This is a genomic window from Stutzerimonas sp. NM35, assembly GCF_054604355.1.
This window is the reverse complement of the sequence record NZ_CM137728.1, coordinates 56631-113332: the sequence shown is the minus strand read 5'-3', so window position 1 is coordinate 113332 and position 56702 is coordinate 56631. Positions and strand designations below refer to the sequence as shown.

General features: G+C 63.4%; 51 protein-coding genes, 1 tRNA gene and 1 pseudogene (1 of these 53 only partly in view). 25 read left to right on the top strand and 28 right to left on the bottom strand.

The window, feature by feature from the left end; translation table 11 throughout:
• The first annotated feature begins 8 nt into the window (after positions 1–8).
• From rsxA to ACYCFC_RS00510, 8 genes are all read left to right on the top strand, one after another.
• Positions 9–593 carry an electron transport complex subunit RsxA gene (gene rsxA / locus ACYCFC_RS00545; protein WP_014851830.1) on the top strand — a complete coding sequence of 195 codons (585 nt, stop codon included), beginning with the start codon at positions 9–11 and terminating at the stop codon, positions 591–593.
• Positions 590–1165, top strand: a complete 576-nt coding sequence (gene rsxB, locus ACYCFC_RS00540) for an electron transport complex subunit RsxB (RefSeq protein ID WP_181084861.1) — start codon at positions 590–592, stop codon at positions 1163–1165. Before rsxA ends, rsxB begins: the two co-directional genes overlap by 4 nt.
• Complete coding sequence (gene rsxC, locus ACYCFC_RS00535) at positions 1162–3630, top strand: electron transport complex subunit RsxC (protein ID WP_459652837.1); 2469 nt, start codon at positions 1162–1164, stop codon at positions 3628–3630. The genes rsxB and rsxC overlap by 4 nt, the downstream gene beginning before the upstream one ends.
• A gap of 83 nt (positions 3631–3713) precedes the next feature.
• Positions 3714–4742: an RnfABCDGE type electron transport complex subunit D gene (locus tag ACYCFC_RS00530; protein ID WP_459652836.1), complete on the top strand. Its 1029-nt coding sequence runs from the start codon at positions 3714–3716 to the stop codon at positions 4740–4742.
• Position 4743: 1 nt separating this feature from the next.
• On the top strand, positions 4744–5514 hold the full coding sequence (rsxG, locus tag ACYCFC_RS00525) for an electron transport complex subunit RsxG (protein ID WP_459652835.1): 771 nt from the start codon (positions 4744–4746) through the stop codon (positions 5512–5514).
• Positions 5511–6224, top strand: coding sequence for an electron transport complex subunit E (locus ACYCFC_RS00520; RefSeq protein WP_181084869.1), 714 nt, complete (start codon positions 5511–5513; stop codon positions 6222–6224). The genes rsxG and ACYCFC_RS00520 overlap by 4 nt, the downstream gene beginning before the upstream one ends.
• Positions 6225–6323: 99 nt before the next feature.
• Positions 6324–6962: an endonuclease III gene (gene nth / locus ACYCFC_RS00515; RefSeq protein ID WP_181084871.1), complete on the top strand. Its 639-nt coding sequence runs from the start codon at positions 6324–6326 to the stop codon at positions 6960–6962.
• Between the two features lie 109 nt (positions 6963–7071).
• Complete coding sequence (locus tag ACYCFC_RS00510; protein ID WP_181084873.1) at positions 7072–7251, top strand: PA3496 family putative envelope integrity protein; 180 nt, start codon at positions 7072–7074, stop codon at positions 7249–7251.
• Between the two features lie 51 nt (positions 7252–7302).
• Here the strand turns inward: ACYCFC_RS00510 and gloA are convergent, their stop codons facing one another.
• From gloA to ACYCFC_RS00495, 3 genes are all read right to left on the bottom strand, one after another.
• On the bottom strand, positions 7303–7695 hold the full coding sequence (gene gloA / locus ACYCFC_RS00505; RefSeq protein ID WP_181084875.1) for a lactoylglutathione lyase: 393 nt from the start codon (positions 7693–7695) through the stop codon (positions 7303–7305).
• Positions 7696–7855: 160 nt separating this feature from the next.
• The gene (locus tag ACYCFC_RS00500) at positions 7856–9073 is read right to left on the bottom strand and encodes an argininosuccinate synthase (protein ID WP_181084877.1); all 1218 of its coding nucleotides are present in this window, start codon (positions 9071–9073) and stop codon (positions 7856–7858) included.
• Positions 9074–9168: 95 nt separating this feature from the next.
• A complete protein-coding gene (locus tag ACYCFC_RS00495; RefSeq protein WP_459652834.1) occupies positions 9169–10062 on the bottom strand; it encodes a flagellar protein MotY in 894 nt (297 codons plus the stop codon).
• 195 nt (positions 10063–10257) lie between these two features.
• On the opposite strand from ACYCFC_RS00495, the gene pyrC reads away from it, so the two are divergent.
• Both pyrC and rnt read left to right on the top strand, forming a co-directional pair.
• A complete protein-coding gene (pyrC, locus tag ACYCFC_RS00490) occupies positions 10258–11301 on the top strand; it encodes a dihydroorotase (RefSeq protein ID WP_459652833.1) in 1044 nt (347 codons plus the stop codon).
• On the top strand, positions 11298–11972 hold the full coding sequence (rnt, locus tag ACYCFC_RS00485; protein WP_181084883.1) for a ribonuclease T: 675 nt from the start codon (positions 11298–11300) through the stop codon (positions 11970–11972). The genes pyrC and rnt overlap by 4 nt, the downstream gene beginning before the upstream one ends.
• Positions 11973–12082: 110 nt before the next feature.
• Here the strand turns inward: rnt and thrC are convergent, their stop codons facing one another.
• The 7 genes from thrC to ACYCFC_RS00450 all read right to left on the bottom strand — a co-directional run bounded on the left by thrC (position 12083) and on the right by ACYCFC_RS00450 (position 19609).
• Positions 12083–13492: a threonine synthase gene (thrC, locus tag ACYCFC_RS00480; protein WP_459652832.1), complete on the bottom strand. Its 1410-nt coding sequence runs from the start codon at positions 13490–13492 to the stop codon at positions 12083–12085.
• Between the two features lie 90 nt (positions 13493–13582).
• A complete protein-coding gene (locus ACYCFC_RS00475) occupies positions 13583–14887 on the bottom strand; it encodes a homoserine dehydrogenase (RefSeq protein ID WP_459652831.1) in 1305 nt (434 codons plus the stop codon).
• 208 nt (positions 14888–15095) lie between these two features.
• Positions 15096–15593 (bottom strand): GFA family protein, encoded by a 498-nt coding sequence (locus ACYCFC_RS00470; RefSeq protein WP_181084887.1) that lies wholly within the window; start codon positions 15591–15593, stop codon positions 15096–15098.
• Between the two features lie 95 nt (positions 15594–15688).
• Entirely contained in the window at positions 15689–16414 is a 726-nt protein-coding gene (locus ACYCFC_RS00465; RefSeq protein WP_459652830.1) for a disulfide isomerase DsbC N-terminal domain-containing protein, read from the bottom strand.
• A 192-nt stretch (positions 16415–16606) separates the two neighbouring features.
• Complete coding sequence (locus ACYCFC_RS00460) at positions 16607–17926, bottom strand: OprD family porin (RefSeq protein WP_459652829.1); 1320 nt, start codon at positions 17924–17926, stop codon at positions 16607–16609.
• Positions 17927–17972: 46 nt separating this feature from the next.
• A complete protein-coding gene (locus ACYCFC_RS00455) occupies positions 17973–18965 on the bottom strand; it encodes a c-type cytochrome (RefSeq protein WP_181084893.1) in 993 nt (330 codons plus the stop codon).
• Positions 18962–19609, bottom strand: a complete 648-nt coding sequence (locus ACYCFC_RS00450; protein WP_459652828.1) for a c-type cytochrome — start codon at positions 19607–19609, stop codon at positions 18962–18964. The genes ACYCFC_RS00455 and ACYCFC_RS00450 overlap by 4 nt, the downstream gene beginning before the upstream one ends.
• A 203-nt stretch (positions 19610–19812) precedes the next feature.
• Between ACYCFC_RS00450 and ACYCFC_RS00445 the strand changes: the two genes are divergently transcribed.
• The 3 genes from ACYCFC_RS00445 (at position 19813) to ACYCFC_RS00435 (ending at position 21994) form a co-directional block, all read left to right on the top strand.
• On the top strand, positions 19813–20496 hold the full coding sequence (locus ACYCFC_RS00445; protein WP_459652827.1) for a response regulator: 684 nt from the start codon (positions 19813–19815) through the stop codon (positions 20494–20496).
• A complete protein-coding gene (locus ACYCFC_RS00440; protein ID WP_181084896.1) occupies positions 20493–21827 on the top strand; it encodes an ATP-binding protein in 1335 nt (444 codons plus the stop codon). The genes ACYCFC_RS00445 and ACYCFC_RS00440 overlap by 4 nt, the downstream gene beginning before the upstream one ends.
• A gap of 90 nt (positions 21828–21917) precedes the next feature.
• Positions 21918–21994: transfer RNA gene (locus tag ACYCFC_RS00435), tRNA-Met, on the top strand.
• An 82-nt stretch (positions 21995–22076) separates the two neighbouring features.
• On the opposite strand, the gene ACYCFC_RS00430 is transcribed toward ACYCFC_RS00435, so the two are convergent.
• A complete protein-coding gene (locus ACYCFC_RS00430; protein WP_014853816.1) occupies positions 22077–22382 on the bottom strand; it encodes a HigA family addiction module antitoxin in 306 nt (101 codons plus the stop codon).
• Between the two features lie 12 nt (positions 22383–22394).
• Entirely contained in the window at positions 22395–22595 is a 201-nt protein-coding gene (locus tag ACYCFC_RS00425; RefSeq protein ID WP_336509720.1) for a type II toxin-antitoxin system RelE/ParE family toxin, read from the bottom strand.
• 132 nt (positions 22596–22727) lie between these two features.
• On the opposite strand from ACYCFC_RS00425, the gene ACYCFC_RS00420 reads away from it, so the two are divergent.
• The gene (locus ACYCFC_RS00420) at positions 22728–24230 is read left to right on the top strand and encodes an MFS transporter (protein ID WP_459652826.1); all 1503 of its coding nucleotides are present in this window, start codon (positions 22728–22730) and stop codon (positions 24228–24230) included.
• Between the two features lie 257 nt (positions 24231–24487).
• On the opposite strand, the gene ACYCFC_RS00415 is transcribed toward ACYCFC_RS00420, so the two are convergent.
• From ACYCFC_RS00415 to ACYCFC_RS00400, 4 genes and pseudogenes are all read right to left on the bottom strand, one after another.
• On the bottom strand, positions 24488–24925 hold the full coding sequence (locus ACYCFC_RS00415) for an acetyltransferase (protein WP_181084900.1): 438 nt from the start codon (positions 24923–24925) through the stop codon (positions 24488–24490).
• A gap of 435 nt (positions 24926–25360) precedes the next feature.
• A pseudogene (locus ACYCFC_RS00410) lies at positions 25361–26781 on the bottom strand (IS1182 family transposase).
• A gap of 289 nt (positions 26782–27070) precedes the next feature.
• On the bottom strand, positions 27071–27457 hold the full coding sequence (locus ACYCFC_RS00405) for a VOC family protein (RefSeq protein WP_459653939.1): 387 nt from the start codon (positions 27455–27457) through the stop codon (positions 27071–27073).
• 142 nt (positions 27458–27599) lie between these two features.
• Positions 27600–28580: an IS5 family transposase gene (locus ACYCFC_RS00400; protein WP_459652825.1), complete on the bottom strand. Its 981-nt coding sequence runs from the start codon at positions 28578–28580 to the stop codon at positions 27600–27602.
• Positions 28581–28726: 146 nt separating this feature from the next.
• Between ACYCFC_RS00400 and ACYCFC_RS00395 the strand changes: the two genes are divergently transcribed.
• Complete coding sequence (locus tag ACYCFC_RS00395) at positions 28727–29029, top strand: putative quinol monooxygenase (protein WP_459652824.1); 303 nt, start codon at positions 28727–28729, stop codon at positions 29027–29029.
• Positions 29030–29051: 22 nt separating this feature from the next.
• On the opposite strand, the gene ACYCFC_RS00390 is transcribed toward ACYCFC_RS00395, so the two are convergent.
• The 4 genes from ACYCFC_RS00390 to otsB form a co-directional block, all read right to left on the bottom strand.
• On the bottom strand, positions 29052–29963 hold the full coding sequence (locus ACYCFC_RS00390; protein ID WP_459652823.1) for a DMT family transporter: 912 nt from the start codon (positions 29961–29963) through the stop codon (positions 29052–29054).
• Positions 29963–30610, bottom strand: coding sequence for a carbonate dehydratase (gene can / locus ACYCFC_RS00385; RefSeq protein ID WP_181084904.1), 648 nt, complete (start codon positions 30608–30610; stop codon positions 29963–29965). Before can ends, ACYCFC_RS00390 begins: the two co-directional genes overlap by 1 nt.
• Positions 30611–30721: 111 nt before the next feature.
• Positions 30722–32131 (bottom strand): alpha,alpha-trehalose-phosphate synthase (UDP-forming), encoded by a 1410-nt coding sequence (gene otsA, locus ACYCFC_RS00380; protein WP_181084905.1) that lies wholly within the window; start codon positions 32129–32131, stop codon positions 30722–30724.
• A complete protein-coding gene (otsB, locus tag ACYCFC_RS00375) occupies positions 32128–32922 on the bottom strand; it encodes a trehalose-phosphatase (protein ID WP_459652822.1) in 795 nt (264 codons plus the stop codon). The genes otsA and otsB overlap by 4 nt, the downstream gene beginning before the upstream one ends.
• 136 nt (positions 32923–33058) lie before the next feature.
• Between otsB and ACYCFC_RS00370 the strand changes: the two genes are divergently transcribed.
• Positions 33059–33622, top strand: a complete 564-nt coding sequence (locus tag ACYCFC_RS00370) for a hypothetical protein (protein ID WP_459652821.1) — start codon at positions 33059–33061, stop codon at positions 33620–33622.
• A gap of 72 nt (positions 33623–33694) precedes the next feature.
• Here the strand turns inward: ACYCFC_RS00370 and rimI are convergent, their stop codons facing one another.
• The 5 genes from rimI to ACYCFC_RS00345 all read right to left on the bottom strand — a co-directional run bounded on the left by rimI (position 33695) and on the right by ACYCFC_RS00345 (position 39054).
• Positions 33695–34147: a ribosomal protein S18-alanine N-acetyltransferase gene (gene rimI, locus ACYCFC_RS00365; RefSeq protein ID WP_459652820.1), complete on the bottom strand. Its 453-nt coding sequence runs from the start codon at positions 34145–34147 to the stop codon at positions 33695–33697.
• Positions 34144–34938, bottom strand: coding sequence for an energy transducer TonB (locus ACYCFC_RS00360; protein WP_459652819.1), 795 nt, complete (start codon positions 34936–34938; stop codon positions 34144–34146). The genes rimI and ACYCFC_RS00360 overlap by 4 nt, the downstream gene beginning before the upstream one ends.
• Complete coding sequence (locus ACYCFC_RS00355) at positions 34935–36479, bottom strand: 2-isopropylmalate synthase (protein ID WP_459652818.1); 1545 nt, start codon at positions 36477–36479, stop codon at positions 34935–34937. Before ACYCFC_RS00355 ends, ACYCFC_RS00360 begins: the two co-directional genes overlap by 4 nt.
• A gap of 200 nt (positions 36480–36679) precedes the next feature.
• On the bottom strand, positions 36680–37927 hold the full coding sequence (locus tag ACYCFC_RS00350; protein WP_459652817.1) for a saccharopine dehydrogenase family protein: 1248 nt from the start codon (positions 37925–37927) through the stop codon (positions 36680–36682).
• Between the two features lie 29 nt (positions 37928–37956).
• Positions 37957–39054 carry a carboxynorspermidine decarboxylase gene (locus ACYCFC_RS00345; protein ID WP_459652816.1) on the bottom strand — a complete coding sequence of 366 codons (1098 nt, stop codon included), beginning with the start codon at positions 39052–39054 and terminating at the stop codon, positions 37957–37959.
• Positions 39055–39397: 343 nt separating this feature from the next.
• Here ACYCFC_RS00345 and mksB point away from each other — a divergent pair, with 343 nt between their 5' ends.
• The 3 genes from mksB (at position 39398) to mksF (ending at position 44373) form a co-directional block, all read left to right on the top strand.
• Entirely contained in the window at positions 39398–40639 is a 1242-nt protein-coding gene (gene mksB, locus ACYCFC_RS00340; protein WP_459652815.1) for an Mks condensin complex protein MksB, read from the top strand.
• Positions 40640–40846: 207 nt separating this feature from the next.
• Positions 40847–41542, top strand: a complete 696-nt coding sequence (gene mksE, locus ACYCFC_RS00335) for an Mks condensin complex protein MksE (protein ID WP_459652814.1) — start codon at positions 40847–40849, stop codon at positions 41540–41542.
• Complete coding sequence (mksF, locus tag ACYCFC_RS00330; protein WP_459652813.1) at positions 41539–44373, top strand: Mks condensin complex protein MksF; 2835 nt, start codon at positions 41539–41541, stop codon at positions 44371–44373. Before mksE ends, mksF begins: the two co-directional genes overlap by 4 nt.
• Positions 44374–44507: 134 nt before the next feature.
• Here the strand turns inward: mksF and xerD are convergent, their stop codons facing one another.
• Complete coding sequence (gene xerD / locus ACYCFC_RS00325; RefSeq protein ID WP_181084923.1) at positions 44508–45404, bottom strand: site-specific tyrosine recombinase XerD; 897 nt, start codon at positions 45402–45404, stop codon at positions 44508–44510.
• Between the two features lie 218 nt (positions 45405–45622).
• Between xerD and ACYCFC_RS00320 the strand changes: the two genes are divergently transcribed.
• Together ACYCFC_RS00320 and ACYCFC_RS00315 are read left to right on the top strand one after the other, a co-directional pair.
• Positions 45623–48349, top strand: a complete 2727-nt coding sequence (locus tag ACYCFC_RS00320; RefSeq protein ID WP_459652812.1) for a cation-transporting P-type ATPase — start codon at positions 45623–45625, stop codon at positions 48347–48349.
• A 150-nt stretch (positions 48350–48499) separates the two neighbouring features.
• Complete coding sequence (locus ACYCFC_RS00315; protein WP_459652811.1) at positions 48500–50560, top strand: putative bifunctional diguanylate cyclase/phosphodiesterase; 2061 nt, start codon at positions 48500–48502, stop codon at positions 50558–50560.
• Between the two features lie 19 nt (positions 50561–50579).
• Here ACYCFC_RS00315 and ACYCFC_RS00310 read toward each other — a convergent pair whose 3' ends face one another.
• Positions 50580–51464, bottom strand: coding sequence for a GIDE domain-containing protein (locus tag ACYCFC_RS00310; RefSeq protein WP_459652810.1), 885 nt, complete (start codon positions 51462–51464; stop codon positions 50580–50582).
• 16 nt (positions 51465–51480) lie between these two features.
• Positions 51481–52053 carry a LemA family protein gene (locus ACYCFC_RS00305; protein WP_181087149.1) on the bottom strand — a complete coding sequence of 191 codons (573 nt, stop codon included), beginning with the start codon at positions 52051–52053 and terminating at the stop codon, positions 51481–51483.
• A gap of 187 nt (positions 52054–52240) precedes the next feature.
• Here ACYCFC_RS00305 and ACYCFC_RS00300 point away from each other — a divergent pair, with 187 nt between their 5' ends.
• From ACYCFC_RS00300 to ACYCFC_RS00285, 4 genes are all read left to right on the top strand, one after another.
• Positions 52241–53581 (top strand): imelysin family protein, encoded by a 1341-nt coding sequence (locus ACYCFC_RS00300; RefSeq protein WP_459652809.1) that lies wholly within the window; start codon positions 52241–52243, stop codon positions 53579–53581.
• 151 nt (positions 53582–53732) lie between these two features.
• The gene (locus ACYCFC_RS00295) at positions 53733–55148 is read left to right on the top strand and encodes a di-heme oxidoreductase family protein (RefSeq protein ID WP_459652808.1); all 1416 of its coding nucleotides are present in this window, start codon (positions 53733–53735) and stop codon (positions 55146–55148) included.
• Positions 55149–55178: 30 nt separating this feature from the next.
• Positions 55179–56252, top strand: a complete 1074-nt coding sequence (locus ACYCFC_RS00290) for an imelysin family protein (RefSeq protein WP_459652807.1) — start codon at positions 55179–55181, stop codon at positions 56250–56252.
• Between the two features lie 2 nt (positions 56253–56254).
• Positions 56255–56702: the 5' end (the start) of a DUF1513 domain-containing protein gene (locus ACYCFC_RS00285; RefSeq protein ID WP_459652806.1), read on the top strand. 647 nt of this gene lie beyond the right edge of the window; 448 of the gene's 1095 nt are visible here — the first part of the coding sequence; its start codon is at positions 56255–56257; the stop codon falls past the right edge of the window.

Here is a 56702-nt window from a genome sequence, read left to right as displayed (position 1 = left end):
GAACCCGCATGACCGAACTCGCCCTGATCATGGTTAGCGCCATCCTGGTCAACAATTTCGTGCTGGTACAGTTTCTCGGCCTGTGCCCGTTCATGGGCGTCTCGAAAAAGATCGAAACCGCCATCGGCCTCTCCCTGGCCACCACCTTCGTGCTGACATTGGCGGCGATGTGCAGCTATCTGGTACAGCAATATGTACTCAAGCCGCTGGATCTGGAATTCCTGCGCACCATCAGTTTCATCCTGGTGATCGCCGTGGTGGTGCAGTTCACCGAAATGGTGGTGAACAAGACCAGTCCGCTGCTTTATCGCGTGCTGGGCATCTTCCTGCCGCTGATCACCACCAACTGCATCGTGCTGGGCGTGGCCCTGCTCAATGCCAACAAGTCCGAATTCACCTTCATCACCGCGACCGCCAACGGCTTTGCCGCCGGCCTGGGCTTTTCCCTGGTGCTGGTGCTGTTCGCCGCCATGCGTGAACGCATCGCCATTGCGGACGTTCCCCGCTCGTTCCAGGGCGCGGCCATCGGCATGGTCACCGCCGGCCTGATGTCGCTGGCATTCATGGGCTTCACCGGGTTGATCAAGCTATGAGCCTGGTTCTGATTGCCGTACTCGCGCTGCTGGCGCTGTGCCTGGTGTGCGGCGCGATCCTGGGATTCGCGGCAGTGCGCTTCCGGGTCGAGGGCGACCCGATCGCCGAGCAGATCAACGCCCTGCTGCCGCAGACCCAGTGCGGCCAGTGCGGCTATCCAGGCTGCAAGCCCTACGCCGAGGCCATCGCCGGCGGCGACAAGATCAACAAGTGCCCACCGGGTGGCGAGTCCACCATCCAGGCACTGGCCGACCTGCTGGATGTCGAGCCGGAGCCGCTGGATGCCGTGGAAGGCGAAGTGCCGCCGCGCGTCGCCTACATTCGCGAAGCCGAGTGCATCGGCTGCACCAAGTGCATCCAGGCCTGCCCGGTGGATGCCATCGTCGGCGCGGCCAAGCAGATGCACACGGTGATCGTTTCCGAATGCACCGGCTGCGACCTCTGTGTCGAGCCCTGCCCGGTGGACTGCATCGACATGATCGAACTGGGCAGTAACCTGCAGAGCTGGAAATGGGACCAGCCGCTGGCGCCGGGCCAGCTGATCGCCAGTGACCGGGAGCAGGCCGCATGACCTCGTTGAACGTCTGGAACATCCACGGCGGCATCCATCCGCCGGAGCGCAAGGAGCTGTCCAACCGCACGCCGGTCCGGCAGATGCCGCTGCCCGCGCGGCTGATCGTGCCGCTTGCCCAGCACCTGGGCGCGCCCGCCGAACCCTGCGTCACCCTCGGCGAGCCGGTGCTCAAGGGCCAACTGATCGCCGAGGCCAGCGGCTTCGTCAGCGCGCCGCTGCATGCGCCCACCTCGGGCACCGTCAGTTTCATCGGCCCACAGCCCTACCCGCACGTCTCGGGCATGACCGCGACGGCCATCGTCATCGACAGCGACGGTCGGGACCAGTGGATCGAACTGCAGCCACGCACCGATTACCGCCAGCTGCCGCCTGCCGATCTGCTGGAAATCATCCGTCAGGCCGGTATCAACGGCCTCGGCGGCGCCGGCTTCCCCACCGCAGTGAAACTCACCGCGCCGCTCACGCAGGCGATTCACACGCTGATCATCAACGGCACCGAGTGCGAACCCTACATCACCGCCGATGACCTGCTGATGCGCGAGAAGGCCACCGAACTGGTCGCCGGTATCGAGATCCTCGAACACCTGATCCAGCCGCAGCGGGTGCTGATCGGCATCGAGGACAACAAGCCCGAAGCCATCGAAGCCGTGCGCGCCGCGCTGGGCGACAGGCCCTATGTGCTCAAGGTCTTCCCCACCAAATACCCCTCCGGTGGCGAAAAGCAGCTGATCCAGATCCTCACCGGCGAGGAGGTCCCCAGCGGCGGCCTGCCCGCCGATATCGGCATGCTCTGCCAGAACGTCGGCACCTGCGTCGCCATTCATGATGCCGTGCTTCTGGGCAAGCCGCTGATCTCGCGCATCACCACCCTGACCGGTGAAGCCCTGGCCGAGCCGATGAACGTCGAGGCGCTGATCGGCACACCGGTGGCCGAGCTGCTGGCCTTCGCCGGGCTCGACAGCGGCAAGCTCAACCGCCTGATCATGGGCGGACCGATGATGGGCTTCACCCTGCCGTCGCTGGACGTGCCGCTGATCAAGACCACCAACTGCCTGCTGGCCAGCACCCTCGCCGAGCTGCCGCCACCACCGCCGGCGTTGCCCTGCATCCGTTGCGGCGAGTGCGCCGAAGCCTGTCCGGCCAGCCTGCTGCCGCAGCAATTGTATTTCTTCGCCCTGGGCCAGGAACACGAGCAGCTCAAGGCCTACAACCTGTTCGACTGCATCGAATGCGGCGCCTGCGCCTACGTCTGCCCTTCGAGCATTCCGCTGGTGCAGTACTACCGCGCCGCCAAGGGCGAGATCCGCGCCCTGGAGCACAAGCAGCAGAAGGCCGAGCACTCCAGACAGCGCTTCGAACTGCGCCAGGAACGCCTGCGCCGCGCCGAAGAGCAGAAGGAAGCCGACCGCAAGGCCCGTGCCGAACGCGCCGCGCGCGCCAAGGAAGCACAGGCGCAAGCCGCCAGCCAGGATGACCCGGTCGCCCGCGTCCAGGCGCAAAAGGCCGGCCTGTCCGAGGAACAGAAGAAGCTCAAGATCGAAGCCAGCATGGCCCAGGTCGCCCTGAAGAAAGCCGAGAAACAGCTCGCCACCCATGCCACGCCCGAGCTGGAGGCACAGGTCGCCGAACTGCGTGTCGCTGCCAGCCAGGCGCAGCAAGCCCTGGACGAAGCCAACGCTGCCGCACCAGCCGAAGCCGCACCGGCCCCGGCCAGTGACGAGGCTGCGAAGAAGGCCAAAATCGAAGCCGCCATGCTGCGTGCACAGGTCCGCAAGCTGGAAAAACTGGAGAGTCGAGACGAGCAGCAGCAGGCCGAACTGACCCATTTGCAGGCGCAATTGACCATAGCCGAGCAGGCACTGGCTGAGGCACAGCAAAACGCACCCATTGCTCCGAGCAAGCCGGCCAACGACGAAGCCGCCAAGCAAGCCAAGATCGAAGCCGCGATGCTCCGCGCCCAGCTACGCAAGCTGGAAAAGCTCGAAACCCGCGATGAGGAACAACAGACCGAGCTGACCCGCCTGCAAGCGCAACTTGCCGAAGCGGAACAGGCACTGGCCGGCGTACAGCAAAGCGCTCCCATTGCCAAGAAACCGGTCACCGACGAGGCCCTGAAGAAAGCCAAGATCGAACTGGCGATGAAACGCGCCGAACTGAAGAAAGCCGAAAAGGCCGGTGCCGACGAAGCCGAGCTCGGCAAACTGCGCGACGGTCTGGCCAGTGCCGAACAGGCCCTGCACGCGGCGGAAGAAAACTCCGCCAAGCCCGCTCCAGAGCTGGTTCGTACCGAAAAGCGTCCGATAGACGAGCAGGCCCGCGCCCTGAAGACCGAAGTCGCCTTCGCTCGCGCCGACCTGCGCAAGCTGGAACGCGCTACCGACAACGACACTACCGCGATCGAGGCCGCCCGCCAGCGCCTGAGCGAAGCCGAGCGCAAGCTGCAGGAACACACCGACTCATAAATAGCGGCGTCACAGGCGCAACTATCCGGGCGCGACAATCCCCGTGAAGACCGCGCCCCGCACCACATTCGACCGGAGAGCCAATGGCCCTGCCACGCATCACCTCACCGCACGCCACCGGCAGCAACCGCACCCAGCGGATCATGCTGCTGGTGCTGGCTGCAACCTTGCCAGGCGTCGTCGCCCTCACCTGGCTTTACGGCGCCGGCACGCTGATCAACCTGTGCTGGGCCAGCGCCGTCGCACTGGGCTTCGAAGCCCTGATGCTCAAGGTGCGGCAGCGCCCGGTGCAGTTCTTCCTGCGTGACGGCAGTGCGCTGGTCACCGCCGTGCTGTTGGCGCTGGCCCTGCCGCCCTATTCGCCCTGGTGGCTGACGCTGATCGCTACCGGCAGCGCCATCGTCTTCGGCAAGCAGCTCTACGGCGGGCTGGGCCAGAACCCCTTCAACCCGGCGATGATTGGTTACGTCGTGGTGCTGATCTCCTTCCCGGTGGAGATGACTTCATGGCCGGTGCCTCACGGCGTTGGCCTGAGCGCCGGTCTGCAGCATATCCTCGGCATCGCCTCGCTGCCCGATGGCTGGAGCCAGGCCACCGCACTGGACGCGATGAAACTGAACAAGAGTCTGACCGTGGACGAGCTCTGGGCCAATCCGGCATTCGGGCACTTCGGCGGCATCGGCTCGGAGGTGGCCAACCTGGCATTCCTCGCTGGCGGCCTGTTCCTGCTGCACAAACGGCTGTTCAGCTGGCATGCGCCAGTGGGCATGCTCGCGGCACTGGCGCTGATGAGCCTGGTGTTCTGGAACGGCTCGGGCTCCGATAGCAACGGCTCACCGCTGTTCCACCTGCTCAGCGGCGCCACCATGCTCGGCGCGTTCTTTATCGTGACCGATCCGGTCAGCAGCGCCACCAGCACCCTGGGGCGGCTGATCTTCGGCGCCGGCGTCGGTATCCTCGTCTACGTCATTCGCGCCTGGGGCGGCTACCCCGACGGCGTGGCATTCGCCGTGCTGCTGATGAACCTGGCAGCACCGACCATCGACTACTACACCCGTCCGCGCACCTACGGCCACCGCAAGGCCGAGCGTGGCTTCAAGCTGGGCGAATGACATGATCCTTCCCGAACTCAGCCGCTCGATGTTCAGAAACGCCCTGGTGCTGGGGTTGTTCGCAGTCGTCACCGTGGGCGCGGTGACGCTGCTGCAGCAGTTCACCGCCGAGCGCATTCAGGCCGCCGAGCGTGCGGCGCAACTGCGCGCCCTGAACGAAATCCTGCCCCATGGCAGCTACGACAACCAGCTGCTCGACAGCAGCGTCGACGTGCACCATCCCCTGCTCGGCACCCGACAGCCCGTTCCCGCCTATATCGCCCGCAGCAACGGCGAGCCCAGCGCGGTGATCCTCCAGGCCATTGCGCCGGATGGCTACAGTGGCGCGATCCATCTGCTGGTTGGCGTGCTCGCCGATGGCCGCATCGCCGGTGTGCGTGTGGTCCGCCACCGCGAAACCCCCGGCCTGGGCGACAAGATCGAGCTGGCCAAGGACCGCTGGATCCTGGGTTTCGATGACAGGTCCCTGGACAACCCACAAACCAGCGGCTGGGCCGTGAAGAAGGATCGCGGCGACTTCGACCAGTTCGCCGGCGCGACCATCACCCCTCGCGCCGTAGTCGGCGCCGTGCACCGCGCCCTGCAGTATTTCGATGCGCACAAGGACGAACTGCTCGGCGCCAGCACCCACCCGGTTGACCCCGAGCAGGCGTTACCGGAGCTGGACGAGCCCGACACAGCCACCCGCCATTCCCGCGCCGGCAGCGCTGCAACCCGTGACGACATGCAGATCACTGATCCGCAATCCGAGCAGACAGGTGACACGCCATGAGCACACCCAGCTATCGCGAACTGAGCCTCAACGGCCTCTGGAAGAACAATCCGGCGCTGGTACAGCTGCTGGGCCTCTGCCCGCTGCTCGGGGTCAGCAACTCCGCGGTCAACGCCCTCGGCCTTGGCCTGGCCACCGCGCTGGTACTGGTCTGCTCGAACCTCAGCGTTTCGCTGGTGCGCGGCGTGGTCAACACGGCGGTGCGCCTGCCGGCCTTCGTGATGATCATCGCGGCGCTGACCACCTGCATCGAGCTGCTGATGCAGGCCTACACCTACGAGCTCTACCAGATCCTCGGCATCTTCATTCCGCTGATCACCACCAACTGCGTGATCCTCGGTCGTGCCGACGGCTTCGCCGCCAAGCACAATCCGCTGATCGCCAGCTTCGACGGCCTGGTCATGGGGCTGGGCTTCGCGCTGGTGCTGCTGGTGCTCGGCGGTCTGCGCGAGCTGTTCGGTACCGGCGCGTTGTTCGCCAACATGCAGCTGCTGTTCGGCCCCATCGCCGCCGACTGGCAGATCACCGTCTTCAGCGACTACAAGGGCTTCCTGCTGGCAATCCTGCCGCCCGGCGCCTTTATCGTCCTCGGCCTGCTGATCGCGCTGAAGAACCGCATCGACCTGCAATTGGCCGAGCGCGCCAGGGCGCAGCAGCCCGAAGCTGCGGTACAAAGCCGCCGGGTTCGGGTGACCGGGGTGATTGAATGAAAGCCACAAGCTACAAGCGGCAAGTAGAAGCGGCAGCGACCCTGACATCGTTATCGGCCCCGGCTTGACGCTTGTGGCTTGAAGCTTGGAGCTGTTTGCATGAATGCCGAAAAACGCCGGGAAATCTTTCGCCGCTTCCACGAAGACAACCCCGAGCCCAAGACCGAGCTGGCCTACAGCACGCCGTTCGAGCTGCTGATCGCGGTGATCCTTTCCGCGCAGGCCACCGATGTCGGTGTCAACAAGGCCACCGCCAAGCTCTATCCGGTCGCCAACACGCCGGAGGCGATCTACGCGCTGGGTGTCGAGGGACTGTCGGAGTACATCAAGACCATCGGCCTGTACCGGGGCAAGGCGAAGAACGTCATCGAGACCTGTCGCATCCTTGTCGAGAAGCATGGCAGCCAGGTGCCGGACAACCGCGAAGACCTCGAAGCCCTGCCCGGCGTCGGTCGCAAGACGGCCAACGTGGTGCTCAACACCGCGTTCCGCCAGTTCACCATGGCCGTCGACACCCATATCTTCCGCGTCGCCAACCGCACCAACATCGCCCCCGGCAAGAACGTGCTGGAAGTCGAACGCAAGCTGATCAGGTTCGTGCCCAAGGACTATCTGCTGGATGCCCATCACTGGCTGATCCTGCATGGACGCTACGTCTGCAAGGCACGCAAACCCCAATGTGGCAGTTGCCGTATCGAAGACCTGTGCGAATACAAGCACAAGACCTCCGACGATTGAGCGCTTGGAGGTAAAAGCTATCGGGCGATTGAAAAAATCTTTTTTACGGCCTTGTTTTTTGTCGCTATAAGGTGCGCCATCAGCGCGCCTTAGCCGTGGAGTAAGACAAGTGTCCGAGAAAGAAGAAATCGAGATTGAAGACGACTTCGTCGGTGAGGACGAAGACGATACCGCAGAAGCCCCGGTCGAAGTGGCCAAGACCAACCTGACCAAGCGCCGCATCATCGACAACCTGCTCGAAGAGCGTCGACTGCGCAAGCAGCTCAACGAGTTCGACTTCGATCTTTAAGCAGAAAGCCCCGAATCCGGGGCTTTTTCATTCTGCCAGGTCATTCAGGAATCAGTCCCCGCGGTTTGGCGACAACAGCTCCACCTTGTAGCCATCCGGGTCCTCGACGAAAGCCAGGATGCTGCTGCCATGCAGCATCGGCCCCGGCTCGCGGGTGATCTTGCCGCCACGGCTGCGAATGTCCTCGCACGCCTTGTAGACGTCTTCCACTTCCAGGGCGATATGCCCGTAGCCGGTGCCCAGCTCATAGCTTTCGACGCCCCAGTTGTGGGTCAGCTCCAGCACGCTGTTGTGGGCCTCGTCTCCGTAACCGACGAATGCCAGGGTGAACTTGCCGTCGGGGTAATCCTTGCGGCGCAGCAGGGTCATGCCCAGCACTTCGGTGTAGAAGGCGATGGATCTGTCCATATCGCCGACGCGGAGCATGGTGTGGAGTAGTCTCATCGGGTTTCTCCTCGTCAAAGAACCTGTTCACGATCAAAACACAGACCCCGGCTTGTGGCCGGGGTCGCGGTGTTTATATAGGAGCGGGCTTGCTCGCGATCATTCACAAGTGAAGCTTCGCAAGCAAGAACTAGGCGTCCCCCTCGCTCCTACAACGACATCAGAGCGGGCTGCGACCCTTGCCGGCGGCGATGCGCAGGCGCAGGGCGTTGAGCTTGATGAAGCCTGCGGCGTCGGCCTGATCGTAGGCGCCGGCATCATCCTCGAAGGTAGCGATGTTGGCGTCGAACAAGGACTCGTCGGACTTGCGACCGGCGATGATGATGTTGCCCTTATACAGTTTCAGACGTACCACGCCGTTCACCGTGGTTTGGGAGGCGTCGATCATCTGCTGCAGCATCAGGCGCTCCGGGCTCCACCAGTAGCCGTTGTAGATCAGGCTGGCGTACTTGGGCATCAGCTCGTCTTTCAGATGCGCGACTTCGCGGTCCAGGGTGATCGACTCGATGGCGCGGTGGGCCTTGAGCATGATGGTGCCGCCAGGGGTCTCGTAGCAGCCACGGGACTTCATGCCCACGTAGCGGTTCTCGACGATGTCCAGACGACCGATGCCGTTCTCGCCGCCGATGCGGTTCAGCTCGGCCAGCACGGTGGCCGGGCTCAGCTCCTTGCCGTCGATGGCGACGATATCGCCCTTGCGGTAGGTCAGCTCGATGTAGGTCGGGGTGTCCGGCGCGGCTTCCGGGGACTTGGTCCAGCGCCACATGTCCTCTTCATGCTCGGTCCAGGTGTCTTCCAGCACGCCGCCCTCGTAGGAGATGTGCAGCAGGTTGGCGTCCATGGAGTACGGCGACTTCTTCTTGCCGTGGCGCTCGATCGGGATGGCGTGCTTCTCGGCGTAGTCCATCAGCTTCTCGCGCGACAGCAGGTCCCACTCGCGCCAGGGGGCGATAACCTTGACGCCCGGCTTGAGCGCATAGGCGCCCAGCTCGAAACGCACCTGGTCGTTACCCTTGCCGGTGGCGCCGTGGGAGATGGCGTCGGCGCCGGTCTCGTTGGCGATCTCGATCAGGCGCTTGGCGATCAGCGGGCGGGCGATGGAGGTGCCCAGCAGGTACTCGCCTTCGTAGACGGTGTTGGCGCGGAACATCGGGAACACGAAATCGCGCACGAACTCTTCGCGCAGGTCGTCGATATAGATTTCCTCGACACCCATGGCCTTGGCCTTGGCGCGGGCCGGCTCGACCTCCTCGCCCTGGCCGAGGTCGGCGGTGAAGGTCACCACTTCGCAGTTATAGGTATCTTGCAGCCACTTGAGAATCACCGAGGTGTCCAGGCCACCGGAATACGCCAGGACTACCTTCTTTACGTCGGCCATTGCCATCCACTCCCGGGATTGAAGGAAAACGACAATTCTACTGGTCGCGACGTTGGTTTTACAGGGGCACAGCCCCTGGCATGGCCCGATTGCCGTCAGGACGACGGACTGACAGCTTCGGCAGCGGCTGTGGTAGTGGCCGGCTCGCGATACAGGCTCAGGCTCACCCGGCGATTCTTGGCGCGGCTGGCCGCGTTCCGGTTGGGCACCAGCGGATATTGCTCACCATGGAAGCGCAACGTGATCTGCTCCTTCGGCACGCCGTTGGCCAGCAGATATTCCTCCACAGCCAGGGCGCGACGCCGGGAAAGGTCGCGGTTGCTGAGCCGGTTGCCGCTGTTGTCGGAATGGCCGTCGAGCTGGATACGATTGACCGTGGGATCGGCACGCAGGTATTGCAGGATGATATCGAGCTTGGCCTGGCCCAGCGCATCGAGTGTCACGTCACTGCTGGGGAAGCCGATCTGCGACTTGCGAATCTGATCGAAATTCACCGGCAGCAGCTTCGCCGTGCAGCCACGGAAATCCTCATAGGCCTTGCCGAAACGCGCCGGCAGCAGGCGCACTTCCAGCGCCTCACCACCATGCAGCGTGCGATGGCGCACCACCGGACTGCGCCCGTCGAGCAACCCGCTGAGCAGGCGCCCGGCCTGCAGATGCGAGCTGTTGAACGGGATATCGCCCTCACCCACGGAAACCACGCCCAGGTTGATATCGCTACGGGCCGGCTGCCAGGGCGCGGCGGCGGCCAGCAGCGTCGCCGAACCGGCGCCCAGCCAGCGCTCCGGCGAATGCAGGCGGAAGATCGCCTCCTCACCGGCACGCCGCACGAACTCGCCACGACCAAAGCCGGCAATCGGCTGCGCCAGTCTGCACTCGAACTGGTCCCCCTCGACCTGCCACTGCACCCTCTCCAGACGCGTCTGGAAAGTCAGGGCATTGGCCGGCGAGGCCAGAAGGCAAGCCAGGATAAGAGGGCGCAGGCGCACACGAGGCTCCACGGGGAAGGAACATTCAACCTGTGTATCGGTGCGCCCTGCAAAAACTTGAACGCGCAGATCTTCATTCCAGCGGCGCTGCCGTCACGCAACGGGGTCCTTTCAGCTCGCCGCATCCCGCCTGCGGCGATTTTTCCTCGCATTTCCGGTAGCATTCGCGCACGTTTGATCCGCTTGGAAACCCGCATGTCCGATCGCATTACTCTCCTTCGTCCCGACGACTGGCATATCCATCTGCGCGATGGCGCGGCGTTGACACACACCGTGGCGGACGCCGCACGCCAATTCGCCCGCGCAATCGTCATGCCGAACCTGGTGCCGCCGGTGCGCAATGCCGCCGAAGCGCACGACTATCGCCAGCGGATCATTGCCGCACGTCCCAAGGGCAACGCCTTCGAGCCGCTGATGGTGCTCTATCTCACCGACGGCACGCAGCCCGACGAGATTCGCGCGGCCAAGAACAGCGGCCATGTTTACGCGGCCAAGCTCTATCCAGCGGGCGCCACCACCAACTCGGCCTCCGGCGTGACCCGCATCGAGAATATTTTCCCGGTACTGGAAACCATGGCCGAGGTCGGCCTGCCGCTGCTGGTGCATGGCGAAGTGACGCGTGCGGAAATCGATATCTTCGACCGCGAGAAATACTTCATCGAGGAGCAGATGAGCCGGATCACCGAACGCTTTCCGACGCTGAAAGTGGTATTCGAGCACATCACCACCCGTGACGCGGTGCAGTTCGTCGAGGCTTCGGCCAGCAATGTCGGCGCGACCATCACCGCGCACCACCTGCTCTACAACCGCAACCACATGCTGGTGGGCGGCATTCGCCCGCACTTTTTCTGCCTGCCGATCCTCAAGCGCAACGTTCACCAGGAAGCGCTGCTCGACGCCGCCACCGGCGGCAGCCCGAAATTCTTCCTCGGCACCGATTCGGCGCCCCATGCCCAGCACGCCAAGGAAAACGCCTGCGGCTGTGCCGGCTGCTACACCGCCTTCGCGGCGATCGAGCTCTATGCCGAGGCGTTCGAACAGCGCAATGCGCTGGACCGCCTGGAAGCCTTTGCCAGCCATTTCGGCGCCGATTTCTATGGTCTGCCGCGCAATACCGAGCAGATCACACTGGTTCGCGAGCCCTGGAGCGTGCCGGGCAACCTGCCCTTTGGCGAGCACAACCTGGTGCCCCTGCGCGCCGGCGAAACCCTGCAATGGCGACTGGAGGCAAACGCATGAGCGAGGACTCGTTCGACGACGAACAGGACAACAACCTCTCCGGCAAGTCTCGCTCACCCATGGCGCAGCGCTTTCGGGGCTTCCTGCCGGTGGTGGTCGACGTCGAATGTGGCGGCTTCAACTGCGCCACCGACGCCCTGCTGGAAATCGCCGCGGTGACCATCGGCATGGATGAACAGGGCCTGCTCTATCCACAGGACACCCTGTTCTACCGTGTCGAGCCCTTCGCCGGCGCCAATATCGAAGCCGCCGCGCTGGAGTTCACCGGCATCAAGCTGGATCACCCCCTGCGCATGGCCGTGCCCGAAGCACAGGCAATGGGCGATATCACCCGCGGCGTACGCAAGGCGGTCAAGTCCGCCGGCTGCAAACGCGCCATTCTGGTCGGGCACAACAGCAGCTTCGACCTGGGCTTTCTCAACGCGGCGATTGCCCGCTGCGACATCAAGCGCAACCCCTTCCACCCCTTTTCCAGTTTTGACACCGCCACCCTCGCCGGCCTCGCCTACGGCCAGACCGTCCTGGCCAAGGCCTGTCAGGCTGCGGGCATCGACTTCGACGGGCGCGAAGCGCACTCGGCACGCTACGACACCGAGAAGACCGCCGAGCTGTTCTGCGGCATCGTCAACCGCTGGAAGGAAATGGGCGGCTGGGAAGAGTTTGACGACTAACAGCGGTGAGGCCGACAAAGCGCTGGAGGCTTGAGGCTGGACGAAAAAGCGACTCGCAGTGGTCCTTTCGTCCAGCTTTCAGCCTCCAGCGCTTTTGTCGCCTTTTGCCTTTAAAGCGGCTTTCCGCGATTGCCATGCTCGCTGACGAAGGCCTGCACGGCCTTGAGGTCGTTCGCCAGCACGGTGCAGCGCTCGGGACGCTCGAACAGGTCGGCCAGGTGCGCCGGCAATTCCAGCGCCTTGCCGACTCCGGCCTTCTCCACCGCCTCGGGGAATTTCACCGGATGCGCGGTGCCCAGGGTCACCATCGGCGTTGCCAGGCTGCGGCGGCATTCGCGCGCGGCATAGACGCCAATCGCGGTATGCGGATCGAGCACTTCGCCGGTGGCCGCGAACACCTCGGCAATGGTCTTGCAGGTCTGCTCGTCGTCCACGGCCAGGGAATCGAACAACTTGCGCGCCTCGGTCCAGCGCTCTTCCTCGACCGACAGCTTGCCGCTGGCCTTGAAGGCGCTCATCAGCTCGGCCACGGCGGCGCCGTTGCGACCGTGCAGGTCGAACAGCAGGCGCTCGAAGTTGGACGAGACCATGATGTCCATGGACGGCGACAGCGACGGATGCAGGGTGTCCTTGTCGTAGCGGTTACCGCTCATGAAGCGGTGCAGGATGTCGTTGCGGTTGGTCGCGACCACCAACTGACTGATCGGCAGGCCCATGTTGCGTGCCAGGTAGCCGGCGAAAATATCGCCGAAGTTGCCGGTCGGCACCGAGAACGCCACGGAACGCGCCGGACCGCCCAGCTGCAGCGCCGCATGGAAGTAGTAGACGATCTGGGCCATGATCCGCGCCCAGTTGATCGAGTTCACCGCCACCAGACGTGTGCCCTTGAGGAAGCCTTGGTCGGCGAAGCTGTCCTTGACCATCTCCTGGCAGTCGTCGAAGTTGCCCTCGATGGCGATGTTGTGGATGTTATCGCCGAAGATGGTGGTCATCTGGCGGCGCTGCACCTCGGACACGCGCTGGTGCGGATGCAGGATAAAGATGTCGACGTTGTCGCAGCGGCGGCAGCCTTCGATGGCCGCCGAACCGGTATCGCCCGACGTGGCGCCGATGATCACCACCCGCTCGCCGCGCTTGGCCAGGACGTAGTCAAGCAGGCGACCGAGCAGTTGCAGGGCGAAGTCCTTGAACGCCAGGGTCGGGCCGTGGAACAGCTCCATCACCCATTCGTTGCCGTCCAGTTGGCGCAGCGGTGCGACCGCACTGTGGGCAAATACACCGTAGGTTTCTTCGAGAATCTGCTTGAAATCGGCATCAGGAATGCTGCCTGCCACGAAGGGACGCATGACCTTGAACGCCAGCTCGTGGTACGGCAAGCCGGCCCAGGAGGCGATTTCCTCGACGGTGAAGCGCGGCAGGTTCTCCGGCACATAGAGGCCGCCGTCGCTGGCCAGCCCGGCCAGCAGCACATCTTCGAAATTCAGGGCCGGAGCCTGGCCACGGGTGCTGATATAGCGCATATCTAAAAACCTTTCATAAAAGCCGATAACAGCGCTGAAGGCTGGAGGCTGAACGCAAAAGCACTTTCGTCCAGCCTCCAGCCTTCAGCCTCAAGCGAGTTGCTCTACCCGGATGCGCACGACCTTGCCAACCACATCATCGAGGGTTTCGAGGGCGGAGATGGCGTTGTCGATGCGCTGCTCCACCACCCGATGGGTGACCAGGATGACCGGCACCAGGCCGTCATGCTCTTCGGCTTCCTTCTGCATGATCGACTCGATGTTGATGCCATGCTGGGAAAGAATGGTCGCGACCTGGGCCAGCACGCCTGGATGATCCTTGGCCTGGATGCGCAGATAATAGGCGCTCTCGCAATCGCTGACCGGCAGGATCGGATGAGCCGACAGTGCGTCGGGCTGGAACGCCAGGGGCGGCACGTGATTGTTCGGGTCGGCGCTCAGCGCGCGCGCCACGTCCACCAGATCGGCGACCACCGCCGAGGCGGTCGGCTCCATGCCGGCGCCGGCACCGTAATAAAGCGTCGAGCCCACGGCATCGCCATTGACCATCACCGCGTTCATCACGCCGTTGACGTTGGCGATCAGGCGGTCGGCGGGGATCAGCGTCGGATGCACGCGCAGCTCGATGCCGGCGTCGGTGCGGCACGCCACACCCAGGTGCTTGATGCGATAACCCAGCGCCTCGGCGTAATTCACATCCGCCGTGGTCAGCTGCGAAATGCCCTCGGTGTAGGCCTTGTCGAATTGCAGCGGAATGCCGAAGGCGATGGACGCGAGGATGGTCAGCTTGTGTGCGGCATCGATGCCTTCGACGTCGAAAGTCGGATCGGCTTCGGCATACCCCAGCTCCTGGGCTTCCTTGAGCACGTCCTCGAAGGTGCGACCCTTCTCGCGCATCTCGGTCAGGATGAAGTTGCCGGTGCCGTTGATGATGCCCGCCAGCCAGTTGATGCGGTTGCCCGCCAGGCCCTCGCGGATCGCCTTGATCACCGGAATGCCGCCTGCCACCGAGGCCTCGAAGGCGACGATGACGCCCTTTTCACGGGCGCGGGCGAAGATTTCGTTGCCGTGCACGGCGATCAGCGCCTTGTTCGCGGTGACCACATGCTTGCCGTTCTCGATGGCCTTGAGCACCAGCTCATGGGCCAGGGTGTAGCCGCCGATCAGCTCGACGACGATATCGATTTCGGGGTTGCCGGCGACGGCGAAAACGTCGTCGGTAATGGCGATGCTACCGGTGTCGCAACGGGGATTCGGATGACGGGTCGCGATCTGCACGACTTCGATTCCACGCCCGATGCGACGGGCAATCTCCTCGGCATTGCGCTTGAGCACATTGAAGGTTCCGCCACCGACGGTTCCCAGCCCACAGATGCCAACTTTCACCGGTTTCAAGCTGCACTCCCCATTGCCAGCGAACGACCGGACACACCAGCCGAACAAAAGAGTCGCACATTACGAAGCGCACGGGATTTAGTCAAATCGGCTGGAGGTGTACCAAGGCCTGTACCCGTTCCGGGTCGATACGACAGAGTATCTGGAGGGCCGAATTCATTCGGCCATCGTCGCCGCGCAAAAGCCGAACGAGTTCGGCCCTACGGGCTCAGCTTTCCGCCCCGCCCAGGCCGAGGCGCTCATGCCACTGGGCCAGCGACTCGTCCGGGTAGTCAGCGAAGCATTTATCGCCCTCATGGATCTCCGGCTCGACCCAGCTGGCTTTGGAGTCGAGCATCAGGTGAGTGTGTTCGGGCGGCGTGGGTAGATCGGTATCGATGGCCGACGCATGCGGATGGACCAGCTCCGGCCAGCCGGGGTCCCATAGCCAGAGCGCACTGCCGCAGTGCCTGCAGAAATGACGCTGCCCTTCGCTGAAGGTGACCGCGCCGGTTTCAGGATCGACCATACGCGCCCGATAGACGCTCAGGTGCTCCCGCCCTTCTATCGCCAGCGTCCGGTAGTCGCCGCCGAGGTTGATCGCATAACCGCCGCCACCTGCCGTCTTGCGACAGATGGAGCAATAGCAGCGCATGAATGGATAAGGCGTGGCCGATTCCAGCGAGAAACGCACGGCCTTGCAGTGACAGGACCCTTCAAGTTTCATGATCGCCCCCTTCGCATGTCTTCAGACTTTGAACGCGGGGAGCGATGCAGTTCAACCGGTGTGCAGCCGGGCGCCTGGAGAAGGCGCCTCCGCCATCACTTGGCCTGGAGTGCCAGCTCGGCAAGCTGAGGCGCCGGCTGATAGCCGGGGATGATCTGGCCATCGGCGAGAATGATCGCAGGGGTTCCCTGCACGCCGATCATCTGGCCCAGCTCGTACTGCCCGGCAACAGGGCTGTCACAGGTAGCGACCGGCACGTCCTCGCGGGCCTTGGCCTTGTTCATCGCAGCCTGCTGGTCCTTGGCGCACCAGACGCTGGTCAGCGTACTGGCGCCGTGGCTCATCATGCCCTGGCGGGGAAACGCCATATAACGCACCTCGATACCCAGGCGATTGAGCTCCGGCACTTCACTGTGCAGCTTCTGGCAATAGACGCAATCGGTGTCGGTAAACACCGTGATATGAGCCTTGGGCTTTTCCGGGGCGAACACGACCATCTCGCTGACGGGCACCGCCGCGATAGCCTGCGCCACCGAACGGCTCTGGGCCTGCTCGGTCAGGTTGATCGCCTGGCCATCCTTGAACTGGAACAGATAGCCCTGGATCACGAACTGGCCATCGGCGCTGGCATAGAGCTGGCGCCCGCCCTTGAGCTGCACCTGATAGACGCCTGGCATCGGGCTTTCGGCAATGGCCTCGATGGGCATGTCAGGCTGGATCGACTGCAACGCATCACGGATTGCCTTGTCGGCATCGGCGGCCAGGGCAACGGAGCCGAGCAGACCGAGGGTCGCGGCGGCAAACAAACGAATCACGCGCATGGAATCTCCTGGCGACTTCGAGCAACAAAAAAGAGGCGCAGACTAACACAGGCGCCGTACCGAGACTGCCGCCCAACGCCCTGAATCGCCGGCGCTGCAACCTGACGCACACACTGACGAACGGCCTCACCCCTGCCTCCTGCACCTCGCACTACCCGCTGGCCGCCGAGAGATCAGCCAGTGGTGACGCCATCAGAACTCGAAGCGATAGCCGACGATCAGGCGGTTCTCATCCAGATCACGGAAGAAGTTCGAACGAATCATGGTGTTGCGCCAACGCAGGCTGAGATTCTTCAGCGGGCCGTTCTGCACGACATAGGTGACGTCGAAGTCGCGCTCCCATTCACGCCCGCTGGACTGGTCCGGACCACGGTCCACACCATGACCGCTGACATAGCGGGTGAACAGGCTCAAACCGGGAATGCCAAGGCCGGCGAAGTCGTAGTCGTAGCGGAGCTGCCAGGACTTCTCGTCCTTGTTGGCGAAATCCCGTACCTGGGAATAGTTGACCAGAAAGGGATCGGTGCCATTGATGTAGACGTAGCCGGTGTCGCCGGTCATCTTCTGGTAGCTCACGCCCAGTCGGGTATGGCCGAAGGCATAGCTCAGCATGCCGGAGAAGGCCTTGTTGTCCACGTTGGTCCTGCCATCGTCGGAGGACCTGGAGAGGCGCAGATCAGTCCTGAGAGAGCGCCCTTCACCCAGCGGCAAGACATGCACGCCGTTGAGGATATGCTGCCTGTACAGCCCCTCCAGCCGGGAAACGTTGTAGGCCGTGGTCAGCCCCGGACTCCAGCGGTAACTGAAGCTGGCGAAGTCGAAGCTGTCGCTCTGCCCGACCTTGCCGGGGGAAAACCTGCCCGCCTTGTTTACCGGCATGCCTCGGGGAATGTTGTTCAGCGTCATGGGCTCGTGATCAGACGAATAGCGCTGGTTGATCCGGTTCAGATGCCCGAGGTTGAAGGTCAGCCCGTCAATATCGGTACTGGTCAACTGCGCGCCCTGGAAGCTCTGCGGGAGCAGGCGTCCTTCCAGATTGGCGCTGACCGACGGCAGACGCGGCATCAATGTACCGACCCGCAATACGCTCTCGGCCACCCTGGCCTTGGCGGTCAGTCCCAGATCGCCGTAGCTGCGTTCCGCACGGCCCTCGCTGCGGTCGATCTGCAGCAACTGCGTATCGCTGCGACCGCGCCCGGAGTCCAGGCGAATGCCCAGGCCGGCGATGGCATCGACGCCCAGCCCGAAAGTGCCTTCGGTAAAACCCGATTCGTAGCGCAGGATTACCCCCTGCGCCCACTCTTCGGACTTGCTGCGAAATTCATCCTTGTTCACCAGTTTCGGCGGTCGGGTATTGGTGCTGTCAGTTGCGTCGCGGTAATCCCGGTTCATATAGAAGTTGCGCAACTCAAGCGACTGCTTGCTGTCCTCGAAGAAATCCGCAATCGCCGCAGCGGGCACCAGCAGCAAACCCAGGGCAAGGCCTCGCCCCGGCAGAGTCATGGTCGGCATAAAGGGTTCCATTCAGTGAAGGCAGGGGCGACGCACGCCCCTGATGTCATTCGGCGGTGAAAGTACGCGGGCGCAGAATCTCGGGTTTGAGAAAGTCCTTTTCACCCACATTGTCGTGATCGCCCAGCAGGCGCCCCTCCACTTCCAGCCCGTAGTTGGTGTGGGTGTGGAAGGTTTCCAGGTACCTGGCGCGCGTTTCCCGGACATCACCGGTGTAGCGCGCATCCTGCGGACGTTCCTGGCTGTTGATGTAGTAGGCTACGTCCCAGGCGTCCTGGTCGCTCAGGCTGTTCGGGCGGCCCAGCGGCATGTTGTGCTTGATAAAGGAAGCCAGGGTGAAATGCCGGCTGATGCCGGCCCCCCAGTTGTAGGAGGCATCACCCCATACCGGCGGGAAGACCACTTTGCCCTTCTGCTCCAGGCCGCTGCCATCGGCGGCATGGCAGAGCGCGCAGTTTTCCGCATAGACCTGGCTACCACGCTGGTAATCCATGCCCAGCGCCGGCTCGGGCAGCTTCGGATAGCCGCGACCGTACATGTTCTGCCCGTTCTGATACATCGGCACCCCCTTGGCCAACCACTGGTGATAGGCGGTCAGGGCCAGCATGTCGTCACTGCCATAGTCCGGCGGCATGCCGTTCATGGAATAACTGAAACAGCCGGCGATGCGCTCTTCGAGGTTGTTCACATGATCGTTCTTGGGCCGGTAGTTGGGCAGCGTCACCACTGCCGGCCAGACCGGACCGGCGAATGGCAGGCGCCCCTCGCCCATGTGGCAGCTGTTGCAGTTCATGCTGTTGAACACGTTCTTGCCGCGCAATTGCTGCGTGTTCACGAACAGGTCATGGCCACGCCGGATGACGCGCTTCAGCTCAGGGTGAAGCTGGCTTTTTTCCAGGTCTTCCAGGGTTGGCGGAACATGCACATATTCGCCAGGCCTGGGCTGGGGCATATCAGTGCCGTAACGCGCCTCGGCCTGCGCCAGGCCGGCGCCCAGACCGAGGACGATTGCAGTCAGGGTAGCGTTCAAGATGATCATTGGCCGTCCTCCCGGCTGGGCTGAAGCGAAAGCCAGCGCGAGACCGCCTGGATGTCCTCGACGCTCATACGCTCGGCAATCGCCGCCATCAGATGCTGCGGATCGTTGTCCCGCGTCCCTTCCTGCCAGGCACGCAGCTGCCCGGCGATATAGTCCGCGTGCTGCCCGGCAATGCCGGGGAAGTGCTCACCCGCGCCCTGGTTATCCGGCCCATGGCAGCTTCGGCACGGCACGATGTAGCGATCCCAGTCGCCTTGCAGCGTCAGCTTCTCGCCGTGGGCAAGCTCCTGTTCAGTCGCCTGTTCGCCGCCCTTTCCGGGTGTGGCGGGCAACCGGCTGTAATACTCGGCCACCAGCCGCATCTGCCGCTCATCGAGCATGCTGGCGAAGGGCTGCATGCTCGGATTGCTGCGCTCGCCACTCTTGAAGTCCCGCAACTGTTTGCTCATGTAGTCAGCATCCAGGCCGGCGAGTCGCGGCCAGGACTCGCCACCCGGAATATTCATGCCACCGCCATCAGCCTGGTGGCAGCTGGCACATACCACGGCCAGTGAAGCGCCTTCGTCCATGTCCGTTTGAGCGTACGAACCAGTGGCCATGCCCATGCCTGCCAAGGCGATGGCGCCCATCAAGGGTCCTGTCATTCTCATTGCCTGCCCCCTGTAATAACCACGACCTGCCACCACACCCCAGAACCAAAAGCCCCAGTCATAGTGCGTGTATTGCAGCCTGCCGAAAGAGGATTAAGGCAGTATTAAGCGTCCCGCCCTCCCCATAGCCTTTTGGTCCGGGTACACAGCCGGGGGCTTATCCGCTACTGTCGCGCCCTCTTGATTTCGGACCGCTCATGCACGTTCTGCTTGCTGAAGACGACCCGCTGATTGCCAGCGGCATCATCGCCGGGCTCCAGGCGCTGGGGCTGGTTGTCAGCCACAGCCTGACTGCCGCCGGCACCGAGAGCATGTTGCGCTCGACCCACTTCGACATTCTCGTGCTCGATCTGGGGCTGCCCGATGAAGATGGTCTCAGCCTGCTGCAACGTCTGCGCCGGCGTGGCATGCAGTTGCCGGTGCTGATCCTCACCGCCCGCGATGCGGTCAACGAGCGGGTCACGGGCCTGCAGGCCGGTGGCGACGATTACCTGCTCAAACCCTTCGATCTGCGCGAACTGGCGGCGCGGCTGCACTCCCTGCTGCGTCGCGCCAATGGCCGCAGCAGCAACCTGATCGAGCATGGCCTACTGAAATATGACCCCACCGAGCAACAGGCCTGGCTCGAAGACCAGCCCATCGTTCTCTCCCGGCGCGAACAGGCGCTGCTGCAAAGCCTGCTGCACAATCCCGGCAGAATCCTCAGCGCCGAACAGCTCAAGGACGCCATCTACGGCATGGACGGTGATGTCGAAAGCAACGCCCTGAACGTGCACATCCACAACCTGCGCCGCAAGCTTGGCAGCCACATCGTCGAAACCATCCGCGGGCTGGGCTATCGGCTGGGGGCGGCTACCTCATCGGGACGATCGCGCGCATGAGCCTGCGCCTGCGCCTGACGCTGAATCTCAGCCTGGCCTTTGTGCTGCTATGGGGGCTGACTGCGACCTGGATGCTCTACGACCTGCACAATCAGATGATGCAGGCGCTCGACCAGCGCCTGGCCGCTTCGGCCAGGATGGTCGCCGGGATGATGGCGCAACTGCCATCCGCCTCCGTCGCCGATGACTTCCAGCAACCGCTGAGTGCCGAACAGCTTGGCATTCCCAACGGCCTGACCTGCCAGATCAGCTCACTGCGTGGGCAGGTACTGGCCCGCAGTCACGCCACAGCCGACAGGACCCTCGACGCCAATCAGCCCGGCTTTCGCACGCAGCTCATCGAAGGCTTGCCCTGGCGCAGCTTCACCCTGGAGCACGACGGACTGCGCATCACCACTGCCGACCGCCTCGACGAACGCACCACCCTGGAAAACGCCATCTGGCTCAGCGCGGCAACTCCGGTAGCGCTGGCCTTGCTGGGCAGCCTACTGGTGCTCTGGCTGGGCATCGGCCACGGCCTGGCCCCGCTCCGGCAGATCAGCGAGGCACTGACCCGACGCAATGCCGGTGCCCTGTCGCCGCTGCCCGCACAGACGCTGCCCAGCGAACTACGCCCACTGGTTGAAACCCAGAACCAGTTGTTCGAGCGCATCGCCCAGGCCGTGGAGCGCGAGCGCCAGCTGACCAACGATGTCGCCCACGAATTGCGCAGCCCGCTGACCGTCATCAAGACGCACCTGCAGGTCGCCCACATCACCGAAGGCGAGACTGCACGCCAAGCCCTGGTCCAGGCCGAAAAAGGCGCGGACCGGCTGCAACACACCCTGGAACAACTGCTCCTGCTGGCGCGAGTGGAAGGCAGCCTGTCATTCGAGGATGGTCAGCAGTACAACGCCGAGCAAATCGCTCGGCAGGCCATCGAGGACACTGGGCAGGCCATCGAGTTGCTGCTGACACCCGAGATCGCACAAGCCACCCTGAATATTCCTCCACTGCTGGCCATCACGGCGCTGCGCAACCTGCTGGACAACGCCCTGTGCCACAGCGGCACGGATGCACCGGTCAGGCTCAGCGTGCTGCGCCAGGCTGGCCATGTCAGCTTTCAGGTCAAGGATCAGGGGCCTGGCCTGTCAGCCGAACAGCTACCCCAGGCCACCCGACGCTTCTGGCGACAATCGGCCCATGGAGGCAGCGGACTGGGGCTTGCAATCGTACAGGCCATCGTCGAACGCTGTGGCTGTGAACTGAAATTCAACAACCAGCCAGACGGCCTGCTGGTCACCCTGAATATCCCCGGCCAGCCGCAACATCCAGCCCTCACGGCGACCTGACAGCGGCATAAGCGTTTGAAAAAGCAGGCAGAAAAAGCGCGGCCAAAAGCTTGACACACAACCGCCCGACGAGAATAATGCGCGCCACTTGGCTACGTAGCTCAGTTGGTTAGAGCATAGCATTCATAATGCTGGGGTCCGGGGTTCAAGTCCCTGCGTAGCCACCAAACAAAACAAGGGCTTACCGAAAGGTAGGCCCTTTTTGTTTTGGGCCGATGACTACGGAGTGACTACACCATGTCCACACCGTCAGCCAACCGCTCGAAGCGGCTCTATTTCATGCTCGATCTCTTCGCCGTTTGCCGCATAGGTCGTCGCCAATGCGTAGTCGGACTGTAGGTTCATCCAGAACTGGGCAGATGTATCGAAGTAGCGGCCCAGCCGGATAGCCGTATCAGCAGTAACTCCACGACGCTCGCGCACAATGTCGTTGATGGTCGGTGCCGATACATGCAGCGCACGAGCAAGCGCAGCGGGAGTAATCCCCAGCGGTTCTAGAAACTCTTCGCGCAACACTTCACCAGGGTGAACGGGGCGCATGCCGTTAATTGCCATGTAGCCACCTCCTCAGTGGTAGTCGACGATTTCGACTTGCGTGGGGCCTGCGTCTGTCCAAACAAAGCAGATCCGCCACTGGTCATTGATCCTGATGCTATGTTGCCCGGCCCGGTTGCCCTGCAACGGCTCCAATCGGTTACCCGGTGGCGAGCGCAAGTCTCGAAGCTCCGTAGCCACAAGGCACCTGAAGAAGTCCAGACCAGGGAAGATGGCTGCGGCTCAGCTTCTTTTCACGGCCTTCAAACCGCGAGCAAGCATCGTGGATGATAGGGCTCCAACGCTTCAGCAAAGGCGGCCTTGGCGGAGGATAATAGGCCTGCCCCTTTTTCAATGAGCACATCCATGCGTGCCGTCACCCCTCGTCGCTGGCTGATCCTGCTGGCCGTCATGCTGGCTTTCCTGCCAGTAGTCATTGATATGACTATCCTGCACATTGCCGTGCCCTCGCTGACCCTGGCGCTCGGCGCCTCGGCCACCGAAGTGTTGTGGATCATCGATATCTACCCACTGCTGATGGCGGGCCTGCTGGTACCCATGGGCACCCTGGCCGACCGTGTCGGTAACCGCCGCGTACTGCTCATTGGCCTGACGGTGTTCGGTATCGCCTCGCTGCTGGCCGCCTTCGCGCCGAATCCTGCCCTGCTCATTGGCGCACGGGTGCTGCTGGCCCTAGGCGGTTCGATGATCCTGCCCTGCGTGCTGGGCATCATCCGCCGTACCTTCGAGGACGAAAATGAACGCGCCATGGCTCTGGGCCTGTGGGGCACGGTCGGCGCTGCTGGTGCGGCGGTCGGCCCGCTGATCGGCGGGGCGCTGCTGGAGCACTTCTGGTGGGGCTCGGCCTTTCTGATCAACGTGCCGACCATGCTGGTGGTCGGGCCGCTGGTGTTCCTCCTGCTGCCGCGTAGCGAAGAAACCACGTCTGGCACCTGGGCACTGGGCCAGGCCCTGTTGCTGATCGCCGGCATGCTGGCGTTGGTATACGGCATCAAGGCCGCCGTCGGCGCCACACAGCCGCTGGCTATGGCCATGGCAGTGGCGCTGCTGGGGCTTGGCCTGCTCAGTGTTTTCGCGCGCATGCAACTGCGCTCGGCGACGCCGATGCTCGACCTGTCACTGTTCTCGCGTCCGGCAATCCTGGCCGGGATCATCATGGCGACGGTGGCGAGCGGCGCCCTGGCCGGCGTCGAGCTGACGCTGGCGCAGGAGCTGCAATACGTGCTGGACAGAACACCGTTGCAGGCCGGTATCTTTATGATCCCGATCATGGTTGCGGCTGCCATCGGTGGCCCGGTAGCAGGCTACCTGTCCAACCTCTGCGGCCTGCGTCTGGTGGCCAGTGCATCCCTGGGGTTGTCGGCGGTGGCCTTGGCATTCCTGGCCCTGGCAGATTTCCACACGCCTGGCTTTTGGGTGCCGGCAATGTTGGCTTTGCTGGGCCTGACCCTCAGCATCGGCCTGACGGCCTCGTCCATCGCCATCATGGGCTCAGTCGAGGCCAGCGAGGGCGCGGCGGCGGGCTCGCTGGAAGCCACCGCATACGAACTCGGCACCGGCCTCGGAATCACCTTTTTCGGTGTATTTATGTCCAGCATATTCAGCCGCACCATCTCGCTACCAGCCGATCTTGCGCAACCACTGGCAGAGCGTGCAGCAAGCTCGATTGGTGATAGCTACGTCGTCGCTCAAAGCCTGACGAAGCCCCAAAGCGCAGCCCTGATTGAGGCTGCTAAAGAAGCCTTCTCGATGACGCATGCAATGTTGCTGATGACGTCCTCGGCAATGATGGGAATTCTGGGAGTCTTCGTGTTCTTTATGCTCAGAAATTACAGGCAGAGAAGTTGAATAGCGTCATTATCGGCAGAAGCGGTCACTCAGGAACATTCGTAACAGGAAGCTCGTCAACGTAAGCTTGAGCCAAAAGCAACAAACCATTATGAAACGGCTGTCGACACAACGAGCAGGTGAGATGAGGTAATTGCTACCGCATCAATGGACGCCGTCTCATCTGGAAGACCAACAAAAGATTTCAAGCTTGATGCCTGAGCTGGGATTTGGAATCGCCCCGAAGCAGAGCTTAGGAGCGATTCACGATTACTGTCCTAGACGGGCAAGCTCAGGTGAAGCAAGGGGAAGGGGCGACCCTCGCCATCAAGCGGAGAGCGACCTGTTTGAACAAACCCGTAATGTAAATAGAACCCTACCGCTTCGGGGTTCTGCTCATTCACGTCAACACTCATCTGTTTGCGCGAGCTTCGGGCATGATCCAATAGCGCGCGGCCAATACCTTTCCCTCGCAGATCAGGCTCGATGAAGAGCATCTCTACGTGGTTTTCATTGAGCCCAATAAAGCCTAACGGCGAGTCCTTCGTATCCACCGCAACCCATAATTCAACAGCGGGCAGGTAGTTATCACGGAGCTGAGGAAGCAATTCCTCGATAACGGATTCTTGCAGGAAGTGATGAGTGGCGCGAACGGAGCGCTGCCAAATGTTGAGCAGCAGCGGATGGTCGGCGTTAATAGCCTGACGAATGATCATAGAATCATCCTTTACACTTAATATCGGAAATGAGGCGCGCTAGTAGATAGCGACCGTAAAAGTGTCGGCAACTTGTATGACCGCTTCGCGAGTTAACGCCTGGGCGGTTCACGGCAGAGGTGGCCGGAAAGGAGGGAGGCGGACATTACTGGGGAGGGGTTCGGGGTGTCAATAAAAATGACGGTTGGAATACTACCGATAGCGTTGAACCTACTGTCCGTTCTCGCAGGTTTGGATGCTGATGTCTGACCGGCTGCTTATGGCCCAGGCCGTGTAAAAACGCAGCGGGCGATGGATAGCTGGATATTGGATTGTTTTAGCGGCGCCCAGAGGCCCTACGGGCTCTTGGTGTGTCGATCCGATGTATTCAGCCAATTCGGGCAAGTGTGTATCTGCGATGCTTGGCGATGAGTTCAACGATCTGCCAATGGGGTTTCAGACCCTCATCGCAGCCATCAGCGCGCCATTGCCCAGCAGATTCAGCACCCGTTTGAAGTTGTAGGCGAGCACATGCAGGCTAATTTCCGTGCTCACCCGGTCGAGCGTTCGGGTGAGGAAATGAGTAGCGCCCATCCAGGCCTTCAACGTGCCGAATGGATGCTCCACCGTCTGACGGCGGATGCGCATCATCTCCGGTGCCTGATCCAGACGAGTCTGCATCGCATCGAGCACCGACTCATGCTCCCAGCGACTCACCCGGCGCTGTGCGCTCGGTGTGCACTGATCTTTCAGCGCACACCTTTGGCAGTTCGAGCTCCAGTAACGGTGCAGCTTTAGCCCTTTCTCGACGTGTGAGAAGCGCCAGATCAGGCTTTGCCCTGCCGGGCAACGATACTCGTTCCTTGCCGCGTCATAGATGAAGTCACCTTTGCCAAAGCGGCCAGCCGCTGTCGCTCCCGAAGTCAGAATCTTGGGCACGAAAGCAGTGATGCCAGCTTCGTGGCAGGCGAGGATTTCCTCGCTCTTGAAATAGCCTCCACCGAGAGCGCTTCCACGCCCATCGCTTCCCGCGCCTGCATGGCCATGCTACTCAGTTGATCACGGTCGACGCCGTCGTTGGTGACTTCGTGCGTCACGATCAGGTGATGCTTCGTATCGACCGCAGCCTGGACGTTGTAACCGACCATCCCGGTGCCGCACGTCATCATCGAGCGTGCATCAGGATCGGTCAGTGAAATCTGCTTGTCTGGGGCGGTCTGAAGCTGGATCTCGATGGCCTGGAGTTCCTGCATCTTCACTTTTAACGCCGCGATCTTGCTGTGCAGTCGCTCGGCCTTGGCTTGTGCCACGACAGGTTCCTGCCGATCGGCAGTGTCCAGGGCGGTGAGGTAGCGGCTGATGCTGGATTCGATTTCCTCTATCCCCCGTTGCAACTTGGCACTGGTGAAGTTGCGATCACGATTGTTGACCGCCTTGAACTTGCTACCGTCGATAGCCACCAGCGCTTCGGCGAACAGACCGAGCTGCTGGCACAGCACGACAAACTGCCGACAAACGCCGCGGATGGCCTTACCGTTATCCTTGCGGAAGTTGGCAATGGTCTTGAAGTCCGGCATCAGGCGCCCGGTCAACCACATCAGCTCGACGTTGCGCTGGGCCTCTCGCTCAAGGCGGCGACTGGACTGGATGCGATTGAGATAGCCGTAGATGTAGATCTTCAGCAGGACGGCAGGATGGTAAGCAGGCCTACCAGTTTCTGCGGGGACAACGCCCTCGAAACCGAGTTGACCAAGATCGAGTTCATCGACGAACACATCGACCACACGCACCGGGTTGGTGTCCGCCACGTAGTCATCCAGGCTCTCGGGAAGCAACACACTTTGGCCTCGATGCTCTCCCTGGATAAAACGCTTCATCGGCATCCCCCACTGATTTGAATCCATCAAATCACAGCAAGGTCGATGCCAGCGTTTTTACACAGCCTGGGCCGAAAGCAGACGTCAGGAAGCCCTACTTTCGCCCGTTTCAGCTGTTCATTAAGACTTGCAACGTTGCCCGCCGGGCTCTCCATTCAGCCGCCGCCGCGATGGCGCAAGGCGTGTCCCGCAAACTATCCGAATCGGCTTCGATGCCGGATCGATAGCTTTGGATTTTCAAATCCAATGGCCACTCGACCTAACGCCGTACCCGCTTGCAGCTGTCATATCAACTAAACCGCTGCCCCGACACCGCCGGATGATAAAGCGGCTGCACGGTATTCCCCGCGGGGTCGAGCACATGAAAGCTGTGGGCGCCGTCGCGGTGGGCGAAGGGGCGGTCGAGCATGGTGACGCCTTGGGCCTTCAGGTATTCGTACCAGGCGTGCAGTTCTTCCAGGGTGTCGACGATGAAGCCGTAATGGTCCATCGCCTGGACGCCGCTGCTTTTTTCCGAGGCGCGGCCCAGGGACAGGTTGTCGTTGCCGCACGTCAGGTAGACGAGGTCCTTGCTGGCTCGGTTGAGCACCTCCATACCCAGCACATCGACGTAGAAACGCTCGCACTCTTCGAGATTCGGTACGGTGAGCGCCAGATGGCGCAGGCCGTTAAGGATGGTCTGAAGTAGCCCTGTGTTTCCGGCCGACTTCTGCCCTTGCCAATTTTAGAAGCGGCGATTCGACCAAAATCGATCAAGTCATCCGCTCATTTCTGAGTTTTTAGCCGCCGCGAACACCTCTCAGCGGCCATTTCCCACATTACAGGCGCACCTCTCCTGTATTCGTCAGCAAATGCCGGCGCGCCATCCACAGGTTCGACAGGGCAAACAATGTCACCAGCTGCGCCGTGTTCTTCGCCAGGCCACGGAAGCGTGTCTTCACATAACCGAACTGGCGCTTGATCACCCGGAACGGGTGCTCGACCTTGGCGCGCACCTGGGCCTTGGCCTTCTCGATCTTGCGCTTGGCTTTGTACAGCGCGCTGCGCTTACTCAGCTTCTTGTACGTACTGCGGCGGGCCGCGATCTGCCAGATCACCTCCCGGCCTTCATGTTCCGGGCGCTTCTCGACGCCGGTGTAACCCGCGTCGGCACCCACCATGTTTTCCTCACCGTGCAGCAGCTTGTCGACCTGGGTAACGTCTGCAACGTTGGCTGCCGTCCCTACCACGCTGTGCACCAGGCCGGACTCGGCATCGGCGCCGATGTGGGCCTTCATGCCGAAGTAATACTGGTTTCCTTTCTTCGTCTGGTGCATTTCCGGGTCGCGCTTACCGTCCTGATTCTTGGTCGAACTCGGCGCATGGATCAGCGTGGCATCGACGATAGTGCCTTGGCGCAACGACAAACCGCGGCCGCCCAGATAACCATTGATCACCGCCAGAATCCCAGCCGCCAATTCGTGTTTCTCCAGCAAGCGACGGAAGTTGAGGATGGTGGTTTCGTCGGGAATGCGTTCCAGGCTCAGCCCGGCAAACTGGCGCAGGATCGTGGTCTCGTACAACGCTTCCTCCATCGCCGGATCGCTGTAGCCGAACCAGTTCTGCATCAGGTGTACGCGTAGCATCGCCATCAGCGGATACGCCGGACGACCGCCTTCACCCTTGGGATAGTGCGGCTCGATCAGAGCAATCAAACCCGTCCACGGCACCACCTGATCCATCTCGATCAGGAACAACTCCTTACGGGTCTGCTTGCGCTTGCCGGCGTACTCGGCGTCGGCAAAGGTCATCTGCTTCATCGGAAAACCCAGGCAACAGGATCGGCGTATTTCACCAGAAACGGGAAGTCTTCTTCAGGATTTCCTTAAGGCGACCGGGACGCTGTGGCATCTTGTTATCCCCTGTATACAATCGAGCATCTACCTTAAAACAAAACGGAGCGCTCATGTACTGTCTCATCCTGAAAACCCAACTCGCGCCAGGCTCGTTCGACCGGTTCATGGAGACGATGCGCATCAACGCCGCCTCCTCGGTACAGAACGAACCGGATTGCCTGGTATTCGACGTCATCCAGGATCTGGCTGATCCCGATCTCGTCTATCTCTACGAGCTGTACCGCGACGAAGCGGCCTTCGCGCACCACAAGACCACCGAGCACTATCTGCAAAGCCGCCCGCTACTGGGCGAGTTCATCGTCAAGCAGGAGGCCATGAAGGGGCATATGGTGTGCGGTAACAGCAAGCGCTGACGGCGAGCGAGACGAGTCGCTCTCAGCGCGCCGCCTCGCCCGTCGCGCTGCGGGTCGCCAGCAGCAGCCCGCTAAAGATCAGCCCGCCGCCGATCCAGTGGAAGGCCTGCAAGCCTTCGCCCAGCACCAGCCAGCCGATGATCGCGGTGAAGACGGGCATCAGGTAGGTGGTCATGGCGGCCTTCGGGGCGCCGATGACGCGCACGCCATGGTTCCAGGCCAGATAGGCCACCAGCGAGGCGAAGATGGCGGTGTAGGCGACGGCGGCAAGATTGCCGGGAGTGGGTGCGAAACCGCCGACCTGGCTGTACTCGTAGAGGTAGAAGGGTGTGATCAGCGGCACACCGATCAGCATCAGCACGCCCAGCAGCGTCAACGCCGGCACCAGCAGAAACCTTGCCCAACGCCGCAGCAGCAGGGTGTAGAGGGTCCAGGCCAGCACCGCCACGAGCATCAGCAGGTCGCCTTTCTGGAACGACAGGCTGACGAAGGCTGTCCAGCTGCCTCGGCTGATCAGGTAGAGCAGGCCCGCTGCGGCAATCGCCATGCCGAACCAGGCGCGGCGTGCCGGCCATTCGCCCAGCAGCAGGCCGGCGCCAAGAAAGGCAAACAGCGGCATGCAGGTGTTGAGCAGCGTGAGGTTGATGGCTTCGGTGCTTTGCGCGGCGGAATACAGCAACGTGTTGTAGCTGGCGATGCCGAGCGCCGCGACGATGGGCAGACGCCAGCCGGCGGCACGCAGGGTCTGGCGATGAGTCCAGATCGAACGCACCACGAAGGGCAACAGGAGGCAGGTCGCCAGCGACCAGCGCCAGAACGACAGACTCAGCGGCGGGATCTCTTCATGGAAGGCGCGCGCCACCAGCGCGTTGCCACTCCAGCACAGCACGGCGAGCAGCAGGCCGGCGAAGGCCCATGTGCGACTTTCGGTCATCAGGCTGGGCGACGCGGACGGAGACGGTATTGCGGCGGCAATTGTTCCGGGCTGCTGATGGTCACGTTGAGGTTTTTCCAGATGCCATCCTTGATGCCGTAGATGCAGCCATGCACGGCCAGCGGCTGGCCACGGTGCCAGGCGTTCTGGACGATGCTGGTGTGGCTGACATTGGCGACCTGCTGGATGACGTTGAGCTCGCACATGCGGTCGACCTGGGCTTCCTCGGTGGGGAAGCTGGCGATGTGGTCGCGGTGCTCGTAGTAGAGGTCACGGATGGTACGCAGCCAGCCGTCGATCAGGCCCAGCTGGTCGTCACGCATGGAGGCGCGCACACCGCCGCAGCCGTAGTGGCCGGTGACCAGGATGTGCTTGACCTTGAGCACGTCGACCGCGTACTGGATCACCGACAGGCAATTGAGGTCGGTGTGCAGCACGACGTTGGCGACGTTGCGATGGACGAAGAGGTCGCCAGGCAACATGCCGACGATCTCGTTGGCTGGCACTCTCGCGTCGGAGCAGCCGATCCAGAGGTATTCGGGCTCCTGCTGCTTGGCCAGCTTGCTGAAGAAGGTCGGATCCTCTTCGGTAATGGCCTCGGCCCAGCGCGCGTTGTTTTCGAATAATTGTTGAAGATCGTCGCTCATTGACTGCCCTGCCCTTTCATTCCGACACGCACGTTACGAACCGGTCGGCGTTTTGACAAGCGCCTTGCGCGCGACGTCACACCCTGCTTTGCCGAAACGGGGAAAGCCTGATCAGACATTGAACAACGGGCTCGCCTGCGTCTGCGCTCTGGGGCGGGATGAAAAGGCCCGCAGGTCACGCAGGAAAGTGTCGCGCCAGGCGTCTAGGTCAGCGATGCGGATGATGCGCATCATGTGCTCGTAGCGGTCCTTGCGTTCCGCGAGCGGCATGCGCAGGGCGCGGTCGAGGGCTTCGGCCATGCCGATACAGTCATAGGGATTGACGATCAGTGCAGAGGTCAGCTCACGGGCAGCCCCGGCGAAGCGCGACAGCACCAGCACGCCTGGGTCTTCGGGATCCTGTGAGGCCACGTATTCCTTGGCGACGAGGTTCATACCGTCGCGCAACGGCGTGACGAAGCCGATATCGGCATCGCGAAAAAGCCCCATCAGAACCCGCCGATCATGACTTTTGTTGAGGTAATGCAGGGGCGTCCAGTCGAGGTCCGACAGCCGACCGTTGATATGCCCCGCTTCGCTTTCCAGTTGCTTGCGGATGTTCTGGTAGGTCTTGACGTCAGAGCGCGAGGTAGGCGCGATCTGAATGAATTCGACCCCCCGGCGATGCTCCGGAAAGTGATCGAGAAAGGCTTCATAAGCTTTGAAACGTTCCACCAGGCCCTTGGAGTAATCCAACCGATCCACGCTGATGATTTTTTTACGGGCGATATCCGTGATGCGCCGCATGGGCCGCCGACGGCCCTTGCTGGATTCTGCAAGGTCGCGGATTTCATCCGGCACCACGCCGATGGGATAGACCCCGGCACGGAAATTCTGCCCATAAGCTGTCAGACTGCCGTCGGTTTCGAGGACGCCACGCACTTCCCGGGTCATGTAGTCCTGGAAGGCCAGACGATCGGTTTCGGTCTGGAAACCGATAAGATCGTAAAAGCAAAGCGTCTTCAGCAGCTCGTTGTGCGGCGGGATGACGGTGAGAATTTCCGGTGGCGGAAAGGGGATATGCAGGAAGAAACCGATGCGGTTGCGAATACCCAGCCGGCGACACTCTTCGGCAAAGGGGATCAGGTGGTAGTCGTGGATCCAGATGATGTCGTCGGGTTTTAGCAGCGGTTTGAGCTTTGCCGCCAGCATGGCGTTGACCCGCCGATAGCCATTGTATTCCTGGCGATTGTAGCGGGCCAGATCGATGCGGTAATGAAAGATCGGCCAGAGCGTGGCGTTGGAGAAGCCGCGGTAATACTGGTCATAATCCTGCCGGGTCAGGCCCAGGGTAACGTAGGTGATATTGCCGATGATCTCGGTATTGGTCTGCGGCGTGCTGCTGACTTCACCGCTCCAGCCAAACCAGATACCGCCGGTCTGACGCAGCGCATCGTACACACCTACCGCAAGCCCGCCGGCGGCGACCTTGCCCGCCTTGATCGGCGCCACCCGGTTGGAAACCACTATCAGTCGGCTCATGGGGCGCTCTCGCTTCGGTCTGTTTTATTGTTGTTTTCCGGCAGATCGTCCAGCCCGTCGAGCAGCGTGCCAAGCCAGGCACCGACAGCGTCCACCGAATCCAGTCGTTGCGTGGCCAAAGTCTCGCCGTCACCCACCTTGATGCTCAGTCCGCCCAGCTGGTTGACGACTTCGAAACCGGCCTCGTCGGTCCTGTCATCGCCCACGAATACCGGCAATCGTCCGAGAAAGGGCGCCTCCTGCATGAATGCACGGATCACTTCGCCCTTGCTGGCGCCGCGCGGTTTGAGCTCGAACACGCATTTGCCTGGCTGCAGCGCCAGCACCTCGCCGTAACGCTCGACAAAAGCCTCGGCAAGGGCACGCGCTGTCTCTTCCAGCTCAGGCGCCAGGCGAAAATGCAGGGCAAAGGCGACGCCCTTGTTTTCCAGCCTCAGGCCGGGATGCTCGGCACAGGCACGAACAAGCGCCTGCTCGATGTCATGGAAAACCTCGACATCGAGGGCCAGTTGCTGCAGCCGGCCATCGGCAGTGCGCCGTTCGGCACCATGGATGCCCGCCGCCGGCAGCCGCAGTGGCGCGAGCAGCGCGTCGAGCTGGCTCAGCGGTCGTCCGGAAATGACCGCCACGGGAATATCGCCGGCATGCAGCTGTTCCAGCGCCGCCAGCACGCGGGGCGGGATGAATACGAGTTCGGGACGGGGCTGTATGTGCGCCAGCGTTCCGTCCACATCGAAGAAAAAAGCACAGCGCCGGACGTCTGTTTCGGGCCGATCGTTTTGTTTGTCCATGCTCACTAGACTCCTGATCGACCAAGGTGGTTCGCTGGCCCGTACGACAAACCGAACCGGCCAGCGGCAAGGTGGAATCTTCGTCCGAGCCTTCAGTCACAACCAGCAAGACTGGCCATTCACGCAGGACATTGCCATGAACGATCGCAAGCCCTATACGCCCACGGAAATCGACGATACCGAAGACCGCATGGGCTCCATGGAGCAACTCGACTTCGACCAGCGCCGGGACGAGCGCAAGGGCCGCATCGGCGACGAAGTGCCACGCGAGGAGGTGGAAGACGAATTCCCGCCGGAGCGCGTCGCCGAAGCCGGGATGACCGCGGGCGAAGTGCCCGATAGCGGCGCCACCATGGATGACCTGACACCCGAAACGCAGATTCCCGACGATGGCGCCCGTTCACCCCGCGAGCGCGGCCACGGAGGCCCCGCCGATCAGGACTTGAGCGTGGTATCGAAACACCAGATCGGCGCCGACGTAGGTCTGGACGAAGCCGAGCAGGCGCGTCGCGACCCGCTCGATGGCAAGCCCTGGGACGGCCCCGCCGATGGCGACCCGGACACCGGCGTCAGCAGCGGCAACGCGGTGCTGCAAGATGACGACAGCCTGCTGGAAGAGGACCAGGACATCCTCTCCGACGACGAACTGGAAGGCGACGCACCGCTGGACTCCGGACGGGACAAACCGGTCGGATCATGAAAAACCTGTAGGCCGTAGCCTGGATTAGCCGAAGGCGTAATCCGGGTTTCCGAAGGCGTACTCCGGACCGAATCAATCCAGCAAGGTACAGGCCATCACCAGCGCATCCTCGCGCCCTTCCGCTGCCGGGTAATAGTCCCGGCGCCGGCCCACTTCGTTGAAGCCGTAGCGCTCGTAGAGACGATAAGCCGAGCCGTTGCTGGCGCGAACTTCGAGAAAGCATTCGCGCCCACCGCGCTCGTAGGCCCGCGTCATCAGATGTTCCAGCAGACGCAGGCCCAACCCGTGTCCCTGGCTTTGCGGCTTGACGGTGATATTGAGCAGGTGCGCCTCGTCGATGATCACGTTGATCACGCCATGGCCGACCTGCTGCTCGCCCTCGAACATGACCCAGCATTCATAGGCCGACAGCGCATCGGTGAAGATGCCGCGCGTCCAGGGATGGCTGAAGGCGGCGTATTCGATCTTCAATACGTTATCGATATCCGCCGCGGTCATCGGGCGGAAGCTGACGGCATCACTCATGAACCTATCTTCCAGCGTGGCATGCTGCGGCGCAGGGCCTTCCACAGTTCGGCCTTGGCAGCCGGCTGCTCCATCAGATGTTCCAGGCCAGGCATGGTCAGCGCGTGGCCGAGGCCTTCGATGGCCACCTCGCGGTAGCAGGCATCTTCATCCACTTCGCCGGCATGGCGCAACGCCGGCTGGCCGATCAGCCAGATGCAGTCACAGCCCATCTCTTCCAGCTCGGCAGCCATCACGCCTTGCACATAATCACGCGCGGCGTCGGCACCCTGATCGAGATTGCCGCCCTGCAGCAGCGGCCAGCGGATCGGCTCGCCGTCGCCGACCTGCTGCGGCTTGTCCGGCAGGCGCGCGGCGCGCAGCAGATCCTTGAGCAGGATGTAGGCCGGGTCGCGGCTCTGGAAGGACTCGCCCGTGGGCAGCTCGACCAGCAACAGCACGCTGCCGGCGCGCAGCAGCTGCAGGGCGAAGCGTGGCGGCGGCGCGATAGGCTTTTGCTGCTCCGCCGGTATCTCCGGGACCGCGACCGGCTCGGGCTTCTTCGGCTCCGGCATGGCGATACGGGGTCGCGGCACTTCGGATCGTGCGGCAGGAGCCACTACCGGAACCTGTGCCGGCAAGGCCTCTACGGTCTCGTCAGGGTCTGCCGGCTCGCAAACGTTTTCCGGCTCGGCTTGCGGCAGCAGCAATTCCAGCCGCGATGGAGCAGCAAAGGGCAGTTCGGTACGCGGCAGCCAGCTGGCCACCTGCATGGCATCGAGGTAGGCCCGACGCCGGGTTTCGCTGATCAAACGCCTTCCACCTGTGGATGAGCTTTGGCGCCGACCTGCATCAGGTTCAGCGCGTTGAGATAGGCCTTGGCCGAGGCGACGACGATATCGGTGTCGGCGCCATTGCCGTTGACGATACGCCCGCCCTTCTCCAGCCGCACGGTCACCTCGCCCTGGGAATCGGTGCCCTGGGTGATGGCATTGACCGAATACAGCTGCAGGGTGGCGCCCGAATCGGCGATGGTCTCGATGGCCTTGAAGGTGGCGTCCACCGGCCCGGAGCCCTGGGCGGTCGCGCTACGTTCGGCGCCATCGATGCTCAGCACCAGCTGCGCCTGCGGCACCACGCCGGTCTTGCTCGCCACTTCCAGGTTGGCCATCTTGTAATGCTCCGGTGCCTCGTCGGCCAGGGTGTCGGAGACCAGTGCCTGCAGGTCTTCGTCGAAGATTTCGTGCTTCTTGTCGGCCAGTTCCTTGAAGCGGCCAAAGGCGGCGTTCAGCTCGTCGCCTTCCAGCACGATGCCCAGCTCCTCCAGGCGCGAGCGGAAGGCGGCGCGACCGGAATGCTTGCCCATGACCATCTTGTTGGCGTTCCAGCCGACCGACTGCGCGGACATGATCTCGTAGGTCTCGCGGTGCTTGAGCACGCCGTCCTGGTGGATGCCCGACTCGTGGGCGAAGGCGTTGGCACCGACGATGGCCTTGTTCGGCTGAACCGGGAAGCCGGTGATACCGGAGACCAGACGCGAGGCGGCGAGGATGTTTTCCGTTTCGATGCGGGTGTGCACGCCGAGCAGGTCCTGGCGGGTCTTGATCGCCATGACGATCTCTTCCAGCGCGGCGTTGCCGGCCCGCTCGCCGAGGCCGTTGATGGTGCATTCCACCTGCCGCGCACCGGCGACCACCGCCGCCAGCGAATTGGCCACCGCCAGGCCCAGGTCGTTGTGGCAGTGCACCGAGAACACCGCCTTGTCGGCGTTGGGGATGCGTTCGAGCAACTGGCGGATGGTATCGGCGTACTGGTGCGGAATCGCGTAGCCGACGGTATCGGGAATATTGATGGTACGCGCCCCGGCGTCGATGGCCGCCTCGATGATGCGGCAAAGGAAATCGATCTCCGAACGACCGGCATCCTCACAGGAGAACTCGACGTCGGCGCACAGGCTGCGTGCCTTCTTCACCGCGCGCACGGCCTGCTCGACCACCTGCTCCGGCTGCATGCGCAGCTTGTACTGCATGTGAATCGGGCTAGTGGCGATAAAGGTATGGATACGCCCGGAATTGGCCCCGGCCAGCGCCTCGGCGGCGCGCTCGATGTCGGCATCCACCGCACGCGCCAGGCTGCACACGGTACTGTCCTTGATGTGGTCGGCCACCAGCTTGACGGCGGCGAAGTCGCCGGGGCTGGCGATAGCGAAGCCCGCCTCGATCACGTCCACCTTCAGCCGCTCCAGGGCGCGGGCGATGCGCAGCTTCTCCTCGCCGGTCATGGACGCGCCGGGGCTCTGCTCGCCGTCGCGCAGGGTGGTGTCGAAGATGATGACGCGATCGTTGCTGCTCATAGGGGGAGTCCTCACGGCTGCCGCAGATAGGTGCCCTTCGTGGGGGCGGCGCTTATGCGGGCGATTGTCGCGTGAAACGCGGCGGGCGGGAAGGAGCAGTGGAGGCTGGAGGCTGGAGGCTGGAGGCTGGAGGCTGGAGGCTGGAGGCTGGACAGAGCGTACCCTCACCTTTTCGTCCAGCCTCTAGCCTTCCAGCGCTTTTAATCGGCTTTTTCGTCCCAGGCCCGGTCGCCGTGCTCATCCTTGATCCGGGTGGGCAGGCCCATCTGATCGAGCAGCGTCAGGAACGGCTCGGGCGACAGCTCTTCGACGTTGACCATGCGCTTGGCATCCCACTCGCCACGGGCCACCAGCAGGGCGGCGGCGACCGGCGGTACGCCGGCGGTGTAGGAAATACCCTGGCTGTCGGTCTCGGCGTAGGCTTCTTCGTGGTCGGCCACGTTGTAGATGAACAGCTCGGTCTGCTTACCGTCTTTCGTGCCTTTTACCAGGTCGCCGATGCAGGTCTTGCCGGTGTAGCCCGGCGCCAGCGAGGCGGGGTCGGGCAGTACGGCTTTGACCACCTTGAGCGGCACCACCTCCAGGCCTTCGGCGGTCTTGACCGGCTGCTCGGAGAGCAGGCCGAGGTTCTTCAACACGGTGAAGACGTTGATGTAGTGTTCGCCGAAGCTCATCCAGAAGCGGATGTTCGGCACGTCGAGGTGCTTGGACAGAGAATGCACCTCGTCATGGCCGGTCAGGTAGAGGCTCTGCTCGCCGACCACGGGCAGGTCGTCGGTGCGTTTGACCTCGAACATCCTGTTGGTCGTCCACTGGGCGTTCTGCCAGCTGTAGACCTGACCGGTAAATTCGCGGAAGTTGATTTCCGGGTCGAAGTTGGTGGCGAAGTACTTGCCGTGGGAACCGGCATTGACGTCGAGGATGTCGATCGACTCGATCTTGTCGAAGTACTTCTGTTGCGCCAGCGCAGCGTAGGCGTTGACCACACCCGGATCGAAGCCGACGCCGAGGATGGCGGTCACGCCCTTCTCCTCGCACTCGGCCAGGTGTTTCCATTCGTAGTTGCCATACCAAGGCGGGGTTTCGCAGATCTTGCCCGGCTCTTCGTGAATGGCGGTATCCAGATACGCGGCGCCGGTATCCATGCAGGCGCGCAGCACCGACATGTTGAGGAAGGCGGAGCCGACGTTGATGACGATCTGCGATTCGGTCTCGCGGATCAGCGCCTTTGTCGCTTCCACGTCCAGGGCATCGAGGGCGTAGGCCCTGATTTCGGCGGGCTGTTTGAGGCTGCCCCTGGCCTGTACGCTATCAATGATGGCCTGGCATTTGGAGATGTTGCGCGACGCGATAGCAATACGACCAAGTTCGTCGTTGTGCTGCGCGCACTTATGGGCCACCACCTTGGCGACACCTCCTGCACCAATGATAAGAACGTTCTTCTTCAATTTTTTTAACTCTCCTTGCTACCGCCGCCTTAAGAAAGGCTGGACAGGTAATCATCAAAGGTAAATTCACGAACCACCTCGACGCTGCCGTCGAGCTGCTTCACCACGATGGACGGCATTTTCAGGCCGTTGAACCAGTTTTTCTTGACCATGGTGTAACCCGCTGCGTCGATGAACGACAGACGATCGCCGATGGCCAGCGGACGATCGAATTGGTACTCGCCGAAAATATCGCCGGCCAGACAGGATTTGCCGCACACCATCCAGGTGTGCTCGCCGTCGTTGGGCGCCATCTTGGCGTTGAGGCGGTAGATCAGCAGATCGAGCATGTGCGCCTCGATGGAGCTGTCGACCACCGCTAGGTGCTTGCCGTTATAAAGGGTGTCGAGCACCGTCACTTCCAGCGAGGCGCTCAGGGTGATCGCCGCCTCGCCGGGCTCCAGGTAGACCTGCACGCCGTACTTCTCGGAGAAAGCCTCGAGCCGCGCGCAGAAGGCATCGATCGGGTAGCCCGGGCCTGTGAAGTGGATGCCGCCACCCAGGCTGACCCACTCGACCTGCTGCAGCAGGTGGCCGAAGCGCTCCTCGATGCGGGTCAGCATCCCGTCGAACAGCTCGAAGCTGCCGTTCTCACAGTTGTTGTGGAACATAAAGCCGGAAATCTTGCCGATCACCTGTTCGATCTTTTCCGGGTCCCACTCGCCCAGGCGGCTGAACGGGCGCGCCGGATCGGCCAGCAGGTAGTCGGAGCTGCTCACCTGCGGATTGACGCGCAGACCACGGATGGTGCCCTCGGTCTGGGCCGCATAGCGGTCCAGCTGGCCGATGGAGTTGAAGATGATCTTGTCGCAGTTGGCGACCATTTCTTCGATTTCGTCGTCGGCCCAGGCCACGCTGTAGGCGTGGGCTTCGCCGGCGAACTTCTGCCGGCCCAGCTTCAGCTCATAAAGGGATGACGAGGTGGTGCCGTCCATGTACTGCTGCATCAGGTCGAACACCGACCAGGTGGCGAAGCACTTGAGCGCCAGCAGCGCCTTGGCACCGGAGTGTTCGCGCACATAGGCGATCTTTTCCAGGTTGCCCAGCAGCTTCTGCTTGTCGATGAGGTAGTACGGCGTCTTGATCATTTATAGGTGCCCATGCGAGTCGCCCGACAGGAAGCCGGCGGCTCCCCGTTTGCAAAAGGGCGGATTCTGCCGGCAATCGCCACATATCGAAAGGCCATCGACACATTTCGTCCGACAGAATGCGTCGCCGCGGGTCTGTAGGGCCGAATTCATTCGGCCACCGCTTCCGCAAAAGCCGAACAAGTTCGGCCCTACGAGCCCAGGCAGCTAACCCGGTCTTGATGACAATTCGGTTACCGCGCCCCATGGACGAACGAACGACAACCGCTCATCCGATCGCAAATACCGGCGCGCCGATGCAGTACAATCCGCCCTTTTTTCACTGGCTGGAACCAGCGCCTCGATGATCGAACCCAAGCGCGTACTGCGTGCCCTCGCCGAACACTGGACCCTGCTCGAACCGCTGTGCGAACGCTTCGATGCCGGCACCCTGAGCCTGGTCGAACTGCGCCACCAGCTCGCGGCGCAACTGCCCGAAGGCACGCCCACCGATATCACCGCCCTGCTCGACCAGTGGATTCGCCTGGACATCCTGGTGCCGGTGGCCAAGAGCCCCAACCGCTTCGAGCTGAACGCACAGATCCACGACTTCCTCGCCTACCTGCGCCGCGAGCACCGCCTCGGCCTGTGCCTGGAGATCGAAGCCTACCTGCGCCATCTGGAACGCCTGGCCGGACACATCCTCGATGCCTTCGAAATCCGCGACGGCAACGACCTCGCCCGCCAGCTGCGCCTGCTCGACATGCGCGTGCGCGACGTACTGAAGAAACTCGACAACGACGAGCAGGCGCTGGTCGCCGTGGCCGACCGGGCCAAGACCAGCGACCGGCAGATCCCGCTGCGCCAGCGCTACGCCGAGGTCCTCGCCACCTGGGACGAATACGTCGAGCCGATGATCCAGCTGGTCTCCGCCGACGGCACCTTCGAGCAGGGCGTGCACCGCGTCGAACAGGTGCTGATGAAGCTGCTCGGCGAGCAGCAGCGCCTCGGCCAGCTGGTAGACGATGACCTGCTGCTGCGCACCCACGCACGTATCCTGGAGATGCAGACCACCGCCCAGCTGTCCCTGCGCAAGGCCCGCGAGCTGCTGCTGCCGCTGCGCGAGGAAGCGCGCCGGCACAACGCTGTGACCCGCGGCGCCGCGCTGGCGTTGTCGGCGATTCGCAAGAAAGGCCTGGACGCCGTGCCGCAGGCCTCGCTGCCGCTGTTCACACGTCCGCAGAGCACCTTCCTCGGCACCGCCAGCCAGGTCGAGGCCTATGTCTATGCGCTGGCCCGTTTCGAGCCGAAGCCGGCGCAATTTCCCCGCGCCGGCAGCAAGCGCAAGGGCGACCAGCCGCGCGCGCCACGCACCGCCCGCGAGATGATCGAGCGCTGCCAGCAGGCGCTGCCGCTGCCGGACCTGATGGCCTGGCTGCTGGAACAGGAACCCGAGGGCGCCACCGACGAGTTGCTCTACTGGTTCTCGCGCCTGTCGCGCGACGCTCGCTTCCAGCGCGACCGCCTGCAACGCCGCGAGTACCTGACCCGCGAACACCGCGTCAGCCTCAGCTCCTTTGCGCTGGTGGCCAATGCGAATGGTTGAGCCAACCCTATGGCCTACGGGGGCCGGTGGAAAATGCTTCGCGGTTTTCCACGGGGCGGCCTACCGCACTACGGCCATCCCCACCTTGGCAGCCAAGCCTGACGTAGGGTGGACAACGCGCAGCTTGTCCACCATTCGCCCATCCAAACACCACGGTGGAAAAGGCTTCGCCGTTTTCCACCCTACGATTGCCTGTGAGCCACGTTCATGAACATCGACCTCAAGGAAATGACCCAGCTGGCGCCGATCTTCCGCGAGCTGTTCAAGGGCTACCACCTGTCGCGCAGCGAGCCTGAGCCCTACGCCCAACTGTCCAACCTGCAGGACCCGTATCGCGCGCTGTTCAAGGCACTCGGCTTCGAGCTGGTCTGCGATCCGCGCGGCTTCTACTACTTCGTCCCCGAGCAGATGGGCGCGCAGGTCAACAAGACCGCCCAGCGCCTGGCGCTGTTCACCTTTATCCTCGTTGAACATTTAGCGGATCAGGGCCGCGACCCACTGGCCGTGCTCGACGGCGGCAGCCTGGGCCGCGACGAGCTGCCGGCGCTGCTGGACAAGTACCGCGACCTGTTCCTGCAGGCCGAAGTCACCACACAGGACGAATTGGAAGAAAAGGTCATCCGCCGCCTCACCCAGCTGGGCTTCGCCGAGGACAGCAACGGCGTCTACCGCTTCCTGCCGCCGATGCACCGCTTCCTCGACGTCTGCCTGTCGGTGCAGCAGGACCGCGACCTCGCCGCCAGCCTGCACAGCAGCGACCTGCCACTGCCGGAACTGATTGCCGAGGACGACAGCGAGGACGAGATCATCCTTATCGAGGAGCCGAGCGAGGCCCTTGTCGAGGAATCCGAAGAGGACGCCCTGGCCCGCGCCATCGCCGCAGAAAAGGAGCTTGAAGCATGAGCCAGGAACGCTACGGCATCCGCCGCTTCGCCCTGCTGAACACCGCCGGCTACAGCCTCGGCATCTTCCCACTGGAAAACCCGCTGTCGGTCTACGGCGCCAACAACCTGGGCAAGTCCGCCTCGATCAACGCGCTGCAGTTCCCGATCCTGGCGCGCATGTCGGACATGAGCTTCGGCAAGTACAGCCTCGAGCAGTCACGCAAGTTCTACTTCGCCTCGGACACCAGCTACATCCTGGTCGAGGTGATGCTGCCCCATGGCACGCACGTGATCGGCGTGGCCGGACGCGGACCCGGCGGCGGCTTCGGCCACCAGTTCTTCGTCTACCAGGGCTCGCTGGACCTGGACCACTACCAGCAGAACGGCACCTGCCTGCGCCAGCGCGAGCTGTTCGCCAACCTCGAACGCGCCGGCATCAAGGCCTACGAGGCTAAGCCGGACGAACTGCGCCGGCTGCTGGTGGGCGGGCATACCTCGATCCCGCTGGACATGACCCTGATCCCGCTGCGCTCGACCAGCGAGCAGAGCCTGAAGACTTTCCGCGCGCTGTTTATCAACCTGCTGCATATGCGCGAAATCACTGCCGCAAAATTGAAGCAGCTGTTCCTCGACGCCTTCGAGCACAGCCTGCGCTCGGGCAGCGTCGACTACATCGCCGCGACCGAGGAAGCCTTCCGCGACGTGCGCCGCATGGAGCAGGACTACCAAGCGCTGGTGGCCGCCGGCCCGCTGGTCGAGGCGCTGGCCGCCGGCGTCGCGCAGCGCGAGCTGCTGCGCGGCAAGCTGCATCGACTCTCGCCGCTGCTCGACAACCTGCTCGGCACCTGGCACGACTATGCCGATGCGCGCAAGGAAGAGCTGGTGATCCAGGCCGAGCACTACCGTCGCGAGCAGGACGGCCTACAGAACGAACAGCGCGGCAGCACCGGCGAGCTGATGCGTCTGGAGCGCGAAATCAGCGAGGCCCAGCGCTGGCTCGGCGAACTGGCGGTGCTGAAGAACCGCTTCGCCCTGGTCGAGGACGCCCATGTACTGGAGCAGCAGCTGCTCGCCGCCAAGGACGCCCACGACGAACTGGCCGGCGCGCTGGCGCAGTCCCGGCAGTTCTCCAGCGAGGACCTGGACGAGCGCCTGCGCGACCTGGAAAAGCGCCTGAAATCGGTGAAGCAGCAGCTCGACCATGCCGACAACAACAGCTATTCGCGGCTGCGCGAGGAGTTCTCCCAGGCCGATGTCGATCGCCTGATGCGCCTGTTCAACGGCCAGCTGTTCAGCCTTCCGCTAGGCGACAAAGGCATCAGCGCCGAGGGCGATGACTGGATCAAAGCCGTGGAAGCCGTGCTGGATCGCTTCAAGGGCGACACCTTTTCCGTGCCGGGCCTGTCCATCGACCTCTCGCAGATCGAGCCGCCGGCCCTGCAGGCGCTGGCCGATCGCGCCGCCCTGCGCGACCAGAAGGATCGCCTGGAACGCGAACTCAAGCAGCTCAGGACCCAGCACGCGGTAGCCGTCGACCGTAACGCCAGCAAGGCCCAGGCCGAGGCGCTGTACCAGGCCGTGCTGGATGCGCAGAAGGCGCTGGAGGATTTCCGCCGCAGCCAGACCCTGGCCGCCGAGGAGCCCGCCAAGCTGGAGCAACTGGCCCAGGCCGAAGCCGCCCAGGACGAACTCAAGCGCACCAGCGATGCCTTCGCCGAACGCGTGCAGCAGTTTTCCGCCAAGTTGCAGCTGGTCGGTCGTCAGCTGGCCGATCTGGAAGCCAAGGAACGCACCCTGGAAGACGCCCTGCGCCGGCGCCAGCTGCTGCCAGCCAATCTGCCGTTCGGCACGCCGTTCATGGACCCGGTGGACGATTCTCTGGACAACCTGCTGCCGCTGCTCAACGACTACCAGGACAGCTGGCAGGCGCTGCAGCGCGTCGACGGCCAAATCGAGGCGCTCTACGCTCAGGTGCGCCTGAAGGGCGTGGCCAAGTTCGACAGCGAGGAAGATCCCGAGCGCCGCCTGCAACTCCTGGTCAACGCCTACGCCCACCGCCAGGACGAGGCGCTGACCCTGGCCAAGGCGCGCCGCGCGGCGGTCACCGACATCGCCCGCACGCTGCGCAATATCCGCAGCGACTACGAGAGCCTGGAACACCAGCTGGCGCTGTTCAACCGCGAGATCAACAAGCGCCAGGTCTCCAACCTGGAAAGCTTCCGCATCGTGCTGGCGCCGAACAAGGATGCGCTCAGGCACATCGACCAGATCATCCACAGCGCCGGCCAGTACGAGGAAGGCGAGACCCTGTCGGTGTTCGATCTTTCCCAGTCCGCCGAACAGGACGCCAGGAACGAGGAAGCCAAGGAATACCTGGCGCGCCTGGTGGCGGCGAACAACAACCAGCTGGGGCTCAAGGATCTGTTCGAGCTGGCGTTCGAGATCACCAAGGTCGGTGGCCAGCCGGTGATCCATACCGACATCGACGGCGCCGCGTCCAACGGCACCACCATGACCATCAAGGCGCTGACCAATATGTACCTGCTGCTGCACCTGATGGACCGCGAGCAGGCCGGGCGCATCCGCCTGCCCTACTACCTCGACGAGGCCGCGGACATCGACGAGCGCAATCAGCAGGCGCTGATCGAGACCAGCCTGCAGCTGGGTTTCGTACCGATCCTCGCCTCGGTGAAACCGCAGGTTTCGGCGCACGTCGCTATCGACCTGGAGGGCGGCAGCGGACCAGCGGGCATCTATATCGACGAAGCGGACTGGAAGTTCATCCAGCGTCGGGAAAGCTCAGTCTCGACAAACCAGAAATCGACGGCCACAGCCGAGCCCGCCTTGTAGGTCGGGTCACGCTTCACCGATCCGACGAGCGGAGCCAAGGTTACATCGCGAGCCTTGGATTGCGCCTGCGGGGCGTCGGATTACGCCTGCGGCTAATCCGACCTACAGTCCGTTCCCACCGCGCCCCTGCGCCATCACCCACGCGGGTGATGCTGCGCATGCAGCTCCTGCAGACGCGCACGGGCGATATGCGTGTAGATCTGCGTGGTGGACAGGTCGGTATGGCCGAGCAGCAGTTGCACGGTGCGCAGGTCCGCGCCGTGGTTGAGCAGGTGCGTGGCGAAGGCGTGGCGCAGCGTATGCGGCGAAATCGATGCGGCGATCCCCGCCGTCCTGGCGTGCAGCTTGATCCGATGCCAGAAGGTCTGGCGCGTCATCTGCTCGCCGCGCAGGCTGGGAAACACCACGTCGCTGGCCTTGTCGCCCAGCAGCAAGCCGCGTCCCTGGCGCAGGTAGCGCTCCAGCCAGTGCATGGCCTCGTCGCCCAGCGGCACCAGGCGCTCCTTGTTGCCCTTGCCGAAGGTGCGCAGCACGCCCTGGCGCGGGTTGATCTGTTCGAGCCTGAGGCTGACCAGCTCGGTCACGCGCAGCCCGCTGGCATAGAGCACTTCCAGCATGGCGCGGTCGCGCAGGCCCAGCGGATCGCCGGTATCCGGCGCGGCCAGCAGCGCCTCGACATCCGCCTCGGACAAGGCCTTGGGCAGCGGGCGGCCAAGGTGAGGCATCTCGATGCGCAGGGTCGGATCGACCGCAATCGTCCCCTCACGCAACAGAAAACGATAGAACCCACGCAGCCCCGACAGCAGCCGCGCGGTCGAGCGCGCCTTGTAGTCGTTGGCCAGGCGCCAGGCGAGATGATCGAGGATCGCCTCGCGGCCCGCCTCGACCAGCCGCACACCGCGCTCGTCGAGCCAGCCATTGAACAGCGTCAGGTCACTGCGATAGGCATCGCGGGTATTGTCCGACAGCCCCTTTTCCAGCCAGAGGGCATCGAGGAAGCGGTCGATCACGGGGTCATCGAGGGCAGGCATGGGCAACCATCAGCGCAATGGGGCCGCCTAGTCTTCCACAGACATCATCCCAGGCAAGGTATTTTTGTTACAAACCCGGAGGCAAGAGTCATCACCAAACCGGTTCTTTCCTGTTTGATGTCAAATCTTCCCGGAGCCACTTGGCTAGGCTGATACAGCCAGCAGTCGACGCGGCTGCCTGACTGCGACCCGCTTACCGCGACCAGAGAGTACCCACGATGACCGACCGCTCAGACGCCAACAGCAGCGCACGGAACCAGCCGGACTGGCACACGCTGGAGGCGGCTGAAGTCGAGCGGCGGTTGCAATCGGCGGCGGCAGGCCTGAGCGAAGCGGAAGCCGCCGCACGGCTCGGCGTGTACGGCGAAAATCGCCTGGCGCCGCCGAAGACGCGCGGGCCGCTGATGCGTCTGCTGGCACAGTTCCACAATATCCTGCTCTACGTGATGCTTGGCAGCGCACTGGTCACCGCCGCGCTCGGTCACTGGGTCGATACCGGCGTACTGCTGGGCGCCGTGGTGATCAACGCGATCATCGGCTTTATCCAGGAAGGCAAGGCCGAAGCCGCACTCGACGCCATTCGCGCCATGCTCTCCACCCACGCCACGGTGATCCGCGCCGGTACGCGGCGACAGATCGACGCCACCGAGTTGGTGCCCGGCGACCGCGTATTGCTGGCCTCCGGTGATCGCGTCCCGGCCGATCTGCGCCTGGTTGCGGTGAAGGAATTGCGGGTGGACGAGGCCGCCCTGACCGGCGAATCGCTGCCGGTGGAAAAAGGCACCGCGCCGGTGGCCGACAGTGCAGCCCTGGGTGATCGCTACGGCATGGCCTATTCCGGCACGCTGGTGGTGTTCGGTCAGGCCAGCGGTATCGTCGTCGCCACCGGCGCCGCCACCGAGCTGGGCAAGATTAACCAGATGCTCAGCGGCATCCGCCAGCTCGCCACGCCGCTGCTGCGCCAGGTGGATCGCTTCGGTCGTATCCTGGCGTTGACCATCCTCGCCCTGTGCGCCGCCACCTTCGTGCTCGGCACGCTCTGGCGCGGCCATCCGGCGGCGGAGATGTTCATGATGGCGGTAGCCCTGGCCGCCTCGGCGATCCCCGAGGGCCTGCCGGCGATCATGACCGTCACCCTCGCCCTCGGCGTGCAGCGCATGGCCCAGCGCAACGCCATCATCCGCCGCCTGCCGGCGGTGGAAACCCTGGGTTCGGTCACGGTGATCTGCTCGGACAAGACCGGCACCCTGACCCGTAACGAGATGACCGTGCAGCAGGTAGTCTGCGCCGAACGGCGTTTCGAGGTCAGCGGCGTCGGCTACGCGCCCCAGGGTGATTGCAGCCTCGATGGCCAGCCGGTCGATCCCGAACAATATCCGCCGCTGGCGCTGGCGATCCGCAGCGGCGTGCTCTGCAACGATGCCCGCCTGCACGAGCAAGCCGGGCAGTGGCGCATCGACGGCGACCCCACCGAGGGCGCACTGCTGGTGCTCGGCGGCAAGACCGGCCTGACCTCGCAGATCGCCGCCGACACCTGGCCGCGCCTGGATTCGATTCCTTTCGAGTCGCAGCACTGCTTCATGGCGACCTATCACCAGGACCGCGATGGCGAACCCTGGATCTTCGTCAAGGGCGCGCCCGAGCGCGTCATGGAGATGTGCAGCAGCCAGTTGGGTACGGAAGGTGAACAGCCGCTGGCCCCCGACTACTGGCGGCGCATGGCCACCGACATCGCCGCCCGTGGCCTGCGCCTGCTGGCCCTGGGCTACAAGCGTGCGCAGCCGGTCCACGACCAGCTCGCCATGGACGACATGCAGGCTGGTTATTGCCTGCTGGCCTTGGTCGGCATCATCGACCCACCGCGCGAGGAAGCCATCGCCGCCGTGGCCGACTGCCACCGCGCCGGCATCCGCGTGAAGATGATCACCGGCGACCATGCCGAGACGGCGCGGGCCATCGGCGCCGAACTGGCTATCGGCGTCGGCAAGCCCGCCCTCACCGGCGCCGAAGTGGCGCTGATGGATGACGCCGGCCTGCGCCAGGTGGTGCAGGAGGTCGACGTGTTCGCCCGCGCCAGTCCCGAACACAAGCTGCGCCTGGTGCAGGCCTTGCAGGATTCCGGGCAGGTGGTGGCGATGACCGGCGATGGCGTGAACGACGCGCCCGCGCTCAAGCGCGCCGATGTCGGCATCGCCATGGGCCTCAAGGGCACCGAGGCGGCCAAGGAAGCCTCCGACATGGTGCTGGCCGACGACAACTTCGCCACCATCGCCGCGGCGGTGCGCGAGGGCCGCGCGGTCTACGACAACCTGAAGAAATTCATCCTCTTCATGCTGCCCACCAACGGCGGCGAGGCGCTGGTGATCATCGCCGCGATCCTCTTCGAGCTGACCCTGCCGCTGACCCCGGCGCAGGTGCTGTGGATCAACATGGTGACCTCCAGCACGCTCGGCCTGGCGCTGGCCTTCGAGCCCGCCGAGCGCGGCATCATGACCCGCCGCCCGCGCCCGCCCGGACAGGCGCTGCTCAGCGGCTTTTTCGTCTGGCGCGTGCTGATGGTGTCGGTGCTGATGATGACCGGCGCACTGGGCCTGTTCCTCTGGGAGATGAACAGCAGTGGCGACCTGGAAACCGCCCGCACCCTGGCGGTCAACGCGGTGGTCATGGCCGAGATGTTCTACCTGCTCAACAGCCGATCGATCTTCGCCCCGGTAACCAACCGTGCCGGCCTGACCGGCAACCGCTACGTGCTGCTGGCCATCGCCACCTGCATCCTGCTGCAGCTGGCCTTCACCTACACACCGGTGATGCAGGGGCTGTTCGGCTCCACCGCGCTGTCACCGCTGGAGTGGCTGAAGGTACTGGGCGCCGGCTTGCTGGTGTTCTGCGTCGCCGAGTTGGAGAAACTGCTGATGCGCCGCACGCCGCTGGCATCCCGTGCTTAAGCCAGCCTGATGCGAGTGAAAATGCCATCACCCCTTTGCGCATCGCTCCGGGGCTTCTGCTAATGTCTGTACTCATGGCCATGATGCCTCTTTACCTGACATGAGTTCCACTGCTTGCGATAAGCACCGGCCCGGAAAAAGGAAATTCTCTTGACCGAATTGCGCAACAGACTGTCGCGAAAGCTGCTACGTGTAGTCTTGCTGTCTGCCCTGGCCGTTGGGCTGGTACTCAGTAGCGCACAGATCGTCTTCGAGGCCTACAAGACCCGCCAGTTGATCGAAGCCGAAGCGCAGCGCATCCTGCGCATGACCCGCGACCCGTCCACCCAGGCGATCTATAACCTGGACCGGGAGATGGGCATACAGGTCATGGAAGGCCTGTTCCAGCACGAATCGGTTCGCAAGGCCTTCATTGGCCACCCTGACGACGAAACCCTGGCCTACAAGACCCGTCCGCTGCTGGAGTCGTCGTCACGCTGGCTGACCGATCTGATCCTGGGCAGCGAGCAGGCGTTTTCCGTTGCCCTGGCGGGGCGCCCGCCCACCAACGAATACTACGGCGATCTGCATATCACCCTCGATACCGCGCCCTATGGCGAAGTGCTAATCGACACATCGATGATGCTCTTCCTGATCGGTATCCTGCGTGCGCTGACGATGGGCCTGGTGCTCTACCTGATCTACGAATCGCTGCTGACGCGGCCACTGACCAAACTCATCGAACACCTGTCACGCATCAGCCCGGACCATCCCGGCGAATACAAGCTGCCGATGCTCAAGGGCCACGAGAAGAACGAGCTGGGCCTGTGGGTCGAAACCGCCAACGGCCTGCTCATGGCCATCGAGCGCAATATGCAGTTGCGCCGCGCGGCGGAAACCAGCCTGCAACGCATGACCCAATACGACCTGCTCACCGGCCTGCCCAATCGCCTGCAGCTGCAGCAGCAACTCGGCCACATTCTCAGCGAAGCCGAACGCCTGCAGCGCCGTGTCGCGGTGCTCTGCCTGGGCCTGGACGATTTCAAGGGTATCAACGAACAGTACAGCTACCAGAGCGGCGACAAGCTGCTGATGGCCATGGCTGATCGCCTGCGCAGCCAGAGCGGTAGCACCAGCGCACTGGCGCGCCTCGGCGGCGACCAGTTCGTACTGGTGCTGTCCGGCTTCGAGCAGCCCTACGCAGTCGCTGAACTTGCGCAAAAGCTCCTCGATGACCTGGAGAGTCCCTTTACTCTCGACCAGCAGAGCATCCGCCTGCGCGCGACCATCGGTATCACCCTCTATCCCGAGGACGGTGGCAGCACGGAAAAGCTGCTGCAGAAAGCCGAGCAGACCATGACCCTGGCGAAGAGCCGCTCGCGCAACCGTTACCAGTTCTACGTCGCCAGCATCGACAATGAAATGCGTGAGCGCCGCGGCCTGCAGAAGGACCTTGCCGAAGCCGTCCAGCGAGGCGAGTTCCACCTGGTCTACCAGCCGCAGATCGACTATCGGCTCAAGCGCATCACCGGCGTCGAAGCCCTGCTGCGCTGGTCGCACCCGAGCGGCAGATTCATTCCGCCGGATGTCTTCATTCCGCTCGCCGAACAGAGCGGCAGCATCATCGCCATTGGCGAGTGGGTACTGGACCAGGCCTGCCGGCAACTGCGCGAATGGCATCAGCTGGGGTTCAGAGATCTGCGTATGGCGGTCAATCTTTCCGCCGTGCAACTGCACCATGCCGAGCTGCCAGCGATCATCAGCGGCCTGCTCGATACCTATGACCTTCCCGCCGAAAGTCTTGAGCTGGAAGTCACCGAAACCGGCCTGATGGAAGACATCTCCGCCGCCACCCGCAACCTGCACAGCCTGCGCCGCTCCGGGGCGCTGATCGCCATCGACGACTTCGGCACCGGCTATTCCTCGCTCAGCTACCTCAAGAACCTGCCGCTGGACAAGATCAAGATCGACAAGAGCTTCGTGCGCGACATGGGCGCCGACGAGGGCGATGCGAGCATCGTCCGGGCCATCATCCAGTTGGGCAGGAGCCTGGGCATGCTGGTCATCGCCGAAGGCGTGGAAACCGAGGATCAGGAGCGCTATCTCATCGACGAGGGCTGCAACGAAGGCCAGGGTTATCACTACAGCAAGCCCCTGCCCGCCGCGGAGCTGCTCAGCCTGCTGCAGCACTCGCTGCGGTTCGAGCAGGGAGTCACTTCCGAAACCCTGTGACAGGCCGCTGAAACCGCGATCAGGTCAGCCGGGAGGCCAGCAGCAGCGCCCCGCACAGGCACAGCAGGGCACCGCCAGCGGCCTGCCAGCGATAACGCCGGGCCAGCACGCCCTCGCCATGGCTGGACAACACGAAGGGCAGGCCCGGTGCCGGACGCGCCAGCCGATGCTGCGCGGGGCGGGCACTGGCGAGCCGATGACGATCTTCCGCTTCGAGCCTGGCGGCCAGCCGCACGCGATGCCATTCAGCCGGGTCGATCTGGCCGTCGCCATTGCTGTCGAAACGCTGCAGCAGGCCGGCGTAATCTCCTTTCCATTCCCTGAGAACCTGCCCTTTGGCTGCCTGTCGATCGAACCCCTGCCGGCCACCGCCCGCCGTGCGGAAATCGCCGATGGCATACAGGGGTTCGCCCGCGTGCAGGCGCTCCTCGGTGTATCGATAACGGCGACTGCCCGCGAGCCAGGCGAGCAGACCGGTGGACGGCAAGCCTCTGGGATGACGCTGGCTGCCGCTCCAGCGCTGTCGCCGCGCCGGCAACACTTCGGCGCCGCGTGGATCGATCAGGCATTCGCCGGTGGCATCGGCCAGACGCAACGGCTGCTCGCTGCTACCCCGCTCGATAACGCGCCAACTGCCGTTCTTGCCGTTGGAGCGATACTCCTCGATGCGATAACGCCACCAGAGGCAGGGGCTGCCTGTCAGCGGCGCCAGAAGCCCCGGAGCCTCGGCAAGCTCATACAGGATGCCGGTCAGCTCGACGTAGCCCTGGGCCGCCGAGCGAATCCGCGAAGTCGGCGTATCCAGCAGGTGGCGCGCCTTCGTCCAGCGGCTCACCCACAGCCAGCCGCCGGCCAGGCACATCGCAGCGCCGACACCGACCAGCAGCAGCTCTCCGCTGTCCATGCTCATCTGCTCCTGCTCAGCCGAACAGCGTCTTGAGATCGACGTCAGCCTTTTGCGCCTCGCTGAACTGCAGCAGCTCAGCCGGACCAAAGCCGAAGGTCCGCGCCAGCAGCACGTCAGGGAACTGCTCGATGCGCACGTTGTTCAGATTGACGGATTCGTTGTACAGCTCGCGGCGGTCGGCGATGCCGCTTTCCAGGCCGCTGATGCGCTGCTGCAGATGACGAAAGCTCTCGTTGGCACGCAGCTCGGGGTAGTTTTCGGCGAGGGCGAACAGGCGCCCCAGGCCCATGCGCAGCCCCGTTTCGGCCTGCCCCAGGGCGCCGATATCACCCTGCTGGCGGGCGCTGGATACGGCATTACGGGCGCTGATCACCTGCTCCAGCGTGTTGCGCTCGTGCTGCATGTACTGCTTGCAGGTCTCGACCAGCTTGGGCAGCTCTTCATGGCGCTGGCGCAGCAACACATCGATATTCGCCCAGGCCTTGCTCACGCCGTGCTTCAAACGTACCAGTCCGTTGTAGAGAACCACCGCATAGGCGGCGACGAGGAACAGCACGACCAGTACCACCACAGCACTCAGGCTCATCAGGCTTCTCCATGAAGTCCGGATTTGACAAACGGCCATTCTAACGGCACCCGCCGAACCGAAACGATGCGCGGAGCACAGCACGCAATTCTTTGTACAAAATGAAAATCTTTCGCATTATGATCCGTCTCCGGTTGCCGCACTTCGGCCACCGCACTCCACCCTCACGCACGCAAAGGAACCCGCCATGCCACGTACTCCTCTCTGGGCCACCGCCAGCCTCCTGGCCGCCGCCATTTCACTCGCAGGTTGCGGCGACGACAAAACGCCAGCCCAACAGGCCGCGGCACCGCAAACCACGACCCAGAGCGAGCCGGTAGCGAGCGCGCCAAAGGCCCTGAACGAGGAAGCGGCACAGGCGGTGGTCAGCCACTACGCCGACATGGCGCATGCGATCTTCAGCGATGCCCACGCCACGGCGCTGAAGCTGCAGGAGGCCGTCGACGGCCTGCTCGCCAACCCCACCGATGAAACGCTGCAGGCCGCCAAGGAAGCCTGGCTGGCCGCGCGCGTGCCCTATATGCAGACCGAGGTGTTCCGTTTCGGCAACCCGGTGGTCGACGAGTGGGAAGGCCAGGTCAATGCCTGGCCGCTGGACGAAGGCATGATCGACTATGTCGAGGGCGACTATCAGCACGCCCTGGGCAACCCCGGCGCCACCGCCAACATCATCGCCAACCAGCAGTTGCAGATTGGCGAAGACAGCATCGACGTCAGCAACATCACCGGCAAGCTGCTCGCCAGCCTGAACGAACTGGCCGGCTCCGAAGCCAATGTCGCCACCGGCTATCACGCAATCGAATTCCTGCTCTGGGGCCAGGATCTGAACGGCACCGAGGCCGGCGCCGGCACACGCCCGGTCAGTGACTACCTCGAAGGCGAAGGCTGCACCGGCGACAACTGCGACCGTCGCCGGACCTACCTCAAAGCCGCCACCGACCTGCTGGTCAGCGACCTCGAAGAAATGGTCGGCGAGTGGGCGCCCGGCAATACGGGCAACTACCGCGCCAGCCTGGAGGGCGAGTCCGCCGAAAACGGCCTGCGCAAGATGTTCTTCGGCATGGGCAGCCTGTCTCTGGGCGAGCTGGCCGGCGAACGCATGAAGGTCGCTCTGGAAGCCAACTCGCCGGAAGACGAACACGACTGCTTCAGCGACAACACGCACAACTCCCACTATTTCAACGCCCGCGGCATCCGCAACGTCTACCTCGGCGAATACCAGCGCGTGGACGGCAGCACGCTGAATGGCCCGAGCCTGGCGTCGCTGGTCGATGGCATCGACCCGGAGGTCAACGTCACACTGAAGACCGACCTGGAAACCACCGATGCCAAGCTGCAGGTACTGGTGGTCAGCGCCGAAAATGGCGAGGCCTTCGACCAGCTGATCGCACCGGACAACAGCGAAGGCCAGGACAAGGTCCGTGCCGCCATCGCCGCGCTGGTGCAGCAGACCGCCTCGATCGAGAAGGCCGCCGCCGCGCTGGGCATCACCGACCTGAACCCCGACACCGCCGATCACGAATTCTGATCCGGCATCGCGACATGGAAGGGCGGCGCAATGCCGCCCTTCTCGCACCAGAGCTGGTCGACTCCGCCCGCGCCAGCGAATGCAAATACCTCTTATTAAGCTTCCATTGAACTGTTAAGATGCCGGCCCTCAAAGGCCCAGGTACGATCCGATGCACCCGCTCTTGCCCTCCACCGCCGCCCTGCTCCTGGCGCTGGGCCTTGCCGCCTGTGAAGATCAGGCGCCGCGCTTCGGGCAGGCCGAGCCGGGGGAAGCGCTGTCCGCTGGCAGCGCCACCGTGATGAAGTTCGACCAGAACGCCTTCTCCATGCCTTCGGCCAATCTTTCGCCGGTGCGGCGGCTGGACTTCAGTGTCGGCAACAGTTTCTTCAGGAATCCCTGGGTCATCGCCCCGGCCTCGACCACCGCCCGCGACGGCCTTGGCCCACTGCTCAATACCAATGCCTGCCAGAACTGCCACATCAAGGATGGCCGCGGTCACCCCGCGCTCGCCGGCAATGGCAATGCCGTTTCCATGCTGGTGCGGTTATCGATTCCAGCCGGCCCGGAACATGCCGAGGTGGTCAGGCAGCGCGGCATCGCACCGGAACCCACCTACGGCGGCCAGCTGCAGGACATGGCCATTCCCGGCGCGGCGCCCGAAGGCAAGGTCCGTCTCAGCTACGACACCCATACGCAACGCTTCGCCGACGGCTTCGAAGTGGAGCTGCGCACGCCACATCTGGAGATCAGCGAACCAGGCTACGGCCCGCTGCATCCGGAAACCCTGTTTTCCATTCGCGTGGCGCCACAGATGATCGGCCTCGGGCTGCTGGAAGCCATTCCCGAAGCCGCGCTGCTGGCCAATGCCGACCCGGACGACCGCGACGGCGACGGCATTTCCGGTCGCCCCAACCGGGTCTACGATCAGGTCACAGGCCAGACGGTGATCGGTCGCTTCGGCTGGAAGGCCGGCCAGCCGAATCTCAACCAGCAGAATGCCGACGCCTTTTTCAACGACATGGGCCTGAGCACCAGCCTGTTCAGCGGCAGCAGTTGCACGGAGCGGCAAGCCGACTGCCGCGCGCTGCCCGACGGCGGCGAGCCGGAGGTCAGCGACAACATCCTGGCCCAGGTCCTGTTCTACACCCGCAACCTGGGCGTTCCGGCCCGGCGCAAGGTGGACGATCCGCAGGTCCTGGCCGGCAAGACGCTGTTCCACCAGGCCGGCTGCCAAAGCTGCCACACACCCGCCTTCACCACCGGCGATGCCGCCGAGCCCGAACTGGCCAACCAGCTGATCCGCCCCTATACCGACCTGTTGCTGCACGACATGGGCGAGGGGCTGGCCGACCACCGCCCGGAGTTCGAAGCCAGCGGCAGCGAATGGCGCACGCCACCGCTCTGGGGCATCGGCCTGACGGAAACGGTCAGCGGCCATACCCAGTTCCTGCACGACGGTCGCGCGCGCAATCTGCTCGAAGCCATACTCTGGCACGGTGGCGAAGCCGAGCGCTCCCGGCAGGTCGTGCTGGGCTTCGGTGCCGAGCAGCGCAACGCCCTGCTGGCCTTTCTCGAATCGCTCTGATGCCCCATAAAACTGCTGTCAAGGAACCCCATGTCCGCCAAGCCGATCTTCCGCGCTGCAAGCGCTGCCGCCCTGGGCCTGCTGCTCAGCGCCTGCGCGCCCTCCGATCCACTCACAGAAACCAGCAAAGCCCTGACCGATGACGTATTGCTGCCGGCCTACGGTCACTGGGCCGAAGCCAACCGGCGCATGGCCGCCAGCAGCATTGCGTTTTGCGCGGGCAACGAAGAGCTGGACGAAGCGCGCCAGACATTCGTCCAGGCACAGCTCGCCTGGGCTGGGCTACAGCCGCTCCTGGTCGGCCCCATGGGCGAAGGCAATCGCGCCTGGCAGGTACAGTTCTGGCCCGACAAGAAGAATCTGGTCGGTCGCCAGGTCACCGCATTGCTGAAAAGCAAGCCCGACCTGACCCGTGCCGATCTGGAAAATGCCAGTGTCGTGGTCCAAGGCCTTTCGGCCTATGAATATATTCTCTATGACCAGGCCGTCGACCTGGCCGACCGTGAAACCAAGGCGCGCTATTGCCCGCTCCTGCAGGCCATAGGCGAGCACCAGCAGCAGCTTGGTGCCGACATGCTGCAGGCCTGGCAGGGCGAAGACGGTATGGCCTCGCAGCTCGGCCATTTCCCCAATGAACGCTATGCCGAGTCGGAGGAAGCCATCGCCGACCTTCTGCGTGTACAGGTCACCGCTCTGGACGGCCTGAAGAAAAAACTCGGCGCCCCGCTTGGCCGGCAGACCAAGGGCTACCCGCAACCCTTCCAGGCCGAAGCCTGGCGCAGCGATGCCACGCTCGGCAGCCTCGACGCCGCCCTCGCTGGCGCCCAGCAGCTGTGGCAGGGCAGGGATGACAAGGGCCTGAAGCAACTGATCCCGACCGCTGAGGGTGAGCTGGCCGGTCGTATCGATGCCGCCTATGCAACGGCTCGCCAGCAGCTGGCCGGACTCGACCAGCCGTTCAGCGTGCTGCTTGCCAACGAAGCGGGACGCGAACAGCTCGATACGCTGTACCGCAATATCGACACACTGCACCGCCTGCATCAAAGCGAACTGGCCAAGGCGCTGGGCGTACAGATCGGCTTCAACGCCCACGACGGGGACTGAACATGAAACGTCGCGCCTTTCTCGGGCTGGGTGGCACCCTGGCCGTAGCGTCCGCCATTGGCGGCTGGAGCCTCGCGCGCAACAGCGGGCAGCCGCTGCTGCTTTCGGCACGCAACGATGCCGATGGTCGCCACTACGCGGTCGGCTATCGGCTCGATGGCAGCTGCGTGTTCGCCACACAGGTGAACGAGCGCTGCCATGACGTGCATACCCATCCCTACCTGCCGCTGGCGGTTTTCGTCGGGCGCCGGCCAAGCCGTGAAAGCTACCTGATCGACAGCCGCGACGGCAGCCTGCTGCAGGTTCTGGCAACGCCCGAGGACCGTCACTTCTACGGCCACGGCGTGTTCCACGCCAGTGGCGAGTGGTTCTACACCACCGAGAACGATACCCGCGATGCCGGTCGTGGCGTGCTCGGTATCTACCGTGTCGAAGAGCGAAAACTGATTC

Excerpts from the sequence above, each read along its gene's own strand:
- mksB (WP_459652815.1), top strand. The coding sequence starts at position 39,398 with ATGATCGAACCCAAGCGCGTACTGCGTGCCCTCGCCGAACACTGGACC.
- ACYCFC_RS00305 (WP_181087149.1), bottom strand. The coding sequence starts at position 52,053 with ATGAGCCTGAGTGCTGTGGTGGTACTGGTCGTGCTGTTCCTCGTCGCC.
- ACYCFC_RS00430 (WP_014853816.1), bottom strand. The coding sequence starts at position 22,382 with ATGGCAATTAACGGCATGCGCCCCGTTCACCCTGGTGAAGTGTTGCGC.
- pyrC (WP_459652833.1), top strand. The coding sequence starts at position 10,258 with ATGTCCGATCGCATTACTCTCCTTCGTCCCGACGACTGGCATATCCAT.
- thrC (WP_459652832.1), bottom strand. The coding sequence starts at position 13,492 with ATGCGCTATATCAGCACCCGTGGCCAGGCTCCGGCCCTGAATTTCGAA.
- rsxA (WP_014851830.1), top strand. The coding sequence starts at position 9 with ATGACCGAACTCGCCCTGATCATGGTTAGCGCCATCCTGGTCAACAAT.
- gloA (WP_181084875.1), bottom strand. The coding sequence starts at position 7,695 with ATGAGACTACTCCACACCATGCTCCGCGTCGGCGATATGGACAGATCC.
- can (WP_181084904.1), bottom strand. The coding sequence starts at position 30,610 with ATGAGCGACGATCTTCAACAATTATTCGAAAACAACGCGCGCTGGGCC.
- nth (WP_181084871.1), top strand. The coding sequence starts at position 6,324 with ATGAATGCCGAAAAACGCCGGGAAATCTTTCGCCGCTTCCACGAAGAC.
- otsB (WP_459652822.1), bottom strand. The coding sequence starts at position 32,922 with ATGGACAAACAAAACGATCGGCCCGAAACAGACGTCCGGCGCTGTGCT.
- rimI (WP_459652820.1), bottom strand. The coding sequence starts at position 34,147 with ATGAGTGATGCCGTCAGCTTCCGCCCGATGACCGCGGCGGATATCGAT.
- ACYCFC_RS00395 (WP_459652824.1), top strand. The coding sequence starts at position 28,727 with ATGTACTGTCTCATCCTGAAAACCCAACTCGCGCCAGGCTCGTTCGAC.
- ACYCFC_RS00310 (WP_459652810.1), bottom strand. The coding sequence starts at position 51,464 with ATGGACAGCGGAGAGCTGCTGCTGGTCGGTGTCGGCGCTGCGATGTGC.
- ACYCFC_RS00440 (WP_181084896.1), top strand. The coding sequence starts at position 20,493 with ATGAGCCTGCGCCTGCGCCTGACGCTGAATCTCAGCCTGGCCTTTGTG.
- ACYCFC_RS00290 (WP_459652807.1), top strand. The coding sequence starts at position 55,179 with ATGTCCGCCAAGCCGATCTTCCGCGCTGCAAGCGCTGCCGCCCTGGGC.
- ACYCFC_RS00300 (WP_459652809.1), top strand. The coding sequence starts at position 52,241 with ATGCCACGTACTCCTCTCTGGGCCACCGCCAGCCTCCTGGCCGCCGCC.
- ACYCFC_RS00415 (WP_181084900.1), bottom strand. The coding sequence starts at position 24,925 with ATGATCATTCGTCAGGCTATTAACGCCGACCATCCGCTGCTGCTCAAC.
- ACYCFC_RS00400 (WP_459652825.1), bottom strand. The coding sequence starts at position 28,580 with ATGAAGCAGATGACCTTTGCCGACGCCGAGTACGCCGGCAAGCGCAAG.
- mksF (WP_459652813.1), top strand. The coding sequence starts at position 41,539 with ATGAGCCAGGAACGCTACGGCATCCGCCGCTTCGCCCTGCTGAACACC.
- ACYCFC_RS00500 (WP_181084877.1), bottom strand. The coding sequence starts at position 9,073 with ATGGCCGACGTAAAGAAGGTAGTCCTGGCGTATTCCGGTGGCCTGGAC.
- ACYCFC_RS00320 (WP_459652812.1), top strand. The coding sequence starts at position 45,623 with ATGACCGACCGCTCAGACGCCAACAGCAGCGCACGGAACCAGCCGGAC.
- ACYCFC_RS00345 (WP_459652816.1), bottom strand. The coding sequence starts at position 39,054 with ATGATCAAGACGCCGTACTACCTCATCGACAAGCAGAAGCTGCTGGGC.
- ACYCFC_RS00460 (WP_459652829.1), bottom strand. The coding sequence starts at position 17,926 with ATGCCGACCATGACTCTGCCGGGGCGAGGCCTTGCCCTGGGTTTGCTG.
- otsA (WP_181084905.1), bottom strand. The coding sequence starts at position 32,131 with ATGAGCCGACTGATAGTGGTTTCCAACCGGGTGGCGCCGATCAAGGCG.
- ACYCFC_RS00370 (WP_459652821.1), top strand. The coding sequence starts at position 33,059 with ATGAACGATCGCAAGCCCTATACGCCCACGGAAATCGACGATACCGAA.
- ACYCFC_RS00520 (WP_181084869.1), top strand. The coding sequence starts at position 5,511 with ATGAGCACACCCAGCTATCGCGAACTGAGCCTCAACGGCCTCTGGAAG.
- ACYCFC_RS00470 (WP_181084887.1), bottom strand. The coding sequence starts at position 15,593 with ATGAAACTTGAAGGGTCCTGTCACTGCAAGGCCGTGCGTTTCTCGCTG.
- ACYCFC_RS00530 (WP_459652836.1), top strand. The coding sequence starts at position 3,714 with ATGGCCCTGCCACGCATCACCTCACCGCACGCCACCGGCAGCAACCGC.
- rsxC (WP_459652837.1), top strand. The coding sequence starts at position 1,162 with ATGACCTCGTTGAACGTCTGGAACATCCACGGCGGCATCCATCCGCCG.
- ACYCFC_RS00390 (WP_459652823.1), bottom strand. The coding sequence starts at position 29,963 with ATGACCGAAAGTCGCACATGGGCCTTCGCCGGCCTGCTGCTCGCCGTG.
- ACYCFC_RS00465 (WP_459652830.1), bottom strand. The coding sequence starts at position 16,414 with ATGCGCGTGATTCGTTTGTTTGCCGCCGCGACCCTCGGTCTGCTCGGC.
- ACYCFC_RS00455 (WP_181084893.1), bottom strand. The coding sequence starts at position 18,965 with ATGATCATCTTGAACGCTACCCTGACTGCAATCGTCCTCGGTCTGGGC.
- mksE (WP_459652814.1), top strand. The coding sequence starts at position 40,847 with ATGAACATCGACCTCAAGGAAATGACCCAGCTGGCGCCGATCTTCCGC.
- ACYCFC_RS00420 (WP_459652826.1), top strand. The coding sequence starts at position 22,728 with ATGCGTGCCGTCACCCCTCGTCGCTGGCTGATCCTGCTGGCCGTCATG.
- ACYCFC_RS00355 (WP_459652818.1), bottom strand. The coding sequence starts at position 36,479 with ATGAGCAGCAACGATCGCGTCATCATCTTCGACACCACCCTGCGCGAC.
- rsxG (WP_459652835.1), top strand. The coding sequence starts at position 4,744 with ATGATCCTTCCCGAACTCAGCCGCTCGATGTTCAGAAACGCCCTGGTG.
- ACYCFC_RS00445 (WP_459652827.1), top strand. The coding sequence starts at position 19,813 with ATGCACGTTCTGCTTGCTGAAGACGACCCGCTGATTGCCAGCGGCATC.
- ACYCFC_RS00295 (WP_459652808.1), top strand. The coding sequence starts at position 53,733 with ATGCACCCGCTCTTGCCCTCCACCGCCGCCCTGCTCCTGGCGCTGGGC.
- xerD (WP_181084923.1), bottom strand. The coding sequence starts at position 45,404 with ATGCCTGCCCTCGATGACCCCGTGATCGACCGCTTCCTCGATGCCCTC.
- ACYCFC_RS00450 (WP_459652828.1), bottom strand. The coding sequence starts at position 19,609 with ATGACAGGACCCTTGATGGGCGCCATCGCCTTGGCAGGCATGGGCATG.
- rnt (WP_181084883.1), top strand. The coding sequence starts at position 11,298 with ATGAGCGAGGACTCGTTCGACGACGAACAGGACAACAACCTCTCCGGC.
- rsxB (WP_181084861.1), top strand. The coding sequence starts at position 590 with ATGAGCCTGGTTCTGATTGCCGTACTCGCGCTGCTGGCGCTGTGCCTG.